The 57,671-nt window shown below is 34.1% G+C and carries 48 protein-coding genes and 1 riboswitch (1 of these 49 running past the window's edge); of the genes, 38 read left to right on the plus strand and 10 right to left on the minus strand.

Annotated elements, in window-relative coordinates; genetic code table 11:
- Window positions 1-24: 24 nt before the first annotated feature.
- On the minus strand, window positions 25-1,065 hold the full coding sequence (locus tag J6D32_RS11885) for a M42 family metallopeptidase (protein WP_055165293.1): 1,041 nt from the start codon (window positions 1,063-1,065) through the stop codon (window positions 25-27).
- Between the two features lie 213 nt (window positions 1,066-1,278).
- On the opposite strand from J6D32_RS11885, the gene J6D32_RS11890 reads away from it, so the two are divergent.
- The 7 genes from J6D32_RS11890 (at window position 1,279) to J6D32_RS11920 (ending at window position 10,076) form a co-directional block, all read left to right on the plus strand.
- Window positions 1,279-1,728, plus strand: a complete 450-nt coding sequence (locus J6D32_RS11890; protein WP_006783696.1) for an RDD family protein — start codon at window positions 1,279-1,281, stop codon at window positions 1,726-1,728.
- 11 nt (window positions 1,729-1,739) lie between these two features.
- The gene (locus J6D32_RS11895; protein WP_006783697.1) at window positions 1,740-2,387 is read left to right on the plus strand and encodes a VanZ family protein; all 648 of its coding nucleotides are present in this window, start codon (window positions 1,740-1,742) and stop codon (window positions 2,385-2,387) included.
- A 147-nt stretch (window positions 2,388-2,534) separates the two neighbouring features.
- Window positions 2,535-2,636: riboswitch (purine riboswitch) on the plus strand.
- Between the two features lie 213 nt (window positions 2,637-2,849).
- Window positions 2,850-4,145, plus strand: coding sequence for an NCS2 family permease (locus tag J6D32_RS11900; RefSeq protein ID WP_006783698.1), 1,296 nt, complete (start codon window positions 2,850-2,852; stop codon window positions 4,143-4,145).
- A 152-nt stretch (window positions 4,146-4,297) separates the two neighbouring features.
- On the plus strand, window positions 4,298-5,833 hold the full coding sequence (guaA, locus tag J6D32_RS11905) for a glutamine-hydrolyzing GMP synthase (protein WP_009606881.1): 1,536 nt from the start codon (window positions 4,298-4,300) through the stop codon (window positions 5,831-5,833).
- 136 nt (window positions 5,834-5,969) lie between these two features.
- Window positions 5,970-6,368 (plus strand): ester cyclase, encoded by a 399-nt coding sequence (locus J6D32_RS11910; RefSeq protein WP_055165290.1) that lies wholly within the window; start codon window positions 5,970-5,972, stop codon window positions 6,366-6,368.
- A gap of 428 nt (window positions 6,369-6,796) precedes the next feature.
- On the plus strand, window positions 6,797-8,554 hold the full coding sequence (locus J6D32_RS11915) for a 1-deoxy-D-xylulose-5-phosphate synthase (RefSeq protein ID WP_009606891.1): 1,758 nt from the start codon (window positions 6,797-6,799) through the stop codon (window positions 8,552-8,554).
- A gap of 178 nt (window positions 8,555-8,732) precedes the next feature.
- Window positions 8,733-10,076 carry an alpha-L-fucosidase gene (locus J6D32_RS11920; protein WP_238672914.1) on the plus strand — a complete coding sequence of 448 codons (1,344 nt, stop codon included), beginning with the start codon at window positions 8,733-8,735 and terminating at the stop codon, window positions 10,074-10,076.
- 66 nt (window positions 10,077-10,142) lie between these two features.
- Here the strand turns inward: J6D32_RS11920 and J6D32_RS11925 are convergent, their stop codons facing one another.
- Window positions 10,143-12,125 carry a penicillin-binding transpeptidase domain-containing protein gene (locus J6D32_RS11925; protein ID WP_195454690.1) on the minus strand — a complete coding sequence of 661 codons (1,983 nt, stop codon included), beginning with the start codon at window positions 12,123-12,125 and terminating at the stop codon, window positions 10,143-10,145.
- A 287-nt stretch (window positions 12,126-12,412) separates the two neighbouring features.
- On the opposite strand from J6D32_RS11925, the gene adhE reads away from it, so the two are divergent.
- Together adhE and J6D32_RS11935 are read left to right on the plus strand one after the other, a co-directional pair.
- Window positions 12,413-15,046, plus strand: a complete 2,634-nt coding sequence (gene adhE, locus J6D32_RS11930) for a bifunctional acetaldehyde-CoA/alcohol dehydrogenase (protein ID WP_006783704.1) — start codon at window positions 12,413-12,415, stop codon at window positions 15,044-15,046.
- 161 nt (window positions 15,047-15,207) lie between these two features.
- Window positions 15,208-16,599, plus strand: a complete 1,392-nt coding sequence (locus J6D32_RS11935) for a DUF7309 domain-containing protein (protein ID WP_055165284.1) — start codon at window positions 15,208-15,210, stop codon at window positions 16,597-16,599.
- A gap of 38 nt (window positions 16,600-16,637) precedes the next feature.
- Here J6D32_RS11935 and J6D32_RS11940 read toward each other — a convergent pair whose 3' ends face one another.
- Window positions 16,638-19,250, minus strand: a complete 2,613-nt coding sequence (locus J6D32_RS11940) for an FAD-dependent oxidoreductase (RefSeq protein WP_009606418.1) — start codon at window positions 19,248-19,250, stop codon at window positions 16,638-16,640.
- Window positions 19,251-19,496: 246 nt separating this feature from the next.
- On the opposite strand from J6D32_RS11940, the gene J6D32_RS11945 reads away from it, so the two are divergent.
- Window positions 19,497-20,897: a DUF7309 domain-containing protein gene (locus J6D32_RS11945; protein ID WP_287467714.1), complete on the plus strand. Its 1,401-nt coding sequence runs from the start codon at window positions 19,497-19,499 to the stop codon at window positions 20,895-20,897.
- 80 nt (window positions 20,898-20,977) lie between these two features.
- Here the strand turns inward: J6D32_RS11945 and J6D32_RS11950 are convergent, their stop codons facing one another.
- Together J6D32_RS11950 and J6D32_RS11955 are read right to left on the minus strand one after the other, a co-directional pair.
- On the minus strand, window positions 20,978-21,772 hold the full coding sequence (locus tag J6D32_RS11950; protein WP_006785124.1) for a formate/nitrite transporter family protein: 795 nt from the start codon (window positions 21,770-21,772) through the stop codon (window positions 20,978-20,980).
- 328 nt (window positions 21,773-22,100) lie between these two features.
- Complete coding sequence (locus J6D32_RS11955; protein ID WP_006785123.1) at window positions 22,101-22,886, minus strand: YidC/Oxa1 family membrane protein insertase; 786 nt, start codon at window positions 22,884-22,886, stop codon at window positions 22,101-22,103.
- Window positions 22,887-23,773: 887 nt separating this feature from the next.
- Here J6D32_RS11955 and J6D32_RS11960 point away from each other — a divergent pair.
- The 14 genes from J6D32_RS11960 to J6D32_RS12025 all read left to right on the plus strand — a co-directional run bounded on the left by J6D32_RS11960 (window position 23,774) and on the right by J6D32_RS12025 (window position 42,079).
- The gene (locus tag J6D32_RS11960) at window positions 23,774-24,565 is read left to right on the plus strand and encodes a YidC/Oxa1 family membrane protein insertase (protein ID WP_287467715.1); all 792 of its coding nucleotides are present in this window, start codon (window positions 23,774-23,776) and stop codon (window positions 24,563-24,565) included.
- Between the two features lie 152 nt (window positions 24,566-24,717).
- Window positions 24,718-26,127, plus strand: coding sequence for a DUF7309 domain-containing protein (locus tag J6D32_RS11965; protein ID WP_009607436.1), 1,410 nt, complete (start codon window positions 24,718-24,720; stop codon window positions 26,125-26,127).
- A 115-nt stretch (window positions 26,128-26,242) separates the two neighbouring features.
- Complete coding sequence (locus J6D32_RS11970; RefSeq protein WP_155223763.1) at window positions 26,243-28,027, plus strand: aminopeptidase P family protein; 1,785 nt, start codon at window positions 26,243-26,245, stop codon at window positions 28,025-28,027.
- Window positions 28,028-28,284: 257 nt separating this feature from the next.
- Entirely contained in the window at window positions 28,285-28,923 is a 639-nt protein-coding gene (locus tag J6D32_RS11975; RefSeq protein ID WP_006785119.1) for an HD domain-containing protein, read from the plus strand.
- Window positions 28,924-29,239: 316 nt separating this feature from the next.
- Window positions 29,240-30,583: a solute carrier family 23 protein gene (locus J6D32_RS11980; RefSeq protein WP_006785118.1), complete on the plus strand. Its 1,344-nt coding sequence runs from the start codon at window positions 29,240-29,242 to the stop codon at window positions 30,581-30,583.
- 101 nt (window positions 30,584-30,684) lie between these two features.
- Window positions 30,685-31,563 (plus strand): aspartate carbamoyltransferase catalytic subunit, encoded by an 879-nt coding sequence (locus J6D32_RS11985; RefSeq protein WP_006785117.1) that lies wholly within the window; start codon window positions 30,685-30,687, stop codon window positions 31,561-31,563.
- 49 nt (window positions 31,564-31,612) lie between these two features.
- A complete protein-coding gene (gene pyrC, locus J6D32_RS11990; RefSeq protein ID WP_009607444.1) occupies window positions 31,613-32,893 on the plus strand; it encodes a dihydroorotase in 1,281 nt (426 codons plus the stop codon).
- Between the two features lie 14 nt (window positions 32,894-32,907).
- Entirely contained in the window at window positions 32,908-33,972 is a 1,065-nt protein-coding gene (locus tag J6D32_RS11995; RefSeq protein WP_006785115.1) for a carbamoyl phosphate synthase small subunit, read from the plus strand.
- Between the two features lie 52 nt (window positions 33,973-34,024).
- On the plus strand, window positions 34,025-37,210 hold the full coding sequence (gene carB, locus J6D32_RS12000; RefSeq protein ID WP_287467716.1) for a carbamoyl-phosphate synthase large subunit: 3,186 nt from the start codon (window positions 34,025-34,027) through the stop codon (window positions 37,208-37,210).
- Window positions 37,211-37,707: 497 nt separating this feature from the next.
- Window positions 37,708-38,478, plus strand: a complete 771-nt coding sequence (locus tag J6D32_RS12005; protein ID WP_006785322.1) for a dihydroorotate dehydrogenase electron transfer subunit — start codon at window positions 37,708-37,710, stop codon at window positions 38,476-38,478.
- On the plus strand, window positions 38,478-39,389 hold the full coding sequence (locus J6D32_RS12010; protein WP_006785321.1) for a dihydroorotate dehydrogenase: 912 nt from the start codon (window positions 38,478-38,480) through the stop codon (window positions 39,387-39,389). Before J6D32_RS12005 ends, J6D32_RS12010 begins: the two co-directional genes overlap by 1 nt.
- 177 nt (window positions 39,390-39,566) lie before the next feature.
- Window positions 39,567-40,217 carry a hypothetical protein gene (locus tag J6D32_RS12015; protein WP_006785320.1) on the plus strand — a complete coding sequence of 217 codons (651 nt, stop codon included), beginning with the start codon at window positions 39,567-39,569 and terminating at the stop codon, window positions 40,215-40,217.
- 169 nt (window positions 40,218-40,386) lie between these two features.
- Window positions 40,387-40,941, plus strand: coding sequence for an RNA polymerase sigma factor (locus J6D32_RS12020; RefSeq protein ID WP_006785319.1), 555 nt, complete (start codon window positions 40,387-40,389; stop codon window positions 40,939-40,941).
- Window positions 40,931-42,079, plus strand: a complete 1,149-nt coding sequence (locus tag J6D32_RS12025) for a hypothetical protein (protein WP_195248618.1) — start codon at window positions 40,931-40,933, stop codon at window positions 42,077-42,079. Before J6D32_RS12020 ends, J6D32_RS12025 begins: the two co-directional genes overlap by 11 nt.
- Window positions 42,080-42,109: 30 nt before the next feature.
- Here J6D32_RS12025 and J6D32_RS12030 read toward each other — a convergent pair whose 3' ends face one another.
- Complete coding sequence (locus J6D32_RS12030) at window positions 42,110-42,448, minus strand: TIGR04076 family protein (protein WP_287467717.1); 339 nt, start codon at window positions 42,446-42,448, stop codon at window positions 42,110-42,112.
- A 122-nt stretch (window positions 42,449-42,570) separates the two neighbouring features.
- On the opposite strand from J6D32_RS12030, the gene J6D32_RS12035 reads away from it, so the two are divergent.
- The 10 genes from J6D32_RS12035 (at window position 42,571) to yfcE (ending at window position 49,847) form a co-directional block, all read left to right on the plus strand.
- The gene (locus J6D32_RS12035) at window positions 42,571-42,915 is read left to right on the plus strand and encodes a winged helix-turn-helix transcriptional regulator (RefSeq protein ID WP_287467718.1); all 345 of its coding nucleotides are present in this window, start codon (window positions 42,571-42,573) and stop codon (window positions 42,913-42,915) included.
- A 223-nt stretch (window positions 42,916-43,138) separates the two neighbouring features.
- Window positions 43,139-43,846 carry an orotidine-5'-phosphate decarboxylase gene (gene pyrF / locus J6D32_RS12040; RefSeq protein WP_006785315.1) on the plus strand — a complete coding sequence of 236 codons (708 nt, stop codon included), beginning with the start codon at window positions 43,139-43,141 and terminating at the stop codon, window positions 43,844-43,846.
- Window positions 43,847-43,887: 41 nt separating this feature from the next.
- Window positions 43,888-44,520 carry an orotate phosphoribosyltransferase gene (gene pyrE, locus J6D32_RS12045; protein ID WP_006785314.1) on the plus strand — a complete coding sequence of 211 codons (633 nt, stop codon included), beginning with the start codon at window positions 43,888-43,890 and terminating at the stop codon, window positions 44,518-44,520.
- A gap of 99 nt (window positions 44,521-44,619) precedes the next feature.
- A complete protein-coding gene (locus J6D32_RS12050; RefSeq protein WP_229040130.1) occupies window positions 44,620-45,336 on the plus strand; it encodes an SDR family NAD(P)-dependent oxidoreductase in 717 nt (238 codons plus the stop codon).
- A 169-nt stretch (window positions 45,337-45,505) separates the two neighbouring features.
- Entirely contained in the window at window positions 45,506-46,072 is a 567-nt protein-coding gene (locus J6D32_RS12055) for an ANTAR domain-containing response regulator (RefSeq protein ID WP_006785312.1), read from the plus strand.
- A 344-nt stretch (window positions 46,073-46,416) separates the two neighbouring features.
- Window positions 46,417-47,754 (plus strand): type I glutamate--ammonia ligase, encoded by a 1,338-nt coding sequence (gene glnA, locus J6D32_RS12060; RefSeq protein WP_006785311.1) that lies wholly within the window; start codon window positions 46,417-46,419, stop codon window positions 47,752-47,754.
- A gap of 187 nt (window positions 47,755-47,941) precedes the next feature.
- The gene (locus tag J6D32_RS12065) at window positions 47,942-48,802 is read left to right on the plus strand and encodes a MurR/RpiR family transcriptional regulator (protein ID WP_006785310.1); all 861 of its coding nucleotides are present in this window, start codon (window positions 47,942-47,944) and stop codon (window positions 48,800-48,802) included.
- A gap of 9 nt (window positions 48,803-48,811) precedes the next feature.
- Window positions 48,812-48,982 carry a hypothetical protein gene (locus J6D32_RS12070; RefSeq protein ID WP_009607435.1) on the plus strand — a complete coding sequence of 57 codons (171 nt, stop codon included), beginning with the start codon at window positions 48,812-48,814 and terminating at the stop codon, window positions 48,980-48,982.
- Window positions 48,983-49,007: 25 nt separating this feature from the next.
- Entirely contained in the window at window positions 49,008-49,241 is a 234-nt protein-coding gene (locus tag J6D32_RS12075; RefSeq protein ID WP_006785309.1) for a hypothetical protein, read from the plus strand.
- Between the two features lie 57 nt (window positions 49,242-49,298).
- Window positions 49,299-49,847 carry a phosphodiesterase gene (gene yfcE, locus J6D32_RS12080; RefSeq protein WP_006785308.1) on the plus strand — a complete coding sequence of 183 codons (549 nt, stop codon included), beginning with the start codon at window positions 49,299-49,301 and terminating at the stop codon, window positions 49,845-49,847.
- 34 nt (window positions 49,848-49,881) lie between these two features.
- Here yfcE and J6D32_RS12085 read toward each other — a convergent pair whose 3' ends face one another.
- The 4 genes from J6D32_RS12085 to J6D32_RS12100 all read right to left on the minus strand — a co-directional run bounded on the left by J6D32_RS12085 (window position 49,882) and on the right by J6D32_RS12100 (window position 53,453).
- The gene (locus tag J6D32_RS12085) at window positions 49,882-50,598 is read right to left on the minus strand and encodes a M15 family metallopeptidase (protein ID WP_006785307.1); all 717 of its coding nucleotides are present in this window, start codon (window positions 50,596-50,598) and stop codon (window positions 49,882-49,884) included.
- A 266-nt stretch (window positions 50,599-50,864) separates the two neighbouring features.
- The gene (locus tag J6D32_RS12090) at window positions 50,865-52,046 is read right to left on the minus strand and encodes an NAD(P)-dependent malic enzyme (RefSeq protein ID WP_006785306.1); all 1,182 of its coding nucleotides are present in this window, start codon (window positions 52,044-52,046) and stop codon (window positions 50,865-50,867) included.
- Between the two features lie 27 nt (window positions 52,047-52,073).
- Window positions 52,074-52,604: a Fe-S-containing hydro-lyase gene (locus tag J6D32_RS12095; RefSeq protein WP_006785305.1), complete on the minus strand. Its 531-nt coding sequence runs from the start codon at window positions 52,602-52,604 to the stop codon at window positions 52,074-52,076.
- A 9-nt stretch (window positions 52,605-52,613) separates the two neighbouring features.
- Window positions 52,614-53,453, minus strand: coding sequence for a fumarate hydratase (locus J6D32_RS12100; protein WP_006785304.1), 840 nt, complete (start codon window positions 53,451-53,453; stop codon window positions 52,614-52,616).
- 340 nt (window positions 53,454-53,793) lie between these two features.
- On the opposite strand from J6D32_RS12100, the gene murA reads away from it, so the two are divergent.
- The 4 genes from murA to J6D32_RS12120 all read left to right on the plus strand — a co-directional run.
- Window positions 53,794-55,053 carry a UDP-N-acetylglucosamine 1-carboxyvinyltransferase gene (gene murA / locus J6D32_RS12105; protein WP_006785303.1) on the plus strand — a complete coding sequence of 420 codons (1,260 nt, stop codon included), beginning with the start codon at window positions 53,794-53,796 and terminating at the stop codon, window positions 55,051-55,053.
- A gap of 190 nt (window positions 55,054-55,243) precedes the next feature.
- Entirely contained in the window at window positions 55,244-55,453 is a 210-nt protein-coding gene (rpmE, locus tag J6D32_RS12110; protein WP_006785302.1) for a 50S ribosomal protein L31, read from the plus strand.
- 580 nt (window positions 55,454-56,033) lie between these two features.
- Window positions 56,034-56,366, plus strand: a complete 333-nt coding sequence (locus tag J6D32_RS12115) for a hypothetical protein (protein ID WP_006785060.1) — start codon at window positions 56,034-56,036, stop codon at window positions 56,364-56,366.
- 32 nt (window positions 56,367-56,398) lie between these two features.
- Window positions 56,399-57,671: the 5' portion of a fructose-bisphosphatase class III gene (locus tag J6D32_RS12120; protein ID WP_006785061.1), read on the plus strand. 695 nt of this gene lie beyond the right edge of the window; the window shows 1,273 of its 1,968 coding nt (coding positions 1-1,273); its start codon is at window positions 56,399-56,401; its stop codon lies off the right edge, out of view.

The following is a 57,671-nucleotide window of genomic DNA, read 5'->3' on the forward strand; positions in this document are numbered from 1 at the left end:
ATAGTTTAGGAGTCACCTTTTTAATTAAAATTTAATTTCAGTAAGATAAGCAGATAATAATTTCATAACATTAACACATCCATCGATATGAGTACGTTCTACACCATGGGAAGCATGAACTCCTGGTCCGATTAATGCAGCCTTTATATCATGACCTGCACGAAGAGCAGCTGATGCATCTGATCCGTAGAATGGATAAATATCAACAGCATATCCTAATTCATGCTTTTTAGAAAGTTCAATTAACTCCGATGTCATTTCATAATCGTAAGGACCTGATGAGTCTTTTGCACAGATTGAGACGTCATATTCTGTACATGATAAATCTTTACCAATGCAGCCCATATCAACAGCAATCATACGTGTGATGTTAGCTGGTAATGAAGCTGCTCCATGACCTACTTCTTCGTATGTTGAAACAACGAATTGAATCGTGTGATTAGGTTTGATGTTTGCTTCTAGTAAAGATTTGAAAACAGTAAAGATGATGGCAACACTAATTTTGTCATCGATGTGACGGGATTTAATGAACCCACTTTCTGTGATTGTGGTTTTAGGATCGATTGAGATGAAATCCCCATTTTGAATCCCTAAATCAATAACATCTTGTTTTGAAAGCACAACTTCATCAAGACGAACCATTAACTCATCGACTGTTTGCCCTTTTTTACCACAATCTTCATAAACATGTGAAGCTGGGGCAAGGCTTAAGATTGTTCCGGTATAAGCTTTTCCATCACGGGTATGAACAGTGCAGTATTCTCCAAGAAGCGTCATCATTTGATTTCCACCAATTGATGTTAAGCGTAATGTTCCATCAGCACTAATTGAGCGAACCATCAATCCAAGTGTATCGACGTGAGCAGAAAGTCCAAGAACTTTTGTAGAATCTAATCCTTCAAATGTGACAATTAGATTTCCTTTATTTGATTTAACAGCTGATAAACCTAATTCTTTTGCATAAGTTGCAATTTTTTCAATCACAGCCTGTGTATAACCACTTGGACTGGGTGTCATTAAAATATCTGTTGCTAATGAATAAAAATATGAGTGATCAAAATTCATCGCTATTCCCCATTTCTAATTTAATTTGAAATCTATGTAACGTATTATACTATATTTTGGAATTTTTTATCTTTAATTATGAGGAAAGTTTTAAAAATTAATATTATTTCATTTATGCGTTTTCAATTGTCATGTATAATTATTTTTGTGAGATAGAAGAATCAAACAATGGACATTAGGACAAAATTTAAAATGGCTAGAGGAGTGATGCGCATGTTTGAGATGTTAATACGAAGAGGGGTAGCTTTTTTTATTGATTTTATTTTATTATTGTTAATCTTCTATGGAAATGCACAGTTTATTTTTATTTCATTCGATAATGCTGGACAAACTTTTGGATTACAAGTTGTCATAGCGATGATTATGCTACAACTTATTTATGTATTCATTTATTTTATTTATATTCCAGTTCGTATGCCCGGGCAAACAGTTGGAAAACGTATCATGAAAATTAAAGAAGTAAAACAAAACCAAAAGGAAATGACAGTTAGTGATTATTTTAAACGTGATTTCTTATTAAAATTTTTATTATCTTCTATGACTTCAGGATTTGTGGTTATTTTTAATGCTATTTTATTAACGTATCAATCGATTCGTAAACAACCGTTACGCGCATTTCAAGATTATGTTATGAAAACAGATGTTATCAAAGTAACGAAATAGAGGAAAAAACGATGATGTTAACAACTTGTAGTGATTTAAGAGAGTTGTATAATCAAATTCAACATTTAGAGGCAACATCAGTTATTCACTTTAATTTTTGGGTTACTGTTATTTTGTCAGTGATTTTTTTGTTTTTTTATCGCCGATTTAATAGTACGAATTCGATATGGAAGTGTTTATTAGTCACGAGTTTTGTTTTTTATGTTTTAAATGTCATTCGGTTAGTTTTCTTTCCGATTCCAATTAATCCAAATTATATTGAGATTTTAAAGCGAGAGTCTGAATGTGGAATTTTACTTGAAAGACGGCATAATTTTGAATTATTCGATTTTATGAAATGGGGAAATCTATTTCATATTACAACGGTCGGGAATTTTTTGTTGTTAATGCCATTGAGTTTTTATTTTCCGATTCTATTTAAAAAGCATAAGTGGAATTTAGTAAATATAACACTAATTGGTTTTATGACCTCTTTATGTATAGAATCTTTGCAATTAACGTACGACTTAGTAACTGGATATGCTTATCGAGGATTTAATGTCGATGATTTAATGGTAAACACACTGGGGGTTTTTTGGGGATATCTTATTTATATTGTCTTAAAATTGATTTGGTGTGTTATTAACAAAATTAAGAGAATATTTCTTTACGTTGAATGAGGCGATTATAGATATAATCGCTTTTTTACTAGCTTAAATTATGAAAATAAAAATCATTATTTACATTTTTACAATAAAATACAAAAAAGGTGTAAATTTTCTGTGGAAAATCATTGACTTTTATAGGTATAGACCTTATATTTAAGTAGTAAATTGAATCTTTTCTCTCGTATATCATCGGAAATATGGTCCGAAAGTCTCTACCTACTCACCGTAAATGAGTAGACTACGGGTTTTATCAGTTATTAAGAAAATAGGCCAATTATTTTTTTGATTTCTGATTTACCATAAGTAGGGACTTTCAGCATTTTTAGCTGGAAGTCCCTTTTGTTTTTTAGGTAAGTATTACGGGGGAGGACATTCTATCTTTGTTCATTGGAGTAGGAAATTAGATAGATCCGTGATACTTACCTTTTTAATTTACGAGCCGAGAGAAGGAGAAGAATTGGGAGGAGTACCGACATGAACAAATTCTTCAAATTAGAAGAACGTGGCACAACTGTTTCAAAAGAATTTATTGCCGGAGTTACAACATTCTTATCAATGGCGTACATCATTTTCGTTAATCCAAATACACTTGGAGCTGCGGGAATGGATACAGGCGCTGTCTTTACAGCAACAATTTTAGCAGCATCTATTGGAACATTAATTATGGGATTATTCGCTAACTTCCCAGTAGCACTTGCTCCAGGGATGGGAATGAATGCATTCTTCTCTTATACCGTTGTTTTAATGATGGGATATAGCTGGCAACAAGCTTTAGCAGGTATCTTTATCTCAGGAATTTTATTCATTATTTTATCAGCAACTGGGTTACGTGAATTAATTATTAATAGTATTCCAACATCGTTAAAACATGCTGTTGGAACAGGAATCGGATTTTTCATTGCTTTTTTAGGATTCCAAAATTCAGGAATCATCGTTAATAACGATGCAACATTAGTTGGAATCGGAGATTTCACAGATCCAAATGTATTAATTACAGTAATTGGATTAGTTGTAACGTTAATTTTATTAGTTCGTAAAACACCAGCAGCTATCTTTATTGGTATGATTGTGACAGCTGTTGTCGGAATGATTTTAGGTGTGGTTGAATTACCAACGCAAATTATTGCATCAGTTCCTTCTTTAAAACCAACATTTGGTGCATTATTTGAAGCCTTACCAAGTATTTTCACAGTAGAAATGATTCCAGTTATTTTCTCATTCTTATTCGTCGATTTCTTTGATACGGCGGGAACTTTAATGGCTGTTGGAGCACGTGCAGGTTTAGTAGATGAAAAAGGTCATTTAGTAGATGGAGATAAAGCATTACTTGCCGATTCAACTGCTACTGTTGTTGGTGCCGTTTTAGGAACATCTTCAACAACTTCTTTCGTTGAATCATTAACAGGAGTTGAAGCGGGTGGACGTACTGGATTAACTTCAGTCTTTACTGCATTATGTTTCTTAATTATGTTATTCTGCTCAGGCTTATTATCAGTTGTTACTTCAGCTGTAACAGCACCAGCCTTAATTGTTGTAGGTATTTTAATGGCTTCTTCTTTAGGTGACATTGAGTGGAAAAACATCGAGACATCAATTCCAGCATTCGTAACTATTATTATGATGGTACTTGGATATTCAATCGCTGAAGGGATTGCATCAGGGTTCTTATTATATCCAATCATGATGGTAGCAGCACGTCGTTCTAAAGAAGTTCATCCAGTTATGTGGGGATTAGCAGTTATTTTCCTATTACATTTCATCATGCAGTAAGTAACTTATAGTAGAAAAAATGAACATTTTGTCATAATGAGGGTGACAAAAGTTCATTTTTTACTATATAATCTTAAATAAGAAATTTTTAGGCGGTCATCCTATAAAATATCGAAGCAAAAAACAAACTAGTAAAAAGAGGTGAAGGACATATGCAACATGATGAGGTTATTGTATTAGACTTTGGTAGTCAATATAATCAGTTAATTACTCGCCGTATTCGTGAATTCGGAGTATATAGTGAATTAAAATCACATAAGTTAACGGCAGCAGAAATCAAGCAAATGCCAAATGTTAAAGGAATTATCTTCAGTGGAAGTCCTAATAGTGTCACACAAGAAGGTGCATTTACAGTTGATCCTGAAATCTTTAACTTAGGATTACCGATTTTAGGGATTTGCTACGGAATGCAATTAACAACTCATATGCACGGTGGAGTAGTAGAACGTGCTGAACAACGTGAGTATGGAAAAGCAGAAATCACAATTAAAAATGTGAATAAATTATATCAAGATATGCCACAAGAACAAGTGGTATGGATGAGTCATGGTTATCATGTAACAAAGTTACCAGAAGGATTTGTTGTTGATGCTAGCAGCGATTCATGTCCAATTGCAGCAGCTTCAAATGAAGAACGTAACATTTATTTAGTTCAATTCCATCCTGAAGTACAACACTCAGTGTATGGTTCACAAATTTTAAAGAACTTTATCTTTAATGTTTGTGGTGCAGAGGCTAACTGGTCAATGAAAAACTTCATTGATGAGCAAGTAGAAAAAATCCGCGCTCAAGTTGGATCTGAAAATGTATTATGTGCCTTAAGTGGTGGGGTTGATTCATCTGTTGTTGCAGCATTAATTCACCGTGCTATCGGAGATCAATTAACATGTATGTTCGTTGATCATGGATTACTTCGTAAAGGAGAAGCGGAAAGTGTTGTTGAAACATTTGATGGAAAATTCAATATGAACTTCATCAAAATTGATGCACAAGAACGTTTCTTAAATAAATTAAAAGGTGTTTCTGATCCTGAGCAAAAACGTAAAATTATTGGTAATGAGTTTGTTTATTGCTTTGATGAAGAATCTGCTAAATTAAAAGACATGAAGTTCTTAGCACAAGGAACTCTTTATACAGATATTATTGAATCTGGTACTGATACAGCTCAAACAATTAAATCACACCATAACGTAGGGGGATTACCTGAAGATATGGAGTTCGAATTAATTGAACCGCTGAACACTTTATTCAAAGATGAAGTTCGTCAATTAGGACTTGAGCTTGGATTACCAGAAGAAATTGTCTTCCGTCAACCATTCCCTGGACCTGGTCTTGGAATTCGTGTTTTAGGTGAAGTGACAGAAGAGAAATTAGAAATCGTTCGTGAGTCAGATTTCATTTTACGTGAAGAAATCAAAAAAGCAGGACTTGAACGCGATGTATGGCAATATTTCACTGCGTTACCTAACATTAAATCAGTTGGGGTAATGGGAGATGAGCGTACATATGACCATACGGTTGTTGTTCGTGCCGTAACGTCAATTGATGGTATGACTTCAGATTGGGCACGTATCCCATTTGATGTTTTACAAAAAATCTCTGTTCGTATCGTAAACGAAGTCGCACACGTTAACCGCGTAGTGTATGACATTACATCTAAACCGCCTGCAACAATTGAGTGGGAATAATATTAGAAAGCTTGGAGAACCTTTATTTTAAAGTTTTTCCAAGCTTTTTTTATAAGGAATAAATAATAAATTAAGAAGTAAAGAATCAATTTTAAGTACATAAATTTATAAAGAAGGAGAGGAGTTGAAGTTGTAAATGAGTGAAAAAGAAATAGTCATCGCTTTTTTTATTGAAGGGTATGTGAAGAATTATGAGTATGTCTTAAAAATTTTAAGTGAAGATTATATTGATCATAGTCCAGCGTCAGCTAGAAGTAATCATGATGCAGTTAATATTTTAAAAATTATTGCTAACATATTTGATAATCTTAAGATAGAAATACTAGACGTTTTTGCAGAAAATGAACAGGTGGCAACGAGAGTTCGGTACGAGGCTAAACATATTGGCGAGTATATGGGAATTAGTGCAACACATAAAACAATCAGCTTTGAAGCATTGGAAAACTTTAAAGTTGTTAATGGTAAAATTGTTGAATCGTGGGGGTATTGGCCTGATAAAGAGATTGAAGTTCTACTATTAGAAGAGCAAATTTAGTTATTTAAAGGATATGCAAAGTTGATAGTTGATAAAAGGGTTTAAATAGCGTATAAAGAAGAAGGAGATGTCTATCAGGGAAAAAAGAATACCAAACGTCATCTACCTTAATGATTGAAGAAATAAAGAAATTTGAAAATGTGGTAGATTCTTATGTTAGTGAAGAGAAGCCTGTTAAAGAAACAATAGATTAACGAAAAGCTCCTTATTATAGGGAGCTTTTTCTTATTTTGAAAAATTTAATTTTCACTATTGCGTTAGAGTTTACTTCAGGTGTTATACTCTCTTTCAGATGGATATTAAAGTTAAGAATAGGTGATACTTTCTTTGTAGAGGGTTCAAAGTAAAATAGGATAAGACAGGGATGTAAATCATTGTTTATTAACTAAATCCTTCGAGATTGAGGAAAACATAAAGGAGGAAATTAAATGGAGTTAAATATTTTAAATCGTATAAATTCCCCGAAAGATTTAAAGGCGCTTAATCAGGAAGACTTACCATTATTAGCGGATGAAATTAGACAAGTTATTATAGAAAAGGTGAGTCAAACAGGCGGGCATTTTGGTCCGAATCTAGGAATGGTAGAGGCAACGATTGCAATGCATTATGTTTTTAATTCACCTGTGGATAAAATTGTATATGATGTCTCACATCAATGTTACCCACATAAAATTTTAACAGGAAGAAAACATGGATTTATTGATCCTGAGCAATTTGCATCAATTACAGGATATAGCTCACCTAAAGAAAGTGAACATGATTTCTTTACAGTAGGTCATACCTCGACTTCTATTAGTTTGGCGTGCGGTCTTGCCAAAGCGCGCGATGTTAAAGGTGAAAAAGAAAATATTATTGCAGTTATTGGAGATGGTTCGTTAAGTGGTGGTGAAGCCTATGAAGGTTTAAATAATGCTGCTGCCTCAGGTAAAAATATGATTATCTTAGTAAATGATAATGATATGTCGATTGCTGTCAACCATGGTGGTTTATATAAAAACTTAGCTGAACTTCGTCAATCGAATGGAACCTGTGAAAATAACTTCTTTAAATCACTTGGATTTGATTATCGCTTTGTTCCAAATGGTCATGATATTGATGCTTTAATTAATGTATTCTCAGAAGTAAAAGATACCGAGAAACCTGTTGTCATTCATATGTATACGGTCAAAGGAAAAGGATATAAACCATCAGAATCAAATAAAGAAGGTTTCCATTATGTAGGACCGTTTAATTTAGAGACGGGGAAACAACTTTACAGTTTCAATGGTGAAAACTATGGTCAAATTATAGATAATTTCTTATGTGAGAAAGCTAAAACAGATGAAAAAGTCATTGCGATTACAGCTGGAACACCAGGGGTTGTAGGATTAAATAAGTTTAGATATGAATTCCCTGAACAATTTATGGATGTTGGAATTGCAGAAGAACATGCCGTTGCGCTAGCATCAGGATTAGCCTCTCAAGGTGCAAAACCTGTTCTTGGTCTTTACAGCTCATTCATTCAACGAACATATGACCAATTGTCTCAAGATTTAGCCATCAATAATAATCCTGCGCTGATTTTAGTATTTGGTAGCGGAATTTCTTCGGCTGATGTTACTCATTTAGGTGTATTTGATATTGCGCTTGTCTCAAATATTCCAAATATCGTTTATCTAGCTCCTACGACTAAGGAAGAATATCTAGCCATGGTAGAATGGGGACTTGAACAAAATGAGCATCCGGTTGTGGTGCGAGTACCTGGAGGTCCTGTTATTTCGACAAAAGAAGAGGTTGCACCTAACTTCAGTCAACTAAATTGTTATCAAAAAATGAATGATGGAAGCAAGGTTGCTATTTTAGCATTAGGCTCATTTTATACATTAGGTCAAAACGTTCAAGAAAAGTTAAAATCTATAACAGGTATCGAGGCAACGTTAATCAATCCTCGTTTTGCTAGTGGAATTGACGAAGCTTTACTGACACAATTATTAGCTAATCATCAGATAATCGTGACACTAGAAGACGGTGTTCTTGATGGTGGATTTGGTGAAAAAATCTCAAGATTCTACGCGGATAAAGAGATCAAAGTTTTAAATTACGGTGCAACAAAAGAATTTACGGATCGTGAGGATATTAACCTATTATATGAACGATACCGCCTAAGAGAAGATTTGATTGTAGAAGATATTAAAAGACTGTTATAAAAGAAATTAGTATGTACGCTATAGGATAGACAATGTAAAAAGTCTATTCCATAGCGTACATTTTTTAGTTTTAAATACAGTAAAATAACGAGTTATTCTTGAATTTTTACACTTTCAACAATACGTTATATGGCAGTACTATTAAGATGATTCTAATATTTTATAAGGGGAGATTACTTTGGATCACAGATTGGACATGTATACTAGTATAGTTCCCAATCATCGTCAGCTCATCATTCAGGAAATGAAATACTATGCCTTCATTCATTACGGTATCAACACGTTTACGGATAAAGAATGGGGAAATGGCAGGGAGGAAGAAAGTTTATTTAATCCTAAAAATCAAGATACGGATCAGTGGTGTCGTGCGATTGCTGATGCGGGAATGAAAGGGATTATCTTAACTTGCAAGCACCATGATGGATTTTGTTTGTGGCCAACCCAAACAACAGAGCACTCAATTAAAAATAGTCCTTATAAAAACGGTGAGGGAGATGTGGTACAGGAGGTTGCGAATAGCTGTAAAAAATATGGACTTAAATTCGGGGTTTATCTTTCTCCGTGGGATAGAAATGCAGATTGTTATGGAACTCCTGAGTATAATGATTTTTATATCAAACAGTTAACAGAACTATTAACTAATTACGGTGAAATATTTATGCTTTGGTTAGATGGTGCATGTGGTGCCAAAGAAGATGGTAAGCCAGTTCAAAAATATGATTTTGAACGTATTTGGACTACAGCAATTGAATTACAACCTGATATTGTGATGTCCGGTTGTGCTCCTGATGTTCGTTGGATAGGGAATGAAAGTGGAAAAACTCGTGAAAGTGAATGGAATGTCGTTCCAAAATTTCAATATGAACAACAGAATTTTGTAGCAAATTGTCAGACAGACCATGATATGAAGAAATTTCAACAGCGTTGCCAAGATATTATGTTGCCTGATATGGGATCACGTGAATTCTTAAGTCATTTTGATGAATTTATGTGGTATCCTGCTGAGGTAGATGTTTCAATTCGTGAAGGATGGTTTTATCACTTAACGCAAAGTCCTAAGTCGCTTCATCATCTGATGAAAATCTATTATAATTCTGTCGGGAATAACTCGCTTATGCTATTGAACATTCCTCCTGATAAAAATGGTTTGCTTGATGAGAGGGATATTGAACGTTTGCGTGAAATGGGACAGTGGATAAAAAAAGAAGATGACTTAGTAATAGATAATGTGAAGATTGAACGTTCTACTGATGGCTTTAACATAAAAATGACCTTTGAAAAGCAGTCTGTTGACCGTATACGGATTTCAGAAGATACAACAAAATCTCAGCGAGTTGAGTGTTTTTTTATTTATTCCGATAAAAATAAAATATATGAGGGGACAATCATTGGTTTTTCAAAAATTGCAATTTTTGAGCCAATAGTTACGGATAATCTAATAATCAAAATCCTCGAATGCCGTAAAGAGCCATATATTGAAAAAATAGAGGTTGTTGCAACAGGTTCATACCGTGTTAAGTAAGTGAGTGGAGTGAAAATAATAAAAAGCTTAGATTACCTATGTGAGGTTTTCTAAGCTTTTTTGTCTTTATTTTAAGTATGCTTTTAAAATATCTCCGACCATTGAAACAACGCCTAGTGTCCCAAGACCGTTTTGAACATCTTCAACGACAACGGCTATTGATATTTTTGAGTTATCTAAGTCAGTTGCAACGAACCATCCATTTTCACTTCCAGTTTCACCTTGAGATTGTTTGATTTCAGCTGTACCTGTTTTTCCAGCAAGTTTTACACCATCGATTTTAGCTAGATGACCGGTTCCATCACTATCTTCAACAGCTGCAGAAAAGACGTCTTGTAGAATCGTTAAATGATCAGTTGAAACAATAGATTCTTTTAAGATTGTAGGAGTTGTTGAGTCATTTAATACCAAGTTTGGATTCATGATATTTCCGTTATTTGATAGCATACTGTAAGCGAGTGCCATGTTTAAAGTTGTAACCATCACTTGTCCTTGTCCATAACCACTATCGGCAAGCAAGATATCGCTACTTAGTGCTCCACTATTAGAGACTTGACTTGTGTTAAGGGGATAACCAATATTTAATTCTGTTCCGATTGTAAACTTTTCTGCTCCTTTAATGAAGGCATCACTTCCAATAGCTAGTGCATTCATGGCGAAGTAGATATTGTCTGAATATTTAACAGCTTCTTTTAAACTTACTTGCGTTTGCCCGTTGATACGGTGAATTTTGTAATTTCCCCAAGAACTTTCTTTTTGCCACTCTGAGCCTTCAATTGTTTTGATTTCCTGAGGATCAAGAGTTCCATTTTCAAGCCCAGTTGCCGCAGTAATTAATTTAAATGTAGATCCAGGTGAGTAGAGGGTAGTGAAGCGATTGGCTTCATCTGCATAATTAATGGCTTCGCGACGTTGTTTCTCACTGTTTGTCATGTAAGTCGTATAACGATTTGAGTTGTAAGAAGGTGAGCTAACTAAAGCTAAAATTTCTCCTGTTGTTGGATCAACAGCTGTGGCTGAACCTTTCTCACCATTCATTGTTTCATAAATTTTTACCTGTAAATTTGGATCAATTGAAAGTTTGATATCAGATCCATTTCGAGCTTCTGTTAAAGCAATGGTTTCGATATTTGTTCCATCTCGTTCAATATAAACTTCCATTCCATCAATTCCACGTAACGTTTCTTCATAAACTTGTTCAAGTCCTGCTTTTCCAATTAAAGAATTTCTTGTATAAATGCCTTCTTCGTCCGCTTCTAATTGTTCAGCTGTAATTTCACCAATATACCCTAATAATCGGCCAAACGCCTCTTCATTTTTATAGATTCGACCTTGGGTATTTCGAATTAAAATTCCTTCATGTTCTCGATTACTTAAAAATTGTATAAGTGAAGTTCCAGGAAGAACCGTAACAATTGGAACAAAGTAATCAGGATTTGAGTTTGCGTCTAGTTTTTTTATAATGGTATCTTCGTCAATATCGAGTAGGGTAGCAAGCTCTGAAATTTTACTTTCTCGATTATTATCGTCAAACTCAGCAGGATGAATTCCGATGATTTTTAATGTTCCATCAGATGCTAACGCTTCACCGTTTCGATCTAAAATACTCCCGCGCGTTGAACTTTTCGTCACGACGCGAACTTTATCACCACTTTCCATCATCGGAAAGATTAAGGCTTCAGACCATAAAATTTTTAATTCCCCATTTTCTTTGATATATGGAAGTTCATAGTCAGATGACGAGAAGTTTCCAGCTACGGTATCCATTGTTAGTGAGAAGGGGATTACTTCATTTTCAGTATCGATTTCTCCCATCTCAGTTTTTAAGTTGCTAGCCTCAATTCCAGAATAGATATTATTATATCTTGTGACAAACTCTTCTTGGGTGATGGCAGCCTGTGATTCACTACTCAGTAAAAGATATAACCCTTCAAAATCTTTATTTACCAACTTTTCATCAAAGCTTGAGAATAGTAAATCAACTTCATTTGATGAACAGCCAGCTAGTATTGTAACAAACAGTAATACGATTGCTAATACCTTTTTCATTTCAATCCCTCTTTTCATCCTTATTATGGAAATTATATCATTATATTTGTTATGAGCATAGGAATAGTACCTTAGACAAAAAATATTTAAATATAAAAAAAAGTAAAACGTTTTTCTATAAGAAAGTGAATTAATCAGGAATAATTTTTGAAATTTTATAATACATCTGTATAGACAGTAAGATAGATTCTTAGATTTTAAGAATCGAGCTTAGTATATAGGACTTGTTGATACTAAGGATAGTAGTAGCATAAGATATAAATTTTAAATGGGGAGGAATTTGAATAATGAGTGAACAAAAGATGGAATGGACTAATGAAGAAATTGATGTTCATGTCGATGAGTTAGTTCAAAAGGCACTAGTAGCTTTAGAAAAATTTGAATCTTTCAATCAAGAAACTGTGGATTATATTGTAGCGAAATGTTCAGTTGCAGGGCTTGATCAACATGGTGTGTTAGCTGAAGCAGCTGTTAAAGAAACTGGGCGTGGAGTTTTTGAAGATAAGGCAGTTAAAAACTTATTTGCCTGTGAGTATGTAACGAGCAACCTCCGTCATTTAAAAACAGTGGGGATTATTAGTGAAGATCCGCTAACTGGAATTACTGAAATTGCAGAACCTGTCGGAGTGATTTGTGGAATTATTCCAACAACAAATCCAACGTCTACGGTTATTTTTAAATCATTAATTGCATTAAAAACACGAAATCCAATTATTTTCTCATTCCATCCATCTGCTTATGAATGTTCTGTTCAAGCAGCGACTGTCATCCGTGATGCGGCGATTGCTGCTGGAGCACCTGAGGATTGTATTCAATGGTTAGGAATGCGTTCAATGTACGCTACATCTGCATTGATGAATCATAAAGGAATTGCAACGATTTTAGCAACAGGTGGTAACGCGATGGTTAAAGCCGCCTATTCATGTGGAAAACCAGCACTTGGGGTAGGGGCAGGAAATGTGCCAGCATATGTTGAGAAAACTTGTGTATTAAAACGTGCAGTCAATGATATCGTGTTATCTAAGTCATTTGATAATGGAATGATTTGTGCTTCTGAGCAAGCAGCCATTGTTGATGAAGAAATTTATCAAGATTTTAAAGATGAAATGTGCCGTTTTAAAGTTTATTTTGCTAATGAAGAAGAGAAAGCAAAATTAGAAAATTATATGTTTGGATGCACGGCTTATAGTGATCATGTAAATGATGCTCACTTAAATCCTGCTGTAGTTGGTAAACCTGTGACATGGATTGCACAGCAAGCTGGATTTGTTGTGCCTGAAGATACTCAAATTATTTGTGCTGAGTGCCAAGAAGTAGGACCTAACGAGCCTTTAACACGCGAAAAGTTATCCCCAGTTTTAGCGGTGTTAAAAGCGACGTCTACGGAAGATGGAATCGAAAAATCGGCAGCAATGGTTGAATTTAACGGGCTTGGACATTCAGCTGCGATTCATACGCAAGATCATGATATTACAGTTCAATTTGGATTAAAATGTAAAGCTATTCGTGTGATTGAAAATGCACCATCGACATTTGGTGGGATTGGTTCAGTATATAATGCGTTCATTCCTTCTTTGACTTTAGGGTGCGGATCTTATGGGCACAATTCGGTCTCTAACAACGTGAGTGCAATTAACTTGCTAAATATTAAACGCATCGGGCGCCGTAACAATAATATGCAATGGGTAAAGCTTCCTCCTAAAGTTTATTTTGAAAAAAATTCAATTAAATATTTAAGAGATATGAAGGAAATGGAAAAAGCCATGATTATCACGGATAGAGGAATGTATAATCTTGGTTACGTTGCAAAAATTGAAGATGTGATTAGAAGACGTCGTAATAAAGTTGATTTAGAATTATTCTTTGATGTAGAACCAGATCCAAGTATCGACACAGTTAATGAAGGTGTTGAATTAATGAGAAAATTCCAACCTGATACGATTATCGCATTAGGTGGAGGATCTTCAATGGATGCTGCAAAAGTTATGTGGCTAATGTATGAACATCCTGAAGTAAACTTTGATGATATTAAACAAAAATTCATGGATATTAGAAAACGTGCCTTTAAATTCCCAGAGCTCGGTAAAAAAGCAAGCTTAATTTGTATCCCAACGACATCTGGAACGGGATCTGAAGTAACTCCATTTGCGGTTATTACAGACAAAGCGGCTAATAAAAAATATCCATTAACGGACTATTCATTAACGCCAACTGTTGCCATTGTTGATCCAGAATTCGCAATGAGTATGCCAGCATCGATTGCTTCTGATACGGGAATTGATGTTTTAACACATGCGATTGAAGCATATGTTTCAATTTTAGCGTCTGATTTTACAGATGGATTAGCAAAACAAGCTGTTAAATTAGTGTTCGATTATTTAGAACGTTCAGTTAAGAATGGAAAAAATGATCCTGAAGCACGAGAAAAAATGCATAATGCTGGAACGATTGCAGGGATGGCATTTGCCAACGCATTCCTTGGAATGAATCACTCATTAGCCCACAAAATCGGTGGAGAATGGCACGTTCCTCATGGACGTACAAACGGAATCTTATTACCACACGTAATCCGCTATAACGGAACGATTCCAACAAAATTAAATATCTGGCCAAAAATTGAAAATTATAAAGCAGATATTAAATACATGGAGTTAGCTCAATTAATTGGATTAAATCCAAAAACTCCAGCTGAAGGGGTAGAGATGTTTGCAGATGCCTGCGAAGAGTTATGTAAAAAAGTTGGAGTTCCTTGTAATATTAAATCTCAAGGAATTGATGCTGATGCTTGGGAAGAATCAGTACATCGTATGGCAATGAATGCTTACGAGGACCAATGTACACCAGCTAATCCAAGAATGCCAATGGTACATGATATGGAAGCTATTTTACGTACAATCTATGACTATGAAAGCAAATTTTAATAATAAAAAAAGAGCCAACCGGCTCTTTTTTTTATGAATAAGTTTTTGTTATGATAAAATAAACATTAAAAGTGGGATTATTATACTAATCTAACTTTTAATGTTTATTTCACCTAAGTGTTGCGATAATATAGATAGGTTAAATTTTAAGGATGTGGGCTATGAATAATATATGGTTAGATTTATATGAAGAAATTAATAAATTTAAAAAATTAAAACCGTGGGAAGTGTTATCTCCGGATACGATGATTATAATTGAAGATGAGATTACAGGTCAATGTAATTATTGTGTAGTATGTGGTCAAGAAGGGATACATTATGGATTAAATGTTTATTTAGGAGAAAAAGGTTTAGTCAATTATTTAGATTTAATTATGGCTGATGAATGTAATTATAATGAAGCCCAAATTTTTAAAACAACATTTAGTCAACAAGGTTTTATGTTAAGCTTTGAAGATCGAGGAGATTTAATCAAGGAAGACTATGAGTTTATCAAATCTCTTGGATTAAGCTACCGCGGAAAAAAACAATGGCCAATTCTAAGAAGATGGTATCCGGGTTCTCGTCCATGGTTATTTGAAGATGACAATGATGCCCAAATTTTAACACGTCTTATAGATAAGTTAGTAGAGGTAATTGAATCCATCCAAATTAATAAAGTAATAGTTGATGAAAATAATTTTATTATTTCGATAAATGGTGAAATTCAATGTGTACCAGCTGAAGATATTTTAAATGATAAGAAGCATCGCCCTTATGAAACAAAATATCAAAATGATTTAAAACTTCATCGTATTAAAAAACTCAAAAAGATGAATAAATCTTTGGAAATATTACAATTAATGCTCCCTGAAGAAACGTGGGATGATGATCAAAATAGAGCTATATTTCCGATGCTTACAGTTCTTTCTGATATAGATAGTGGATATGTATTTAATCCTCAGCTTGAAGTAGATTATTATAAATCATATGAAAATTTAAGTGAACATCTAGCTAATTTAATGTTAAATGAGTTAAATTATCGCCCAAATGAGATTATTGTGAGCGAAGGATTTGTAGAAGATAGTATTCTTGATTTTTGCAAGAAAGCAGGAATTATCTGTGAAGTCGGACCAACATTTGTAGGTGAAGAATTTGTAAATACAATGCTTGGTATGAAATCAGAAGAACATGATGATTTACATGATGAAGAAGAGATATCAGATGAACTTGACGAATTCATTGAAGAGTATGTTATTACGATAATGAAATCTTTAATAGAGTATCAACTACTGCATCCGAGTCGTATTGGAATCACAGGACAAGTTCTGACAATGGCTTTTAGTACGTTAGTATTAACTAAAGAAGAAGGTCCGATGGAGTGGACTGAAGCGGGGTTATCGGAAACCCTTAACTCAAAAATATTAGAACATTTATTACTTGAAATTAATCCGAATTTAAATGCGAAACAAGAAATTAAACAAATTTTAACTGATTATGCAACCTTATTAAATCGAACAGGTAAAAAACAGCAAGGATTGGTTGTAAGTAGTGCATTAAAATCTTATAAATAATAAAAAATCTAGAGCGTGAGCTCTAGATTTTTTATTATTTAGTTAAACATTTTGCTCATCACTGTCTGATAGTCATGACCTTGACGAACTCCATTTAATACAACATTTGCTTTAGAGATATCTTTGAATAAGACACCATAAACTAAGTGATTATCTTTGAAGTATAATTTTTTGAATAATCCTGTTGCTGGATTTGAATCCATCATCACTTGGTAAGATTCCATGTTTTCTGTTGGATATGTTCCCACTGAGAACATTTCTGTATCAAAGGCAATTAATGATAATGGTTCAACTTGATTAGCGAATGTTGCCACATCACCAACAGCATTAGTACCGGCAACTTTACCTTGTTCAATGGCTGGGGCCCAAAGGTTTGTTGAAATACCTTCAAACTGTGCTACATCACCACAAGCATAAATGTCAGCAACTGATGTTTGCATGTTTTCGTTAACAACGATTCCACGATCAACAGTAATGTTAGCAGACACAGCTAACCCTGTATTTGCACGAACTCCAACGCTGATAACGACTAAATCTGCTTCAATTAATTCATTGTTAACTTTAACACCTGTTACTTTATTGCTGTTTGCTACAATTTCTTGAGCAGATGCTTCAGTAATTAGGTTAATGTTTTTAGTAGCTAAAATATTTTGCATGAATGCTGATGCAGATTCTTCTAATTGACGTGGCATAATGCGTGGGGCTGCTTCAATAACTGTGATTTGTAATCCAAGTTCTTGTAACGCATCAGCTGCTTCAAGTCCTAAAACTCCACCACCAATAATAACAGCTTTAGATTTTCCTTTAGCGTATTCACGTAACGCTAATGCATCTTCTTTATCTTTAATGCTGAACACACCTTCTGCATTTGCTCCTTTGATAGGTGGGATAAAGTTAGATGATCCAGTTGCTAAGATTAATTTATCGTAAGACATTGTAATTCCATCAGATAATACAAGTGATTTGTTAGTAGCATCTAATGACTCAACGGTTGTACTTAATTTTAATGTGATATTTTTTTCAGCGTAATACGCTTCAGGATTTAAGTAGAATTCTTCAGTCGGTACATCTTTAACAATTAAATCAGATAAAGCAGGGCGGTAGTATGGATAGCTTGCTTCTTTACTGATTAATGTAATAGATGCTACCTCATTACGAGCACGGATTGCATTTGCAGCACTTACTGCTGCTACACCACTACCAACGATAACGAAGTTTTCTTCTTTAGTTGAATTGAATGTGATAACTTCTTCTTCATATTGCTCGAATAAGTCAGCACCAACTCCACAAGCAGGACAAACTTCAGGAGGTAATACACCAGGATAAACTTCTCCACAGATGACGCAACGCCATAAAACAACTTTTCCACTTGGATTTAAGTCTTCTGTATTTGTAGCTCCGGCTTTTTTTCGAGCAGGAACTTTTCCTTCGATTAAGCATTTAGCAAATAATTTACCATAATCGATAGCATCTTTTGTTTCGCGATCTGATGCACGGAATTTAATTTTGAATCCATCTAATACTTTCATACGTAATTGATGTAGACGGTCCATAATATTATCCACACCTTCACCGCTCCAACCATAAGATCCAAAGCATGATACCACTTTTCCACCGTGAACGATTGGATTTAAATTGATTGCTAAGTCCCAAATGATAGGAAGTGCGTCTCCATTGATTGTACATGTTCCGAATAAAATTCCATCTGCATCAGCGAATGCTGCTAAGATTTCATCTTTTTTCTGTGGATAATTTAAGATATCTAAGTTATACATTACAACGTCGATAGATGTGTCTACTTCTTGGATTCCTTTGACGATAGCTTCGGCAAGTTCCCCAGTATAACCATAAGCCGATACATAAGGGACGACCACTTTTTTATGATGGGCTTTTTGTGGTGCCGTTGACCATGTTTTGTATGTATTAATGATTTCATCAATGCGAGTATCAAGCACAGGGCCATGTCCATTACAAATCATTTCGATTTTTAAATTTTTGATTTTATCAATTGCTTTTAAGACATAAGGTTTGAATGGTGAAAAGATAGCCGTGTAGTAATAAAGTAGGGCATCTTGGTAGTTCGCTTCCTCGCTTTCTGGTACTTCAGATAATTTAATGCCATGTTTCGGGCTATAATGTGATCCGAATGAGTCACAAGTAAATAAAATATTATCTGTTTTTAAATAAGAGTACATTGAGTCTGGCCAATGTAAAAATGGAGCAGGGATGAAATCAAATGTTTTATTTCCCAGTGTGAAAGTTTTTAGACTTTCGGCTGTTAAATAGTTAAAATCCATATTGATTAAATCTTTTAAATAAGTAATGGCCGTTTTCGAACCGATAACTGTAATATTAGGAAGAAGTTTTACTAAACGTCCAATTGAACCAGCATGATCTGGTTCTGTATGATTGGTGATAATGTACTTAATATTTTCTAAGTCCCCAATTGTTTCTTTAATTTTTTCTAAATATGAATCAAAGAATTTTTCTTTTACTGTTTCAATTAGAATTGCTCCTTCAGTTGTGTTAACTAAATAAGAGTTATAAGTTGTTCCGTATTTTGTCTCCATGATGATATCAAAGACATCAAGATTTGGGTCAAGAATTCCTAACCAATGAACATCATTATTTAAGGCTACAGTCTGAATCATACATTACCCTCCAACAGTCAAATTTGAAATAAATTACGGAATTATTCCTATAAGTAGTATGAACTATATCTATATTTATATATTGTGATATTTTTAATTTATTTCTAATCTTACTTTAACAAAATTCAAAAAAGATGGTCAAGAATAGTGCATTCTAATTTTTTTTGAAATAAAAATTATACTTTTATGTGTAACAAAAACCTTATTTTACCATAATAATTTAAACGATTAATAAGGAGGAGTAGGATGCCAACTGTTACTGAATGGAGCCGATTATATCAAGCGTCTATGGATTTTAAATATTTCAGTCCATGGAATTTTATGACGGAGCATCAATTATTTGCGGTGCAAGATCCGGAAACTAATTTGACTGGATTTTGCTGTATTTTGGGCCAAAAAGGAAAACATTTAGCTTTGAATGTTTATTTAGGGATAGAAGGATTGAAAGGGTATTTACAGATGTTAGAATTAAGTGATGATGAGCTGTGGCACCCAAATTATTTTAAAACATTATGGGGACAAACTTGTTTAGTTTCTAGCTTTGAAGATAGAAGTCAGTTATCTGATAAAGATATTGAACAAATCAAAGTATTAGGTTTAAAATTTAAAGGTACTAAGGAATGGCCACAGTTTCGAGATTATAAAGCAGGATTTTTACCAGCTGAGCTTGAGGATGGATGGCAATGCCGTTTTTTAGCCACAGCACTTGAGCAAGCAACTCAGTTAGCTAACCTCATTCAGACGAATCAAATTAACGCAACTGGTGATCAAATTTTTATCCGTGTTCAAAATGAACAAGCTGAGTGGAATACGATTAAAGTTTCAATGAATTTATTTTTGGAACAAATTTCTGATTTGCAAATTACATATCATAATGAATTAGAAGCGTACCGTATTATGAAGTTACCACAGTATGATATGGTGTTTGAAGTCACTCAGTTTTTATTGCCTGACCCCGTTCAAACAAAACCTAGTGCCAGAGGATTTTTTCCAATGATTACAGCGATTTTAGATAAAGATTCAAAGCAATTAGTTCTAGCTGAGATGACGGATTCGAGTCGAGAAAGTTATGATGAAGTTTTATCAAAATTTGCAAGAACATTAAGTAGAGATTTAAAATTTAGACCTGCTTGTTTAGTCTCAGATCATCAAGAAGTTATTGATGTATTTGCTGACTTTTGTAAGAAAACTAAAATACCGATTTTGAAAGTAGATTATTTAGAAGCTGCTCATGAATTTATGGACGATTTAATTGATTCTACAGAAGATGAAAATTATGACTTTGATGAAGATTCTTTAAATCAAGTTGATGTCATGATGCAAACAATTCGAGAGATTTGTAAGACTATTTTAAATTCTGATTCACTATCTAGAGATATGTCAAAAGAAGTTCAAGCTCAATTTTCAAATATTGTGGAGTTGTTTCATATTGTTATGCTTGGAAATTTCAATGAATTTCCGGATTATTGGACAGCAGATCATGTAGAAACAGCATGTCGTGAAATTTTACCAAATATTTTATCTGAAGAGGAATTAAAATTGGTTCCTGAAATTTTATATCGTTATTTATTTATCGCAGGAGAGGCTAAAATTATGCCTAATAGCGAAACATTACAACAAAGAGTAAAGACAGTTTATAATTTATAAAAAGATGTATCTCTATATTCAAAATCAATGGAATAAAATAAAAAAAATAAAAACACTGAAATTCAGTGTTTTTATTTTTTTTATACTTGTTGTTTTTTATATGCGTGAATAAAGTTAAAGTAATATGGAATAGCAATGATAAATCCACCAACAATATTCCCGATAGTAGCAATGAATAAATTCCATCCAATACCACCAAACGTAATATCAGCACCTAAAACTTTTCCCATTCCTAAAACAAACATATTAGCAATACAGTGTTCTACACCCATTAAAGCAAAGACTGCAACAACGATAACATTTAATAAAACTTTTCCTGTTACATCTTTAGCTGCATAAGATACATATACACCACCGGCAATTAAGATATTACATAAAATTGCACGGAAGAAAACTTCTGATGTTGAAAGTGTATGAATTTTTACTTCAGCAATATGCATAATATTTTCTGCAACCGTTGGACTAACACCATTTGTAAATAAACGAGCCCCGTATAGTAATCCAATAGCACATAAAATACCTAATAGGTTACCGACCCAAACTAGTACTAAATTCTTAATATAAGCACTTACTTTAACTTCTTTTTTAAAGCATGCTTTAGCAATTAATGTATTTCCAGTAAATAAATCTGCTCCCGTTAATAAAATTAAAATTAAAGCAATTGGGAATAAGAATGAACCGACAACTTTACCTACATAAGGGTCTGACATTTGACCATAAACTAGTAAATAAACTGTATATCCTAAGCCGATAAATAATCCAGCTAGCATACCAGAAATTAAAACAACACTATTTTTTCTAGATACTTTGTATTTACTTACTTCAACGACTTCATTCGCAATTTCTTTTGCTGATAACATACGTGGTTGTTGCATATTGTGCCCTCCATAATATTTTTTGTTTTTAAAAGATATCAGATATAAAGTATTACTTTCCTATTTTACAAATTTAACTTCTCTTCGACAAGAAAAAAAATCTATTTTCTTTACTAATCACTCATTTTATTTACGTTTTCATATAATTTCTTACATAAAAATTTAGTTGATATATGAGGGTGAATATTTATTATATATTAACTAGTATTTTAATTTGTAAAAGAGTTATACACAGAAGGAATTTATTATATAAAAAAAGAGAAACACTTTTTTGTGCTTCTCTTTTAAAAAATATGATTTTATTTAAATTAACTTATCTAAAATAAAATTATTTTTTCGCTTGTGGTTTTTTGAAAATTAAGTATTGAACAATCGTCATGATTTGTCCAGTTAAGAAGTATAATCCAAATGCAAATGGTGTTCCAATTGTGATTGAGAACATTGCAAATGGGAAGTAGTAAGTCATAACTTTCATCATCATATTGCTTGTTTGGTTTTGTTGAGCGCTAGAGGCCATGTTCTTATTCATCATACGTTGAGAAAGAATCGTTAATCCAGCTACAATGAATGCCAAAATATAGTTAGGCATTGTTCCAGTTGCTCCTAAGTTAATTCCGAAGAATTCCGCTGCAGCCGCATCTTTAATTAATGGATGACGAGAAATTGCTTGGTAGAATGCTAAGAAGACTGGCATTTGTAAGAATGGTAAAATACATCCCATCATTGGGTTATAGTTGTATTTTTTGTAAAGATCCATCATCTCAGTTTGCATTTTTGCTTGAGAAGCTTGATCTTTTTTGTTTTCATATTTCTTTTGAATTTTTTGCATCTCCGGTTGGATTTCTTGCATCACAGCCATTGATTTATTTGATTTTGAATATAATGGCATTAAGATTAAACGAATAATTGCAGTCGCCAGGATAATCGCAAATCCTAGGTTTTGGCTTAATATGTTATATAAAAATGTAATGAATGTTGCTAATGGTAATACGAAGACCTTGTCCCATAAACCAGATGCTGTTTCAGATGTAATTGGAACTTGCGAAATACTACATCCTGATAATAATCCAACAGCTAAAACCAATGTTAATGTTAGACCTAATTTCTTTTTCAAGTGAATACCTTCTTTCCCCTAGTAGTGTTTATTGATATATTGTTAAGTCAATTAATTATCAAAACCAAGTCAAAACCAACAATATTCTAAACTTTCCATAATTATATTAAATACTTACAATAATGAGTATTATAAGTGAATTTAAGGGCTAATTCAATAAAAATTGTGTAAAAAAACTTTTAAAAATGAAGGGTTATCATTATAAAAAATTCTTTTAATGAAAAAAACACATAAATTAGAAGCAATTTTATTTAGATATAAAATTATAATTATTAGAATTTTTAACGATTATTTTTCTTTTCATTATTATTTTGATTATAAATGATTACTCATATTCTTTATTTTAAAAAAATATCTTAAAAATTTTCTAATTTAGGGATAAGAATGAGATAGATTGCTTTTGATGAGAGTTGAGGATAGTTTTATGAAGGAATCCTAGATAGATGGTAGCTTAATGTTAGAAAAATCAAATGATAAGCGATACCATGAATTTTTTAAATCAGAGGTTATGGATTCTCATAGCAATTAGAATGAATGGAGATAGAAGGACAAATTATTTATTTGATAAATTCTAGTTGTAGGTAAAAGTGGTAATTTAAAAAGCTTAGAAAAATGAAATGGATTTTAGCGTTCATGATGGTTTGGTATTCATAAATTTTAACTGAAGATATAGTCGATTTTACTTTTAAAGTGTTTAATAGAAAAAATGACGGTCATATCTTTATGAGTTGGAAAATATTTTTTATTAAATTGAAACAAGAGATATTATTCGACGAGGTTAGCTATTCTTTAATGCTATAGTATTTAAAAAGATTGATTCGAAGAGAGAATTTTTTAATCGGATATTTATCCAAATTGTTGCAAAGTTTTAGAAAGAGGGGAATTTTTTGAAAAAGAAGTTAAGTTTAGTTGTATCTTTAATCTTAGCGATAGGATTGATGACGGGGTGTTCTATTTCAACTAAATCTATTACTCCTGAGACGGCATCCGGTCTATGGGATAAGGTCTTTGTATTACCATTAGCAACATTCATTACATTTTTATATAACTTATTAAATCAAAATTTGGGACTTGCGATTATTTTAGCTACCGCTATTGTTCGGTTAGTTTTAATGCCATTATATTTGAAGTCAAATAAGACTTCAGCTATTATGCAAGAGATTCAGCCAGAGATGCAACGGATTCAAAAGAAATATGAAAATAAAACAGATCAAGCATCTCAAGTAAAAATGCAAACTGAGATGATGGATCTTTATAAAAAATATAATTTTAATCCGATGATGGGATGTATTTTGCCATTTTTACAAATGCCAGTCTTTTTAGCATTCTACCAGGCAATTTCTCGTCATCCATTAATTAAAGATGCAGCTGCATCTGAATTTTTAGGGGTTAATTTAGGTGCCACAGTACAACTGGCTAACTGGATTTTGGCCCTTATTGTGGCGGGGATTTCAATTTATTCTCAGCGCTTGATGAATAAGAGTATGATGACTAATTCGTCTGCGCAACAAAATAAAACGAGTAATATGATGATGAAAGTAATGACTTATTATATGCCATTTGCCATGTTTTCGATTACAATAGCGACTCCATTTGCGTTTGGACTCTATTTTTTAACAGGGTCCGTGATGCAAATTATTCAATTCTTTATTGTAAAAAGATCAACTTCTAACCAATAAACAATACATATAAACTGAGTGTTTAAGTGACTTAAGCTAGTTGAAGTCACTTTTTGTTTTTTTACCTCTGTAAAATTTAACATGATTCTTCGAGTAACGACATATTATTTACTAAGGATGATTAGTTTTAGTCGAGGAGAGGGTGAATTTAGATGGGAAATATCACGAATATTGAGCTACATCGTCTTTATGAAGCAGCCATTGCGTTTAGAGATTTAAAGCCGTGGACGTGGATGTATGCATCTCAGGTGTTTATTATTCATGACGATGAAAGGGATATTGATGGATTTTGTAGTATTATGGGAATGATGGGCGAACATTTCTCATTATCTGTGTATTTAGGTCCAAGTGGTTATCAATCATATCGATATTTGTATGATAAAGCAAGTTTAGCTTATATGGATCATGTCTTTATGAAAAGTGAAGTGAAACGTAATTGTTTAACAGTTAGTTTCGAAAATTCGGAAAACATGACAGATGTCGATGATGAACAAGCAATATTACTTGGATATGATTTTAAGGGAAAAAATCAGTTTCCACGCTTCAGATATCATCATCCAGGCGTTTACTCTTGGTATTTAACTGATGGATGGCAATGCCGTTTTTTAACGAAGGCGATAGAACAAGCTATAGTGGTGTCTAAGCTTTGTTTTCAAAAGGTGTTAAAGGTTCCTGAAATTTATGATGCAAAGTATTATATGCGTTATCATACAGATGAAGGTTGGAAATCTAAGTTTGTGGATGCGAGTCTATACCGCAAAAGTGTCTCAACTAAAAAAACAATTTTTCAAAATGATTTACTCGCCTATCGCTTAAAAAAATTGCCTCAGTTACTCGTCACATTAGAAGCCATTCAATTTTACTTACCAACTCCGGTTGTATCAGAAAACTCAAAGCAACCTTTCTATATGTTGGTGACAGCCTTTGTGGATTCTGAAGAAGGCCAATTGTTTTTCCTAGATATTCAGGAAACGGCAGCCCTTTATTTAACGGATACGATTAATGAGTTTGGAAAACAATTACTTGAACTTAAACTCAGACCATGCGAAATTGTCGCTGAAGATGAAGATACTTATGCATTACTTGAAGATTTTTGTCACCAAATTGATGTTAAGCTAACATTAAATCCACACGTTTTAAGAGCTCACGAATTTGCAGAATATATTTTTGAAGAGTTACAAACATCAGCAAATGAACCTAAAGCGATTGAAAGTGAAGAAATGACAGATGAAGAAAAATTAGTTAGTTTTGTAGAACAAATTACAGATACATTACAGACGCAACAAGCTTTAGATGACCTATCGCCTTCACAGCAACAACACTATAAAGTGATAACTCAGACGTTTGTTTTAGCTATGTATACTATTAAGGATCAAATTCCAAATGAATGGACATCCGATGCAGTAAAAGATATTTGTTTACATGTTCTTCCCGAACAATTAGATCTTAATTTATTACTGGATGCAGCTGCTGTTTTAAATCATTTTATCAGTGTTTTAGGAGAAGATGAAATCATTCCAAAATATCGTTCTTTGTTATTAGTTATTAACAATTGTTTATAATAATAAAACGACAGGTACTGTCGTTTTATTATTTTTCCAAAAATTACTGTTTGAGAAGGTTAAAGCATGTTACAATCATCGTAGTTTATCATTTGATTAGTAGGGAGCGAAAATAATGAACGTGAATGAGAAAATTAATTTATTAAGAAATATGATGAAAAATCATGGATTATCCGCGTATGTGATTCCGAGTTCTGATGCACATCTAAGTGAATATGTGGCGACACATTGGCAAGGTCGTGCGTATATGTCGGGATTTACAGGTTCTGCGGGGACACTTGTGATTACATTAGATGAGAGTGGACTTTTCACAGATGGACGTTACTTCATTCAAGCTGAAAATGAGTTAAAAGGAAGTGAGGTTAAGCTGTTTAAGATGGCACAACCGGGCGTTCCAACTATTAATGAGTATTTAGTTAGTGTGTTGAATGAAGGAGATACAGTAGGATTTGATGGGAAAGTATTATCTGTTGCGACTGTTAAAGAGATGAAAAAGGCGTTTGAAGCTAAACATCTTAAACTTAAAGTCGATGAAGATTTACTTGATTCTGTTTGGGAAAATCGTCCGGCAATTCCATCAACAGATGTATTTGTTCATGAAACTCAGTATACAGGATATAGTTGTCATGAAAAGTTGAGCATTGTACGCGAGGAAATGAAAAAAATATCGGCCAATGGTTATGTTTTAACAGCACTTGGAAGTATTGCTTGGTTATTTAATGTTCGAGGTGATGATATTTTATTCAATCCGCTTGTCGTTTCTTATGGCTTAGTACTTGAAAATGAAGCTTACTTATTTGTAGATAATCATCGTTTAAGTGAAGATGTTAAAACGTATCTAACTGAAAATGGTGTGACATTGAAAGATTACGCTCAAATTGATGAGGTGTTAAATCAATTAAGTGGTTCTATTTTATGTCCTGTTGATTCAATGAACTATTATTTATACGATATTTTAACGAAGAAACAAGAGGTAACAGTGATTGATGGACATGATATCGTTAATGAATTGAAAGCTGTTAAAAATAAAGTTGAGATTGAAAATACACATAATGCTCAAGTAAAAGATAGCGTAGCGTTAGTTGGTGCGGTTTGCGAGATTTATGAAAAGCTAGACTCAGAAGCGGGATTAACTGAATTCGATGTGCGTGAAATTTTAGAAGTTCATAGAAGCCGTCAACCATTAAATTATGGTTCAAGTTTTGGGGCTATTGTTGCTTACGGTGCAAATGCAGCTATGATGCATTATAATCCAACGAAAGAGAATTGTACGAAACTTGATAAAAAAGGATTCCTGCTTATTGATTCAGGAGGGCAATATCTTGATGGAACGACGGATATTACAAGAACTTTTGTGCTTGGTGAGTTGACTGATGAAGAAAAATTACATTACACACTTGTTTTAAAAGGACATATTAATCTGTGTAAAGCAGTCTTCCAAAAAGGATGTACAGGTGGAAATCTTGATATTTTAGCTCGTCAACCAATTTGGGAGTATGGATTAGACTATCGTTGTGGAACAGGTCATGGGGTTTCTTATTTCGGTGGGGTTCATGAAGGTCCACAAGGGTTTAGATTAACGCAAACTGTTCCATTAAAACCGGGAATGATGATTACGAATGAACCAGGAATTTATGAGGAGGATCGTCACGGAATTCGTATTGAAAATACGTTATTAGTTGTAGAACGTAATGCAACAGAATATGGTGAGTTTTATGAATTTGAAACTATTTCATACTTCCCGATTGATACGAGAGCGGTTGATGTAACATTAATGACAGAATCAGAATTAGCATGGTTAAATCAGTATCATCAAAAAGTGTTAGACGTTTTATCACCTAATTTAGAAGGACGCGAATTAGAGTGGTTAGTCGAACAAACAAAACCTTTAACAAAATAAATGAGGAAAAGACTAATTTCTCGGGAAATTAGTCTTTTTTTTAACTATAGTAGAAGGAGTAGATGGTTTTTATCGTTTTAGAGTGGGGCGTATTATTTAATAATTTATAATAAAAACAAAATTATCATTAAAATATTACCTATAATTATATAGTAGATGGATTAGTAAAAATTAGATAGTGAATAGTTGAGAATACTAAAAGATGAAATGTTATAATGAAAGACTAAAAGACAACTAAGAAAGTGCCGGTGAGTATGATGGAACAAGTTTTTGATCGTATCGTTGAATTTTTAGAAAGTGAGTTAGGCGTGGATTCGAGTGGACATAGTATTGATCATGCCCTTCGTGTTTCTAGAATCGCTAAACATATTTCTAAAAGAGAAGGAGGCAATGAACGTGTTATTTTAATTTCGGCATTAGTTCATGATGTGATTGATGCGAAATTATTTGAAGATGTTGTTGCTCAAAAAGCTAAGTTATTTTTGTTTTTACAAATGATTGGATGTACACAGTCTGAGTTAGAGCAAATTTTTTATATAATTGAAAATATTTCTTATAAAGGGGGGAATGGAGAAGCTGTTAAAACTTTAGAGGCCCAAATTGTTCAAGATGCTGATCGTTTAGATGCAATTGGAGCAATTGGGATCGGTCGTACGTTTATGTATGGTGGAGCAAAAGGTTCTAAAATGTTCGATGAAGATATTGAACCCGTAGATTTTTTAGATGAGGCTGCGTATCGTGCACATCAAGGAACAGTAATTAATCACTTTTATGAAAAATTATTTAAATTAAAGGATTTAATGAATACAGAGACGGCAAAAGAAATTGCCAACCATCGTCATCAAGTAATGGAGTCATTTGTTAAAGAATTTTTAAGTGAATGGTTTTTTGTATAAAAACGTTTTTCTGTCGAAACATGTATTTGTCGTTCAGGAGTTGTTGACATTTTAAAAGAATTCTCCTATAATAACCAAGAAAGCTTTAATTCGGTCCCGTGAGGCTGAGAAGAACACGTTAATAGATAATAGATATTTTATATCTTCCTTTAATGGAACTCGTGTATCCTCTTTTGGCCTACCTATAAGCTAAAAGGGGATTTTTTTGTATAATAAAAGGCTTCATCGAGCATCTGCTCGTTGAAGGTGGATTGAAGATTAAGCCAATTCTTATACAGAAAAAATAAAGCTAAAAAAGAAAAGAAGGGTGATTATTATGGAAAAGAAGTTAGTTTTAGATGTCCATGAAAAACCAAAAGCATTACACTGGATTGCATTAAGTATTCAACACGTTTTAGCCATGTTTGGATCAACAGTTTTGGTCCCAATTTTAACAGGATTACCAGTAAGTTTAGCTTTAATTTCATCAGGAATTGGAACTTTATTTTATATTTTTGTAACAAAAGGAAAATCACCAGTCTATTTAGGATCATCATTTGCGTATATTGCTCCAATTACAGCAGCTTTAGCATTAAGTGCAACAGGAGTAGCAGACGGAGCTAATTATGGGGCCGTGATGGGCGGATTAATGATGGTTGGGTTAGTTTATATGTTTATTGCGGTCATCATTAAATTTGTCGGAACTGATTGGTTAAATAAAATTTTACCACCAGTTGTTATCGGACCAACAATTATGGTTATCGGATTAAGTTTAGCAGGAACTGCGGTAAATATGGCATCAGAACATATCGTAGTTGCATTAATCACATTGCTAACAGCCGTTATCGTGTCAACTTATACAAAAGGATTATTACAACTACTCCCAATCTTTAGTGGAATTGTAGCAGGATATATTTCAGCGGTGTGCTTTAACTTAGTTGATTTCACACCAGTTGCACAGGCGAACCTATTCGAACTTCCAAGCTTTGCTTTTTTACATTCAAAGCCAGTCTTTAGCTTAGAAGTAGCAGCGATTATGATTCCGGTTGCAATTGTAACCATTACAGAGCATATCGGAGATCACTTAGTTCTTGGCACAATCGTTGGACGAGACTTAACAAAAAATCCTGGATTACATCGAACATTAATTGGGGATGGGGTTGCAACATTTATGGCTGGATTCATTGGCGGACCAGCAAATACAACATACGGTGAAAATACTGGAGTTATTGGTTTAACAAAAGTAGCTTCTGTTTGGGTTATCGGTGGGGCAGCAATTGTCGCTTTCACGCTAGGATTCATCGGAAAATTTACAGCATTAGTTCAAACAGTACCAAGCGCGGTTATGGGTGGAGTTAGTATCTTACTATTTGGAGTTATTGCTTCATCAGGTGCACGTGTCTTAATCAATAATCAAATCGACTTTGGAAAACAACGTAACTTGATTATCGGTGCGGTTATTTTAATCACAGGAATCGGTGGATTAACAATTAACATTGGACAAATCACTTTATCAGGAATGGCATTGGCTGCGATTATCGGTGTTATCTTACACTTAATCTTACCTGAAAAAGAAGCTTCTTACGGGCCAAGTTCTAGAACAACTGAATGTGAATTAGAAGTAGCAGAAGAATCTGTATCTTCTACTGTTGTGAAGGCAAAACCAACTGTGACTAATTAGTCTTTTATAAAAGAGTCAGCTTTTGTGCTGATTTTTTTATAACCAAATTTCAAGAAAAATATAGAAAATAAGGAAAAATATTGTAGAAAAAGGTGATAAGAATGACTCAAGTGAAGCATTTAACACGATTATCTGATTTAACGATTGAAGAAATTATGACTATTTTAGAAACAGCAAATCAATATGCTGAAGGTGGGAATGTACCACAATTAACAGGCAAAGTAGTAGCAAATTTATTCTTTGAACCAAGTACAAGAACTCAGTATTCATTTGCGATGGCTGAACATAAAGTGGGGCTCCACACATTAGATTTTACGGCAGAAACTTCGAGCGTTCAAAAAGGAGAAACGCTTTATGACACAGTTAAAACATTTGAAGCCATCGGAGTAGATGGAGTTGTTATCCGTCACCCACAAAATAACTACTTTGATGAACTGATTCCAAATCTCAACATTCCAATATTCAATGGTGGAGATGGAAGTGGTAATCATCCGACGCAGTCATTACTTGATTTACTCACTATCCTTCAAGAGTATGGGGAATTTGAAGGATTAAAGATTGCAATTGTTGGAGATATTGCTCACTCACGCGTTGCACATACAAATATTGAAGTGATGAATCGATTAGGAATGGAAGTTCATGTGGTAGCACCGGAACAATTCCAGGAGGTTGGGTACCATTGGGAAACATTAGATGAAGTGATTGAGGAAATGGATATTATCATGCTACTTCGAGTTCAACACGAACGTCACGATAATGGGATGAGCTTAACAAAAGAAGAGTATCATCAGCAATATGGATTAACAGTAGAACGTGAAAAACGTATGAAAGATGGAGCGATTATTATGCATCCGGCACCATTTAACCGTGGAGTAGAGATTGCAAATGAAGTCGTCGAATGTGAACGAAGTCGAATCTTTAAACAGATGGAAAACGGAGTTTATGTTCGTATGTCAGTTTTAACTCATTTATTAGGATAAAAGTCATCGAGCGAATATGATTACAAATTTTGAGTAGGAAGTGATTGGGATGATACTTTTAAAAAATGGAAAACGTGTTAATGAACACGGTGAGTTCGAATCAGTTGAAATTTTAATCAACAAAGGGATGATAAAAAAAATAGCTGATCATATTGAGGAAACATCAGCAACCGTATATGACTTAAAAGGAAAATTAGTTGCACCTGGATTAATTGATGTACATGTTCATCTAAGAGAACCGGGATATGAAAGAAAAGAGACAATTGAAACAGGGACGGAAGCGGCAGCCCGTGGCGGATACACCACAATAGCAGCGATGGCTAATACCATCCCAGTCCCAGATACACTTGAAAATGTTTCATATATTGAAAATTTAATTAAACAAAGTGCAAAGGTACGTGTTTTACCTTACGGAGCGATTACGATTGGGGAGCGCGGTGAGGAAATTGTCGACGTTGAGGGATTATCAAATACAAGTATTTTAGGATTCTCAGATGATGGGAGAGGAATTCAAGAAGCTGGTGTAATGTATCAAGCTATGCAACGTGCGAAGGCAGTTAATAAACCAATCGTTGCTCACTGTGAGGATGATAGTTTATTATTTGGCGGTTATTTACACGAGGGAGAATATGCTAAGGCAAATGGACATCGTGGAATTTTATCAGTTAGTGAATCAGCACAAATTGCACGAGATATTATGTTAGCACAGGCGACAGGAGTTCATTATCATATCTGTCATATCAGTACAAAGGAAAGTGTTGAGTTAGTTCGTTTTGCAAAATCACAAGGTATTAATGTAACAGCTGAAGTTTCACCACATCACTTAATTTTATGTGATATGGATATTCAAAACGATGATCCAAACTTTAAAATGAATCCGCCACTACGCAGTGATGAAGATCGTGCGGCATGTATTGCAGGACTTCTCGATGGAACGATTGATGTCATTGCAACAGACCACGCACCACACCATGAAGATGAAAAAGCGTGGGGGCTTGAAACAGCGCCGTTTGGAATTGTTGGACTTGAAACAGCATTCCCGCTACTTTACACTCACTTCGTTAAGACGAATAAAATGAGTTTAAAACAATTACTTGACTGTATGAGTACTAAACCGGCTCAAATCTTTGACTTACCATATGGAACGTTGAATATAGGTGTAAGTGCAGATATTACAGTCATTGATTTAGATAAAGAGAGGGAGATTGATCCGAAAACATTTAAATCAAAAGGAAAAAATACACCATTTACTGGTTATAAAACAATGGGATGGCCAGTCATGACTTTAGTAGAAGGAAAAATTGTTTATATTGAGTCTGAGATGAACTAACAGGAGGGTTAAAAATGTATAATCGTAAGCTTGTATTAGAAGATGGAACAGTATTTTTAGGAACGGCATTTGGATGCACAGATTCAGTGATTGGAGAAGTCGTATTCAATACTGGAATGACAGGATATCAAGAAATTTTATCTGATCCATCATATTTTGGTCAGATGGTTACGATGACATATCCTCTTATTGGAAACTACGGAATTAATGATCATGACTTCGAATCATTCTCACCATCAGCATCTGCAATTATTGTAAAAGAATATTGTGAAGTGCCGTCTAACTGGCGTAAAACAAAAACATTAAGTCAATTTTTAGAAGCAAAGAAAGTTCCAGGACTTTGCAATGTTGATACGCGAGCATTAACTATCAAAATCCGAGAGCATGGGGCTATTCGCGGAATGATTGCTGACATTAACTTAAGTGATGAAGAAATTTTGGCCAAGTTAAAAGCAACACCTGTTTTAAATCGTCATGTTGAGCATGTTTCAACCAAAATGGTTTATACAGCACCAGGATCAGGGCACCGAGTTGTCTTAGTAGACTTCGGAGTAAAAAAAGGAATTGTGCGTGAATTAACAGCTAGAGGATGCGAAGTGGTTGTGGTTCCATTCGATACAACAGCTGAAGCAATTGAATTGTTAAATCCAGATGGAGTCGTATTAAGTAATGGTCCTGGAGACCCAAAAGATGTCGTTGAGGCCTTACCAATGATTCGCAAAATTCAAACGAAATACCCATTATTCGGAATCTGCTTAGGTCATCAATTATTTGCCTTAGCAAATGGAGCAGATACGAAGAAAATGAAGTTTGGACACCGTGGATGTAATCACCCAGTAAAAGATTTACTGACAAATAAAGTGCATATCACATCACAAAACCACGGATATGAGGTAGACCGTGATTCAGTTGAAGGGACAGATTTAGAGGTAACTCATGTTGCTTTAAATGATAATACTGTTGAAGGATTATCACATAAAACATATAAAGCATTCACAGTACAATACCATCCTGAAGCATCTCCAGGACCAGATGATGCAAGTTACTTATTTGATCGATTCATTTCAAATTTAAAATAATCCCTTTTTTGGATTAAGGATGAGAAGAATAATTTATTAGGAGGAATACACTATGCCAAAACGTACGGATATTAATCGCATTTTAGTTATTGGGTCAGGGCCAATTATTATCGGACAAGCAGCTGAGTTTGACTATGCGGGGACACAAGCTTGCCAATCTTTAAAAGAAGAAGGATATGAAGTGATTTTAGTTAACTCAAATCCTGCGACAATTATGACGGATACAGAAGTTGCCGATAAAGTTTATATGGAGCCTTTAACAAAAGAATTCCTAAGTAAAATTATTCGTAAAGAACGCCCAGATGCAGTGCTTCCATCGCTTGGAGGACAAACAGGGTTAAATTTAGTTGTTGAATTAGCTGAAGATGGAATTTTAAGAGAATGTAACGTTGAAATTTTAGGAACAGATTTATCAGCGATTAAAAAAGCAGAAGACCGCGATTTATTTCGTGAGTTAATGTTTGAATTAAAACAGCCGATTCCAGAATCAGAAATTGTTAATACAGTCGAAGAAGCCGTAGCTTTTGCTAATACAATCGGATATCCAATTATTGTTCGTCCTGCTTTTACACTTGGAGGAACAGGTGGGGGAATCGTTGCCGATGAAGCTGCACTACGTGTTACAGTTGAAAATGGATTAAATTTATCTCCAGTAACGCAATGTTTAATTGAAAAATCAATTGCAGGATATAAAGAGATTGAATATGAAGTTATGCGTGATGCAAATGATAATGCAATTGTGGTTTGTAATATGGAAAATTTTGATCCAGTTGGAATCCATACGGGAGATTCAATTGTCGTGGCGCCTTCTCAAACATTAGCAGATCGCGAATATCACATGTTACGCGAAGTGTCATTAACGATTATTCGCGCCTTAGGAATTGAAGGAGGATGTAATGTTCAGTTAGCTTTAGATCCTCATAGCTTCAATTATTATGTTATTGAGGTAAATCCACGTGTTTCTCGTTCCTCAGCACTAGCGTCAAAGGCAACAGGATATCCAATCGCTAAGATTGCAGCCAAAATTGCAGTGGGATTAACACTAGATGAAATTATCAATCCAGTAACTGGTGTTTCTTATGCTTGCTTTGAGCCTGCACTTGACTATGTGGTTGCAAAAATTCCACGTTGGCCATTCGATAAATTTAACTCAGCGAATCGTCGTTTAGGAACTCAGATGAAAGCGACTGGAGAGGTTATGGCGATTGGTCGTAACTTTGAAGAGGCATTATTAAAGGCAGTTCGTTCACTGGAGACAAAAGTGTATCATGTCGAATTGAAATCTTTAAAAGAAGAATCTGACGAAATTTTATGGAAACGTACGAAGGAAGCGGATGATGAGCGATTATTTGTCATCAGTGAATTAATTCGCCGTGGGGCTTCGATTAATGAGATTCATGAAGTGACGAAAATAGATTTATTCTTCTTAACAAAATTAAAAGGGATTATTGATTTTGAATCAGTGATTAAAGAAAATCCATGGAATTTAGATATCTTAGGACAAGCTAAACGTATGGGATTTGCTGATATTACGATTGCAAAGTACTGGGGAAGTACAGAGCTTGAAGTTTATAACTTCCGTAAAGAAAAATCAATAATGCCAGTTTATAAAATGGTTGATACATGTAGTGCGGAATTTGAATCAAAAACACCTTACTACTATGGAACTTATGAAACATTCAATGAGTCTAAGCGCACAGATAAACCAAGTGTTGTCGTGTTAGGATCAGGACCAATTCGTATCGGACAAGGGGTAGAGTTCGATTACGCAACTGTTCACTGTGTTATGGCTATTCAACAAGCAGGTTACGAAGCGATTATTATTAATAACAATCCGGAGACAGTATCTACGGACTTCTCAATTTCAGATAAATTATACTTTGAACCCTTAACAATCGAAGATGTCATGCATGTGATTGATTTAGAACAACCAGAGGGAGTTATCGTTCAGTTCGGTGGGCAAACAGCGATTAACTTAGCTTCTAAATTACAAGAGCGTGGCATTAAAATTTTAGGAACATCTTTAGAAAATATCGATCGTGCAGAAGATCGCGATCAATTTGAAAAATTATTACGCGAATTAGAAGTGCCACAACCATTAGGTTCAACTTGTCAATCAGTTGAAGGTGCTTTAGAAATTGCAAACCGAATCGGGTGTCCAGTTTTATTACGTCCTTCATATGTACTCGGTGGACGTGCGATGGAAATTATTGATAACGATGCAGAAATCGAGCGTTACATGAAAGAAGCTTTAAAAGAGAATGGAGAAAATCCAATCTTAATCGATCGTTATTTAACTGGGAAAGAGGTAGAAGTTGATGCTATTTCAGATGGTGAGAATGTGTATATTCCAGGTATTATGGAACACATTGAACGTGCAGGGGTTCACTCAGGAGACTCGATGGCAGTTTATCCACCACAAACATTATCAGATAAAGTTATGGAATTATTAGTCGATTATACAACGCGTATTGCACGCGGATTAAAAATTGTTGGATTGTTAAATATCCAGTTCGTTGTGACAAAAGAAGAAGAAGTTTATGTTCTTGAAGTAAACCCACGTTCTTCTCGTACGGTGCCATTTTTAAGTAAAATTACAAATGTACCAATGGCAAATATTGCGACAAAAGCAATCCTTGGAAAATCATTAGTAGAACAAGGGTATGAGACAGGATATCATCCACATTCTGAAGGTGTTTATGTAAAAGCTCCAGTGTTCTCATTCTCGAAATTACGTAAAGTAGATATCTCTTTAGGCCCAGAGATGAAGTCAACAGGAGAAGCAATCGGAAAAGATAAAACATTAGAGAAAGCTTTATACAAAGCATTAGTTGCAGCGGGAATGAAAATGCCAATGCATGGACGTATTCTATTCACAATCGGTAACAGAGATAAAGAAGAAGCCGTTGAATTAGCTCGTAATTTTACAGAAATCGGATACGAATTAATCTCCACAGCAGGAACTTGTAAAATGTTACATGAACACGGAATCTATGCGACACCAATCGGTAAGATTGGAGAAGAGGGACGCACTGTTTTAGATGTGATTCGTGGGCAAAAAGTTCAATTCGTTATCAATACATTCTCAACAAGTAAAAAAGATAAAATTACAGATGGATTCTTAATTCGTCGTGAAGCGGTAGAAAACAACATTCCATGTTTAACATCACTTGATACTGCTAAAGCCGTATACAAAGTATTAGAATCAATGAGCTTCGCCATTGATGCATCTAAATAGCTCTAATCGAACGTCAGGGAGATTTAGACTATGTTGTCCAGCACTATTTGTCCCCATGAAAGAGAAATAGGAGTCGGGCTAAATAGCTCTAATCGAACGTCAGGGAGATTTAGACTATGTTGTCCAGCACCATTTGTCCCCATGAAAGAGAAATAGGAGTCGGGCTAAATAGCTCTAATCGAGCGTCAGAGAGATTTAGACTATGTTGTCCAGCACCATTTGTCCCCATGAAAGAAAAATGGGAGTCGGGCTAAATAGCTCTAATTGAACTTTAGATAAACTTCATTGTTTATAAAACCGACATCACAAGATGTCGGTTTCAATAAGCAAGATTTCAATAAATCTGTTATATATAGAAAACGATAAATCTTTCATATTTCAGTCAGTCTTGGATGCACGTATTTGAGACGGATATTAAGACATTCTATAGAAGCGTTAAAAGTTTTTACGCTGTGAAAAACTTAACGCTTCTTATATATAAGGAGAGAAACTAAACCATGCGTAAAGTACAGAAGATGACGATTGTCAGTCAAAAAATGATTGCAAAAAATGTTTTTGAATTAGTATTAAGTGGTGACTTAGTTGAGTGCATGTTACAAGCTGGGCAGTTTGTTAATATTAAAATTAATGAGGTGGCTTATCCACTTTTAAGACGTCCAATCTCAATTTGTCATATTGATTATGAATTAAATCAGTTTACTGTCATCTACCGTGCTGAGGGTGAAGGAACAAAACTGTTATCTTTAAAAACTGCAGGTGAATTAGTTGATATTTTAGGTCCTCTTGGGACAGGATTTGAAATTGATGAAGTTCAAACTTCTGAGACAGTTGTGTTAGTCGGAGGTGGAATTGGGGTTCCGCCAATGTATGAAATGGCTAAGCGTCTAAATGCTAAAGGCGTTAAAGTAATCAGTGTGCTTGGATTTGCATCAAGTGCCGATGTTTTTTATGAAGAAGAATTTAAGAAGTTTGCAGAAGTATATATCGCAACAATGGACGGAAGCCATGGATTTAAAGGAAATGTTGTGGAGTTAATGAAGTCTGAAAATTTAGAATTTGATTGGATTTTTGGATGTGGACCAAAGGTGATGTTAAAAGCAATCGAAACAGAATACGGTCAAACGAAAAAAGGATATTTATCATTTGAAGAGCGTATGGCTTGTGGAATTGGAGCTTGCTACGCTTGTGTTTGCCAGTTAAATAACGGAAAAATGGCACGTGTCTGTAAAGAAGGACCAGTCTTTAAACTTGGGGAGGTAGCACTATAATGAATCGTTTAGCAGTTAATTTACCTGGATTAGAATTAAAAAATCCTGTTATTCCGGCATCTGGATGTTTTGGTTTTGGACGTGAGTTTGCAGAGTATTATGATTTGTCTCGTCTTGGATCAATTATGATTAAAGCAGCTACTGATGAAGCGCGTGTCGGGAATCCAACTCCACGAGTTGCTGAAACACCAGGTGGAATGTTAAATGCCATCGGATTACAAAATCCAGGTGTTGATGTAATTATTGAATGTGAATTACCATTTTTAGAGCAATATGATTTACCAATTATCGCAAACGTAGCAGGAAAAACGTTAGAAGAGTACGTAACAGTTGCTAAAAAAATCTGTCAGGCTCCAAATGTGGCAGCACTTGAAATTAATATTTCTTGTCCAAATGTTAAAGAGGGTGGGATTGCCTTTGGAACTGATGCTAAAGTCGCAGCAGAATTAACAAAAGCAATTAAAGAAGTTTCAACGGTACCAGTTTACATTAAATTATCTCCAAATGTAACAAATGTTGTTGAAATTGCAAAAGCAGTTGAAGCAGCAGGAGCTGATGGAATTACGATGATTAATACACTTCTTGGAATGCGATTCGATATGAAAACAGGAAAACCAATACTAGCAAATGGAACAGGTGGATTATCAGGACCAGCTATTAAACCAGTAGCTCTTCGTATGATTCACGATGTTTACAAAAATGTTAATATCCCAATCATCGGAATGGGTGGAATTGAAACAGCAGAAGATGTATTAGAATTCTTCTATGCAGGAGCAAGCGCAGTCGCTGTTGGAACAGCAAACTTCATTAACCCATATGTATGTGTGGATATTATTGAGCAATTACCAGCCGTACTTGATAAATACGGATTCGAAAAATTAAGTGACGCAACGGGATATGCTCATAAATAAGATCCTACTAATTTGCAATACGTCTTTTTAGTTTGCTAGGGTTAATTAAATATAGATAAAAGGAATAGCTCGTTTAGTGGGAAACGAACTATTCCTTTTTTGTTATAAGATGCCGAATTTAAATTAAGAGAATCGGTGCAGTGTATAATAAAGTTAAATGTGGGGGAGGGGATTACTATGCGTAAATATAGGTTGAGTTTATTATTAATCATATGTTTTATGATGATGGGATGTAGTCAGCAACCAGTTGAACAAGAAGTTATTGAAGAAACTGTGGATAATGAAAATCAGTTAGAGGTATTAGCCGAATTTATACCTGAGTTAAAGTTGGAAACTCTTAATTTACAAAATTTAGAACCTTATGAGGTGAGATATACTCCTTATGAAAGTGATTGTGGTATTTATACGGGAGTAAATAACATTGATTTACGTATTGAGGAGTATTATAACGAAAATACCAGGACGTATTCTTATGTATTAACGGTAGAGGAAAAGGAATTAGAAGAAGATTCGGAGTTTGTACCATACAAAATAATTAAGATTCAAGTTGGAACACTGCCAGATGAGGAAAAAGGAATTTATACGTTGAGTACAACAAGTCCACTTTATATAAATCTAGAGTATAGAGAAGCATTCGAAATGAATTTTTATGGACAAAATTATTTTTTGTTTAGTTCAAGTAATCGATTATTTGATGAAGAGTTTCGAGTGGAATTACTCATGGTTAATCAGGAGCCGCTTGATGATTATGAACCTTACTCACAGACGTTTCGCTTAATCAATACATCTAGTAGAGGGAATAATAGTTATACGATATTAACGGATTAGGAAATAACTTATTAAATTGAAGACTTCGAATGAAGTCTTTTTATTTTTAATCTAGTCTAAGCTAAGTCTGGTCTTCATCTTTTTTATGTTAAAATTTATTTAAAAATGAAGAATGTGGATTAGTTGTTTCGGATATATGGGTGACACGTGTTAAGGGAGGTATTTTTAGGTGGAGATTGAGCAAGTCATTGAGGAAGTGCTAAACAATTATAATGCTTATGAGAAAATCATTGATGTTTATTATACAGATATTTATCAGTATGTTTTGAAACAGATTGGGGATGTGGAAGTAACGAAGGAGCTTTGTCAGGATATCTTTTTTGAGACTTATCGCTCTTTGAAACGTTATGATAAGAAAAAGGCGAGTTTTAGAACATGGCTATACAAAATTGCGAATTATCGTTGCATTGATTATCTACGAAGTCGAGCCTATAAATATCAAGCTGATTCTTTCGATGAAGCGATCAAGACTATAGCTGATAACTCAAACGATGTGTTAACAACATTAATTCAGCAAGAAAAGACGCAGACAGTGAACGAACTGATGCGTCGTTGTTTAAAACCCAAGCATGAACGCATTATGAGATATTACTTTTATGCTGATTTATCAGTTGGGGAGATTTCTATTCTTGAAAAAATGCCAACTAAAACGATTTATACGATTATTAATAGAAGTTTAGAAAAGTTAAAACAAGAATTAGGAGGGGATTTTAATGAAAGATAAACTCATAGAAGAACAAAAGAAAATCATTATGAATCGGATTCAGAATTATGAGAATAAAAAACGTAAAAATTTTAAACCGATGATTTTAGTAGCCGCTATTTTATTAATTTTTATGATGCCACTGTTTTCAACTTCATCAAGCTCTTTTGGAATTACGCAAATTAATGCAAATGAATATACGCTAAATATTTTTGGGGATAAAGTTCATTTTAAATTTTATGCTTTGATGGAAAATCCAAATAAAATATTGATTAATGATGAGACGTCTTACTATGAAGGATTTCAAAAGTATTTTGATCTAACTTCAAAATTTAAATTAGAGCCGATTGAAATTGAAGGATACCTATTTTTGAAGATGATGAAAGGCAATGAAGTCATCAGTTATTTATATGTGGATAACTATGATGAGCATACTAGGTCTGTGCAAATGATAGATCGAAAGTTTTCTAATTTTGAAAGTGAGATACGTGAAATCATAGAAAATGTGAAGGTTTATCCATATGAGATAACGATTGAATCTGATGGTTGGTGCAGGGTCGAGGCAAATCAGGATGCATGGGAATTGAGTGAAAAAGAATTAGAGGATTATTTGTGGTTTAAAGAGATGCAATTACGTGTGTGGTCATCAGAGCCCATTGATGAGTATGAGGTTGTTATTTATTTAGATGAAGCGGGCAAGATGATAAACACGGGACATGTGATTGGACGATATAGTGAAGAGTTAGGTGTAGATTTTGCTGTTAATCCAACAGGTACGTTATCAGGTCATGACGAGGTAAATGGGCTGAAGATTGCATCGTATAAATATTTATTTGAAGAAATGGACGGAATACCTTGGGTAGCGGCGATGAAAATTGATTTTGGGCATTTAAATCCTGATGATTATGAGGTGAGATTGAACATTAATGATGAGATTGTTTCGTTGCAATGGTCTCTAAAAGATGAGGGAATCCTTTATTTAGCTTCTGAATTTATGCCATTAAATCAAAGGACAGAAAATATAGGGGGACAAAATGAATCAACTGTTCCGGTTGAAATGTATGTTGAATTATTAATTGTGGATAAATTAACAGGCGAAGTTTTAGTTAATTATAGTGACTATAATAGTATGGGTCCAACGATATATGAAGAACCTTAAAAGGGTCATCTCTATGCGAGATGACCTCTTTTATTTGACTGGTGTATAGTTGATTTGTGATTCTTCATCGGTACGTTCAATTTTGAAAATAACAGGACGAATCCCATCGTTGCACGAACAGATTGCGACTCCTTTTTTATCAATCCAATCTCCATAGTAGAAGGTTTCACTTTCATGGGATAAGGCAAAGACGTATTGATACATGGCTTTCCATGCCTCATCGCATAATCCTTCTGGTTTAGCATAGTCACCATAAAAGATATCCCCAACTTTATGCATTGGACATTTTCCCAGATCTTTGCATCCATATTCTTTTGCTAAATCTTCGTGAAATGTTGTTTTTAAAACTTCAATCTTACACTTTTTCAATCTTAGCACTCCTCACTTAGTTATCTTTGTGTTGCTACTAATATAATCCATGTTTTATACTTGAACAAGAATGCACTTTAAAGTAAGGTACTAACTGTTAGGAAAGTGGGGGAGAAACGATAATGAGTATGAGCGAGTTTAAAGATAAAGATTTAACAGATATTAAAGCGACACCATTTGGATATACACTTTCGATTATTGGTGGAAAGTGGAAGATGATTATTATGTTTTGGCTAATTGAATATGAGATTTTACGCTATGGACAGTTGAAACGATTGGTTGGTCAAATTAGTGATAAGGTACTAAATACTCAGTTAAAAGAATTAGAACGAGACGGAATTATTACTCGAAAAGAATATCCACAGATTCCTCCAAGAGTTGAATATTCGTTGACACCACGTGGCTTATCATTAATGCCGATTTTAGAAGAAATATGTCACTGGGGAGAATCAAACCGAAAACAATAAATTACTTATTTTTCGATAGTTGACAAAAAACACCTTATCTTCTATAATGATTGAGATAGCTTTAATTCGGTCCCGTGAGGCTGAGAAGAACACGTTTAAAATAAAAAAATATTCCGATTATTTAATGGAATTCGTGTATCCTCTTTTAGCATACTTACAGGCTGAAAGGGGATTTTTTTATACAGACGCGGGTTAAAGCATAAAGTTAATTGGGAGGTATTTTATGAATAAAGCAGTTATCATCGCATTAGATTTTAAAAATTTTGAAGAAACAAAAGCATTCATCGATCAATTTGAAGAGTCTTTATACGTTAAAGTAGGGATGGAGCTGTTTTATGCTGAAGGTCCTCAAATCATTAAATACTTAAAAGAAAAAAATCATAAAATTTTCTTAGATTTAAAATTACATGACATTCCAAACACTGTGAAAAGCGCCATGAAAAACTTAGCGCGTCTAGGTGTGGATATGGTTAACGTTCATGCAGCAGGTACAATTCCGATGATGAAAGCTGCAATGGAAGGATTAATTGAAGGAACACCTGAAGGAATGAATCGTCCTTTATGTATTGCTGTTACCCAATTAACTTCAACAACTGAAGAAATTATGCAAGAACAAATTTTAATTAATGAAACTTTACCTAATACAGTTTTAAAATATGCAACAAATACAAAAGAAGCAGGGCTAGACGGGATTGTATGTTCGGCTTTAGAAACAAAGGAAATCCATGAAAAATTAGGATTAGACTTTGTAACATGTACGCCAGGAATTCGCCAAGCTAGTGACTCTGTAGATGATCAAAAACGCGTTGTAACGCCAGAAAAAGCACGTGAATTAGGATCAGACTATATTGTAGTCGGACGCTCAATTACCAAAGCAGAAAATCCAGTTGAAACATATCGCTTAATTAATAAACAATTTTTAGGATTATAAAATAAAAATATAAAATGATAACGATGAGGAGAGATTTCTTTATGAAACGTACAATTGCTAAACACTTATTAGATATTCATGCTGTATTATTACGCCCAGAAAATCCATTTACTTGGACTTCAGGAATCAAATCACCAATTTATTGTGACAATCGTTTAACATTATCTTACCCAGCTGTTCGTCGTGATATTGAAGCAGGATTATGCGAAATTATTAAAAATGAATATCCAGAATGTGAAATGTTAATGGGAACAGCGACAGCTGGGATTCCTCATGCCGCAATTATGGCTGGTATTTTAGACTTACCAATGGGATATGTTCGTTCATCAGCTAAAAAACACGGACGTGGAAACCAAGTTGAAGGATTAGTTAAAGAAGGGATGAAAGTAGTTGTTGTTGAAGATTTAATTTCAACAGGAAAATCTTCAATTGAAGCAGTAGAAGTATTACGCGAATTAGGATGCGATGTTTTAGGAATCGTTTCTATCTTCTCTTATGAGTTAGAATCAGGACTTAAAAATTTAGAGGCTGCATCTTGTAAAAATGTTTCTTTATGTAATTATCAAACATTAGTTGAGGTAGCTGCTGAAGTTGGAGAAATTAGTGAAGATTCTATCGCTAAATTATCAGCATGGCGTCAAAACCCAGCAGATGAAAGTTGGTTAACAAAATAATTTTAAACATCGAGGATGCAAATGCATCCTTTTCTTGTATCTAATGATGCTTTAGATTATGATTAATACATTATAAGCAATCAACAGGAGGAAAGAATGATGAATGTTAAACGTTATTTTATCACAGGGGCATCAAGTGGAATTGGAGAAGATGTGACCAAAAAATTGATTGAATCGAATTATGAGGTCATAGGATGTGGATTAGAAGAAGAGACAGATTTTAAGCATCCTAATTTCTATTATTTCCAAGCTGATGTTACTGATTGGCAGTCGTTGACCTTAAAGTTAAAAGAAGTGATGACAGAGAATCAATTTGAAAAAATTGACGGAATTGTGACGAGTGCAGGTGTTTGTGGAGTTGCTGAAGATATTTATGGGACAACAGAAGAGCGTTTTGCTGAATTGTTCAATGTTAATGTGATGGGAACCTATAATTCAATTCGTGCAGCATTACCTTACTTACAAAATGGTGCAATTGTAACGTTGTCTTCAAGTCTTGGTACGAAACCTGTTAAAAATTGTATTGGATATTCTCCTGCTAAAGCGGCAATCTGTCAGTTAACTCAAAATTTAGCACTTGAATTAGCACCTAATATTCGTGTAAATACTGTGGCACCTTCTTATATTGATACTCCAATGACGAGAAGAGAACCAGAAAAGGATGCAATGCGTCAGGCACTAGTAGCCAATTATCCGCTACAACGTATTGGATACATTGAAGACGTTACGCCAGCTATTTTATATTTATTAAGTGATCAAGCTTCATTTATTACAGGAGAGATTCTTCGCGTTAGTGGTGGTGGACACTTACGATAATCAAAATATTCGTTAAATTTTGATAAATTTCTCTCATTAAAATCCATTTTTATCCATATTAAAAGTTGACAAAAGAACTAATAGAAGGCATGATAAATATGTAGAAGTGTGTTTTGACATAGGCTACAACATAGTGAATAATCTTTCTGATTTAGAAAAGGGTGAAGTTATGGGAGAACGTGTTATTATTGCATCACAATCAGAGAAGTTAGTTTCAAGTATTAGATCACAAATTGTAAGCAATGGCTATGAAGTTGTGGGAGTTAGTACAGATGGGTATGAATTAATTCGTCGTGCTAAAGCTTTATCGCCAGAAGTTGTCATCATTGATGAAGACTTAGGAGGAGTGAGCATTGTATCACTTGTAGAAACACTCATTTTTGAGCGTCAAGCTGTTTTATTATTGGGGAAATCGTATCAGAAATTTTATTATCGTCAGGATCCTTATTTTGAATTTTGTGAGAAGCCAGTACAACCCATTGTTTTAGTAACGATGTTACGTGTATTGACGAAGTATGGTCAGACTGTCAGACAGTTAGAATCTAAAGTAAATCAATTAGAAGAAGCACAAAAAACGGAAAAAGCTATTCGGTTAGCGAAACGAGCTCTTCAACAAAATGAAAATATGACAGAGGACGAAGCACATCGTTATATTCAAAAGAGGAGTATGGAGCTTAGGATTAGTAAACTAGAACTTTCTGAAAGAATTTTAAAAAGTTATCAGAAAAAGAGTTGATTTTTCAAAGGGCATCTCATATAATGGAAATATAGACAAGGGCGTCTTTAAGTAGCAAATAAATAAACTAATAAATGGTGAACAATGGGGTTCATTAAGTGAAACACTTATATAGTGTTAGCTTAGTGACCCTTTTTTTGTTAGTTTAACTCATTTTACGAAGTAAAATGTAGTTAAACTATACACCTTGAGGTGTCTTCACTAGTGCTTTTAATGAGATGCGAATAAATCTTATAAAGATGACACTTTTAGGCATTCAACGGAGAATGGAAAATGTTCAGTATTTAATCAATCATTAGATAGTAAACAGAGAGTATTAAGAATTTATGAGGAGGAATTGTGTTATGGCAACTTTCACTAAAGAAGAAATTTTACGTCTTGCACATGAAGAAGGGGTAAACTTTATTCGTTTAATGTTTACAGATTTATTTGGGGTATTAAAAAATGTTGAGATTCCATTATCTCAATTAGAAAAAGCATTAAACAATCAAATGATGTTTGACGGATCATCAATTGAAGGATTCACTCGTATCCAAGAATCTGATATGTACTTATATCCAGATTATAGCACTTGGTTAGTATTCCCTTGGAATCCAGGTGAAGCTAAAATTGCTCGTTTAATCTGTGATGTTCACAACGTAGATGGAGAACCATTTGCTGGAGATCCACGTTCAAACTTACGTCGTGTCATTAAAGAAATGAACGATTTAGGATTTACTCGTTTTAACTTAGGACCAGAAGCTGAGTTCTTCTTATTCAAATTAGATGAAAATGGAATGCCAACTCGTGAATTAAATGATCACGGAGGATATTTCGATTTTGCGCCACTTGACTTAGCTGAAAACTGCCGTCGTGATATCGTAATTGAACTTGAAAAATTAGGATTCGAAATTGAAGCATCTCACCATGAGGTAGCTCCAGGACAACACGAAATCGACTTCAAATATGATGACGTATTAGCGGCATGTGACAAAATCCAAACATTCAAATTAGTAGTTAAATCAATTGCTCGTAAACATGGATTATATGCAACATTCATGCCAAAACCAATCGCTGGAATCAACGGTTCAGGAATGCACTGTAACGTATCATTGTTCAATGAAGATGGAACAAATGCATTCTATGATCCAAGTGGAGACTTACAATTAAGTGAAACAGCATATCACTTCTTAGCTGGTATCTTAACACATGTTCGTAACTTTACGGCTGTTTCAAATCCAACAGTTAACTCATATAAACGTTTAACTCCTGGATATGAAGCACCAGTATACGTAGCTTGGTCACCATCTAACCGTTCACCACTAGTACGTGTTCCTGCATCTCGTGGGATGGGAACTCGTTTGGAAGTTCGTTCAGTAGATCCATCTGCAAATCCATACTTAGCATTAGCAGCTATTTTATCAGCTGGACTTGATGGAATTAAAAACAAATTAACTCCTCCTGCATCAGTTGAAGAAAATATTTTTGAAATGAACCAAGAAGAGTTAGATGCTCATGGAATTACAGCTTTACCAGGAACTTTATTCGATGCTTTAACTTTATTAGAGCAAGATGAAGTGATTAAAGCTGCATTAGGATCACACATTTTTGAAAAATTTGTTGAAGCTAAACATCAAGAATACGATGAATATCGTTTAGCTGTTCATGATTGGGAATTAAAACGTTACATGAGCTTATTATAATAAAATCTTTTCGATTTTAGGGAGTATCAAATATAATCATTCTTTTTTGGGGGGAAACAAAAAAGAATAATCAAAGGGATACTGAATCAGTTGCAAATAGTAACTGATTCAGTATCCCTTTTCATCTATAAATAGGTGAGAAGGGATGTTATAATTTTAGTGAAATTTTTCAAATGGGTGATCAATAATGGGGATATTAGAGGAACTTAGTAATCCAACGTTCAAAGTAACAAAATCGGATAAAATTTTAATCGAATACATAAAAAACACACTGAATACGGTGGTTTATAAGCCAATATCTGAAATAGCTAAAGAATCAGGTATTGGAGAAGCGACGGTTACTCGATTTACAAAAAAATTAGGATATAGTGGTTTCCAAGAATTTAAAATTAATTTAACGAAAGAATTAACGCTTCAAGAAGAAAAAGTGATTATGAATCCTAATATAAGTTGTAATGAAGAAGTAACAGAAACAGCTATGAAATTGTTTCAGGCCACATCAGAGGTATTACATCAAACACTTGAAAAAATTAATCCACATATGATTGTACAGTGTGTGCAAATGTTAACAAAAGCACGAAAAATTTATATCATTGGAATAGGATACTCAGGGATTGTTGCGACAGATTTTAATTATAAATTAATGAGAATTGGAGCTAATAGTTTTCCCATCATAGATAGTCATACGATGTTAATGTTAGCCTCTATTATGCATCAAGATGATATTATTTTAGCAATCTCTCATTCAGGAAATACAGATGAAGTGATTGAAACCGTTCATCTGGCAAAACAGCAAGGAGCAAAAATTATCGCTTTAACTGAAAATTACAACAGTCCATTGCTTCAATTAGCCGATGTTTTTTTAACATATCAGTCAAATGAAACAACATTTGAAACAGGCTCAGTTACTTCAAAACTAGCTCAAATGTTTATGCTCGATCTCATTTACACGGAAATGATTAAAGAACAATTTGATGACGTATTAGAAAAGAAAGTTAAAACAACTGATGTTATTGTAGCGTATAAAAATAAACGCAAAAAAAATTAGATATCTAACATGTTATTTAGTCGAAAATATGTTAAGTTAGGAATAGAAGTAAAAAGTGGAATTTTAAAAGTGAACGTTGTTTCAGAAGAAGGGGCGTTAGATTTTAACATTACATCAACTGATGGAACTGATGATGAAGCTTTTAAAGATATTGTGGATAAGTGTGAAAAATATGAATGATCGGTTGAAGTGGAGGTGGAGTCAGGTGAGAGTTAAGACAGTCGATATTCATTCGATGACTGTGATGCAGGCCAAAAGTTTTTTACTTCAGACGTTCAATAAATTAGAGCCAGGGATCGAGGAAGTGATTGTTATTCATGGATTTAATCAAGGTACTTCTTTAAAAGAGTTAGTTTTACATGAATTTAAACATCCTAAAATTCAGTCAAAATATCCATCGCTGAATTCAGGTCGAACACGAATCTTTATTAAATCATAGTGTTTTTTTAGTAATCTGTTTTATAATAAGGATAGATATGAAAAAGGAGTGAAAGAGATGAAATTAATGTTTGCATCCGACATTCACGGTTCGGCGTATTGGGCTAAAAAAATTCTTGAACGCTTTGAATCAGAAGAAGCTGATTACTTAGTATTACTTGGAGATATTTTATATCATGGGCCACGTAATCCGTTGCCTCAAGATTATAATCCACAGGTTGTCATTAAATTATTAAATAGCGTTAAAGATAAAATTATTGCCGTACGTGGAAACTGCGATAGCGAAGTCGATCAAATGGTTTTAGAGTTTCCAATCATGGCAGACTATAATATCATACCATTTAAACATCGCAAGATAATGGCGAGCCATGGACATATTTATGATGAGAATAAACTTCCGATTTCACTTGCACAAGGTGATGTTTTCATTTTTGGACACATTCACGTTCCTGTTTTAAAACAACTAGAAGGAATTTATATCTTAAATCCTGGTTCAGCTACCCTTCCAAAAGAAAATCATCCCAACACTTACGCAACTTTAGTTGGGGATCATTTTAAAGTCAAAACATTTGATGGAGAAGTATATAAAGATTTACATCTAAAATAAAGAAAACTCGTCGATTAGACGAGTTTTTTCTTGTTTATTGGTTGTATGGTTCGATAAATTTTGTCATAAACTCTTCAAGCGTACCAATCTGATAATAATGCATCAGTCTTGCCACTCTTTTTCCTACAAAGGTGATATGCCAGGGTTCATACCTATATCCGGTTAAATGACTCAGTCCTTTTTGGTAACGAATAATAAATCCATACTCATGTGCATGATTATTAATCCAGTTTGATTCCTTTGTCCCTTCAAATTTATCTGATTCATGGTCTGTTTCACAAATATCAATAGCGTAGCCTGTTTGATGTTCACTGTGTCCTGCTCTTGCACTATAAGTATCCACAGCTTGCATGGAATCTTTTTTTAAGTAGTCGTGATAAAGATTTTCTTGATAATCAAATGTTCGATAGGCGGATACAACGGATAAATGACAACCTGCTACACGAGCATCTTCTTGTAGTTGTAAAAAAGCTTCTACTGTATTTTGACAGGCCTGATATGTCGAGTTAGGAAAATAAGTGAGAGTGGAAGGGATAAAGTGAGATGGCAATTTTTTATACTTATTAACGAGTAGCGGAAATACACTTGTATCTTTAATTTCTTCAATCCCTTCATAAAAGGGTCGATAAAGTCCAGCGTTGACTTGCCAGATCACATCAGATGTTTGAAGCTGTGGATTTTTAAGGGCATAATCATAATAATGTTGTAAATGTTCTTCCTTATAATAAGAATAAAATTCAAAGCGGTTCAAATCATCACCTCCCACTAGTTTATACTATAGAATATGAACCCCCTCATGCTAAACATGCATGAGGGGGTTCTGTTTTTTTGATACGCAATATTGAGTCATTTATAGATTTCTAAAACTAATATATATAATAATACGTGATGAGTGATTTTTTCAGAAAATTATATCTATTTTTTTGCCTAGTAGTTCAGGATTATTTTTTACGTAAAATGCTAGCGAACCTACATTTTAAGAATCAGTTTTAATTCATAGTAGACAGATTTATAAATTTAAATACGAGCTACATTTGTTTTTTTAGCTGTTTCTTTAACAGCCTCTGCGACTTTTTTAGCAACATCAGGATTGAATGGCGACGGAATAATGAAATCAGGTGCTAATTCATCGTCACTTACACAAGAGGCGATGGCGATTGCAGCTGCCATTTTCATTTCTTCATTGATTTTTTTAGCACGAGCGTCAAGTGCTCCACGGAAAATGCCTGGGAAGGCTAAGACGTTATTAATTTGGTTCGGGAAGTCTGAGCGTCCGGTACCAACGACTAGTGCGCCACCTTCTTTTGCTAAATCTGGCATGATTTCAGGATTTGGATTGGCCATTGCAAAGATAAAAGGATCTTTGTTCATTTTAGCAATCATTTCTTTTGTTACAATGTTAGCAACAGAGACACCGATAAATACATCGGCTCCAACTAAGGCACTTGCTAATGTATCATCCCCGATGAAATCTTCAGGATTTGTAATTTCAAGTAATTCCTTTGTTAAGAAGTCATAACGGTCTGCTTTACTTTTGTGGACAATTCCATCGATATTATATCCAATAATATTTTTAACGCCTAAAGCATGTAACATTTTAATAATAGAGCTTCCCGCTGCTCCTGTTCCACTGACGATAACTTTTAAAGATGATAGTTCTTTATTTGTTAATTTGCACGCATTAATCAATGCGGCACTCACAACAATGGCTGTTCCGTGTTGGTCATCATGAAAAACTGGAATATCCATTTCTTCGATTAAACGGCGTTCGATTTCAACGCAACGAGGTGCTGAAATATCTTCAAGGTTGATTCCACCTAAAGATGGGGCAAGTAGTTTACAAGTTTGAATGATAAGTTCTACATCTTGAGTATCGAGGCATAATGGGAAAGAATCAACATTTGCAAATTGTTTTAATAAAATTGATTTTCCCTCCATAACAGGTAGAGCTGCTTTAGGACCGATATTTCCAAGCCCTAAAACGGCTGAACCATCGGTAATAACGGCAACCATATTCCCTTTACTTGTGTATTTATAAATTTCATCTTCATTTTTAGCGATTTCACGACAAGGTTCGGCCACACCTGGCGAGTATGCTAAACTTAAATCTTCTTTTGTTTCTACCTTAACTTTTGAATTAATTTCTATTTTTCCACGAGCTGATTCGTGTAGTGCTAACGATTTTTCAAATACATTCATGATGTTTCCTCCAAATAGTAATGTTTTTTAGTTTTGAGTTGAATATAGACTATTACCGTAACAATCCGTTGCTACGATAACAGGGAAATCTTCTACATATAGGCGTCTAATGGCCTCTGTACCTAAATCATCAAATGCAATGACTTCGCATTCTTTAATTTGTTTTGCAAGTAATGCAGCGGCTCCACCTACTGCAGCAAAATAAATACCAGTATTTTGTTTCATTGATTCAATAACTAGTTCATTTCTTGGCCCTTTTCCAATCATTCCACTTAACCCAAGTTCTAGTAAAGTTGGAGAGTAGGCATCCATTCGATAACTGGTTGTTGGACCTGCAGAACCAATAACGGCTCCAGGTTTTTCAGGTGTTGGACCAACATAATAGATGATATTATCTTTTAAATCAAAAGGAAGAGGTTCATTATGTTCGATTAATTCAATTAAACGTTTATGAGCGGCATCACGTGCCGTATAAATAACACCTGTTATTTTAACCATATCTCCAGCTTTTAATGTTTTAACGATATCCTTTGTTAAAGGTGTTTGTAAATTTATCATGACGGCCCCCTAAAAAATTTCTGTTAAATGTCTAGAAGCGTGACATTGGATGTTTACGGCCACGGGAAGCGATGCGATGTGACATGGATAGGTGTTAACTTTAACGGCTAACGCTGTTGTAACCCCTCCAAATCCCATTGGACCAATATTTAATTCGTTAATTTCTTTTAATAGTTCAGTTTCTAATTTAGCGGCAATCTCATCTTGCGACTGGTCTTTTATTTCACGCATTAAAGCTTGTTTTGAAAGAAGGGCACATTTTTCAAAGTTACCACCGATTCCAATCCCAACAATAATCGGAGGACATGGATTTCCACCTGCTTTTAAGACAGTATCAATAACGAACCGTTTAACTCCTTCATATCCATCTGATGGTTTTAACATTGAAATTGCGCTGACGTTTTCACTTCCGGCACCTTTAGGAGCAATGGTAATTTTTAATTGATCCCCTTCTGTAAAATTATAGTGGATAATAGCGGGAGTATTATCCTTTGTATTAATACGGTGAAGCGGGTGAGCGACGACCGATTTTCTTAAATATCCTTTTTCGTATCCACGACGAATTCCTTCATGTATCGCAGCTTCAAGATTTCCAATGAGTTGAAGCTCGTGGCCAATTTCTACAAATACAACGACAATTCCTGTATCCTGGCACATTGGAACGTGATCTTTTGATGCAATTTCATCATTTTCTATAATTTGAGAAAGGATGGTTTTTCCTAGAGTAGAGGTTTCGACATCTTTTGCCATTCTTAATGTGTTAAATAATGAGTGACTGGCATAATAATTAGCTTCAATACACATTTGTTCAATTTTTGGAATAATACTTGAGACTTCAAGTTTTTTCATCTATAAAATCCCTCCTTATTACCTAATATTTTACAGTAATATAGAATATAATAAAAGGGAAACGACGAGCTTATAAATTTTGTTAGAGTGTCTTTCATTGATAGTAGAGATTTAATAAGAAATAATATTCCAAAATAACCACAAAATTATATTTTTGGTACAAAATTTCTTTTATTTTAGGGTGGAAAAATGTCTAATTTTGTAATTGATTACAATTATCATTAAATTTTGAAAAAAATAATAGAGAAGCACTATAAAAGGTAAAATATCTTTAACAACTTAGGCCAAAGTTTGATATAATACAATAGGTATTCGTGTAGAACAGAAAGGAAGAGCGTCAATGGAAGTGATTAAAATAGAAGGAGGACGTCCTTTAAGAGGAACAGTCCGAATTGACAGTGCTAAAAATAGTACAGTTGCTTTAATTCCTGCGGCCATTTTAGCGGATTCTTCAGTTATATTAGAAGGCGTTCCACAAATTGTTGACGTCGATCATCTAGGAATGATGATTGAACAATTAAATGGTACATATAAGTTAGAAAATGATGAATTAATTATAGATCCTACAAACTTAATAAATACACCGTTAATTGAGGGTGCAGTCAATAAATTACGAGCTTCATATTATTTCATGGGAGCTTTGCTTGGAAAATTTAAAGAAGCGGTAATTGGAATGCCAGGAGGTTGTTATCTTGGACCTCGTCCGATTGATTTACATTTAAAAGGATTTGAAGCGTTAGGGGCAACCATTACTCAAGAAGCAGGGGCTATCAAATTAAAAGCGGATGTTTTACGTGGGGCAAAAATCTATCTAGATTTCCCATCAGTAGGGGCGACAATTAACATTATGTTAGCAGCTGTAAAAGCTGAGGGAACAACCGTGATTGAAAATGCAGCAAAAGAACCTGAAATTGTTGATATTGCAAACTTATTAAATAGTATGGGAGCAAAAATCAAAGGAGCAGGAACAGGAGAAATCCGTATTCAAGGGGTTGAAAAACTTCATGGAACTCGTCATGCAATTATTCCAGACCGTATTGAAGCGGGAACTTATATTACATTAGCAGCTGTAGCGGGAGAAGAAGTGAAAATTGATAATATCATTCCTCATCACTTAGAAGCATTAATTGCTAAATTACGTGAAATGGGTGTTGATATCGATGTTTTCACCGATCATGTGATTGTACGTGGATTAAAATCAATGAAAGCTGTAGATTTTAAAACCAGCACATATCCAGGACTAGCAACAGATTTACAACAACCATTAGTGACTTTATTAACTCAATCAACAGGAGTTGGAATGGTGACAGATACAATCTACTCTGACCGTTTTAAAAACTGCTTTGAGTTAAATAAAATGGGAGCTAATATCAAGGTACAAGGCAATTCAGCTATCGTTCAAGGTCCTAGCAAATTATATGCAGCACGCGTTAAAGCAACGGACTTAAGAGCAGGAGCATCACTTGTTATCGCTGGATTAGTTGCACAAGGTGTAACTGAAATCTCAAACACATATCATATTGATCGAGGATACTCGAACATTGAACAAAAATTAAATAACATCGGTGCCAAAGTATGGCGTGAAGATGTAAATGAGTAATAAAAAAATCAATAGAACATAATTGAAAAGCTTTATAGGATATAGGTGAAAAAATTAGAAAATTGGGAATATTTTTATTGCCGGATTCGTAAAATTTATATTGCACCATAACTATAAATCTAGTATAATTCTATTGTTATATAGACTTTCTCTGATTTAAAAATTAATCAGGGCCGAAGGAGTGAAAGAAATGAAACAAGGAATCCATCCAGAATACAACCGTATTAACGTAGTATGTACTACATGTGGAAACGAATTCGAAAGCGGATCTGTTAAGAAAGAAATCCGTGTTGACACTTGCTCAAACTGTCACCCATTCTATACAGGACGTCAAAAATTCGCTCAAGCTGACGGACGTATCGAACGCTTCAACAAAAAATACGGAATCAATTCTAAATAGTTTTGATACTAAAACACCACCATTTGTGTGGTGTTTTTTTTATACTTATAAAAATGAATATCTTCTCTTTTACTCATTTTTATCTTATTTTTCGAATATTTTTTCATTTCGTTCTTTTGATAGGATATAATCTGGATTTTTGTTACCGTACTATTAAATAAAATCATAAAATTAAAAATGTATCTGATAATGAGACTGCTTTATCATTGATGTGTGAAAGCATAAAAAACAATACAGCATGAACAAGTCGTCATTTTTTTTAGAATCAATAGAAGTAAAGTTGTAAGGTAAAATTTAGCAAATTATTTTAATTTGTGAAAATAGTAATAACGCTTTCTTTTGGTAAGGAACTGTGATAGAATCCAAATTGTACAAGAAAAGATTATAACGTTAAATTGCCAAGCGATAACAATCCGTTTATTCTTGTTAAAATGTTTTTTACCCTAATTGAAAAGAGGCTTCCGAATGAATCGGAAGTCTCTTTTTGATAAGAAAGACAATTTGTGAAAAAACGGATTAGGGGGAAGGAAAAAGGTTAATTTAATTATTAATCTTATAAAATGAAGGGGATGAATAAAATATGAAATGTGAAGTGATTGTAATCAAAAATCTAATCAAACAAAATAAATTAGATTTAGCTATTCAGGAATTAATGGACTATGCGGATAAAACGGGGGCAAACAATATTGTAGTCAATCATTATTGGTCACAACAAAAATTACAACAATTAATTGAAGAACAATGCAAAGATGAATATATGCATTGGATTACCGTCTATGATTCAATTTCCCATATTGAAACTTTAAAAGCACCTTGGTTTTATCGTGATGAATTAGGAAACTTTTATAATATAAATGAAATGATACTTGAATTAACACTTAAAAAAATTGAGAATAATGTAAAATCAGCATAATTGGGGATAAGTCTGAAAAGTAGGGGAAAACAATGAGGGATGATCAGAAAAGTACACGAGAAAAACATTTGAAATTACTTGGTAAAAGTTTTCCAAGTATTGATAGTGCTGCTACAGAAATTATTAATTTAGAAGCAATATTGAACTTACCGAAAGGAACAGAACATTTTTTGACAGATATTCATGGGGAGTATGAACCTTTTATACATGTTTTAAAAAATGGTTCAGGAGTTGTAAAGGTTAAGATTGAAGAAGTTTTTCGAAATACCTTGCTAGATAGCGAGAAAAAGTCACTAGCTACGTTGGTCTATTATCCAGAACAAAAAATTGAGATGGTTGAAAAGCAATTTGACAAGATGGATGACTGGTACCGAGTTAATTTATATCGACTCATTGAACTTTGTCGAAATGCTTCAAGTAAGTACACGCGGTCTAAAGTTAGAAAAGCTTTACCAGAGGATTTTCGATATATCATTGAAGAATTGTTACATGAGCAAGAAAATGGCATTGATAAGCATGATTACTATGATGGAATCATTAATACGATTATTGAAGTCGGAAAGGCACGGGAGTTTATTATTGCCTTATCTAATCTTATTCAACGTCTTGTTATTGATCGCCTACACATTATCGGAGATATTTACGATCGTGGACCAAGGCCCGATATTATTATGGATACTCTTTTGAACTATCATAGCGTCGATATCCAATGGGGAAATCACGATATTGTGTGGATGGGCGCTGCATCTGGTCATCAGGCTTGTATCGCCAACGTTTTAAGAGTTTCAGCACGTTATAATAATTTAGATGTTATAGAAGATGCCTACGGTATCAACTTATTGCCACTTGCAACTTTTGCTATGCATGCCTATCAAGATGATCCATGTCATGCCTTTCAAATTTTAGATAATCGTAAGGAAGATTATGCGATGGGAGAATTTGAACTAATTTCCAAAATGCATAAAGCAATTACGATTATTCAATTAAAATTAGAGTATGATATCATCACGAAACATCCAGAATTTGAAATGACACATCGACTTTTATTACATAAAATCAATTATGAAGCAGGAACAATTGATTTAAACGGACAAACTTATCCACTGACTGATACCCATTTTCCAACGATTAATCCACATCAGCCATATGAGCTAACAGATGAAGAGAGAAATGTTATTGAACGCCTAACGATTTCTTTTATTAACAGTGACAAATTACAAAAACATGTGCGTTTTTTGTTTAAGTGTGGCAGCATGTATTTAAAATATAATTCGAATCTCTTATTTCATGGATGCATTCCCATGA

Origin of the sequence: Turicibacter sp., assembly GCF_017941855.1 — a bacterium.
In the GTDB taxonomy this organism is placed as follows: Bacteria; Bacillota_I; Bacilli_A; order MOL361; family Turicibacteraceae; genus Turicibacter; species Turicibacter sanguinis.

Coding starts and splice junctions, on each gene's coding strand:
- J6D32_RS11910 (WP_055165290.1), top strand. CDS start 5,970: ATGAGTGAAAAAGAAATAGTCATCGCTTTTTTTATTGAAGGGTATGTG.
- J6D32_RS11925 (WP_195454690.1), bottom strand. CDS start 12,125: ATGAAAAAGGTATTAGCAATCGTATTACTGTTTGTTACAATACTAGCT.
- J6D32_RS11895 (WP_006783697.1), top strand. CDS start 1,740: ATGATGTTAACAACTTGTAGTGATTTAAGAGAGTTGTATAATCAAATT.
- J6D32_RS12115 (WP_006785060.1), top strand. CDS start 56,034: ATGAAATGTGAAGTGATTGTAATCAAAAATCTAATCAAACAAAATAAA.
- J6D32_RS11940 (WP_009606418.1), bottom strand. CDS start 19,250: ATGATTCAGACTGTAGCCTTAAATAATGATGTTCATTGGTTAGGAATT.
- J6D32_RS11985 (WP_006785117.1), top strand. CDS start 30,685: ATGACTCAAGTGAAGCATTTAACACGATTATCTGATTTAACGATTGAA.
- J6D32_RS12005 (WP_006785322.1), top strand. CDS start 37,708: ATGCGTAAAGTACAGAAGATGACGATTGTCAGTCAAAAAATGATTGCA.
- pyrE (WP_006785314.1), top strand. CDS start 43,888: ATGAAACGTACAATTGCTAAACACTTATTAGATATTCATGCTGTATTA.
- J6D32_RS12025 (WP_195248618.1), top strand. CDS start 40,931: ATGAAAGATAAACTCATAGAAGAACAAAAGAAAATCATTATGAATCGG.
- pyrF (WP_006785315.1), top strand. CDS start 43,139: ATGAATAAAGCAGTTATCATCGCATTAGATTTTAAAAATTTTGAAGAA.
- J6D32_RS12095 (WP_006785305.1), bottom strand. CDS start 52,604: ATGATAAATTTACAAACACCTTTAACAAAGGATATCGTTAAAACATTA.
- J6D32_RS12055 (WP_006785312.1), top strand. CDS start 45,506: ATGGGAGAACGTGTTATTATTGCATCACAATCAGAGAAGTTAGTTTCA.
- J6D32_RS11890 (WP_006783696.1), top strand. CDS start 1,279: ATGTTTGAGATGTTAATACGAAGAGGGGTAGCTTTTTTTATTGATTTT.
- J6D32_RS12065 (WP_006785310.1), top strand. CDS start 47,942: ATGGGGATATTAGAGGAACTTAGTAATCCAACGTTCAAAGTAACAAAA.
- J6D32_RS12050 (WP_229040130.1), top strand. CDS start 44,620: ATGAATGTTAAACGTTATTTTATCACAGGGGCATCAAGTGGAATTGGA.
- J6D32_RS11995 (WP_006785115.1), top strand. CDS start 32,908: ATGTATAATCGTAAGCTTGTATTAGAAGATGGAACAGTATTTTTAGGA.
- J6D32_RS11900 (WP_006783698.1), top strand. CDS start 2,850: ATGAACAAATTCTTCAAATTAGAAGAACGTGGCACAACTGTTTCAAAA.
- J6D32_RS12090 (WP_006785306.1), bottom strand. CDS start 52,046: ATGAATGTATTTGAAAAATCGTTAGCACTACACGAATCAGCTCGTGGA.
- J6D32_RS11935 (WP_055165284.1), top strand. CDS start 15,208: ATGAATAATATATGGTTAGATTTATATGAAGAAATTAATAAATTTAAA.
- carB (WP_287467716.1), top strand. CDS start 34,025: ATGCCAAAACGTACGGATATTAATCGCATTTTAGTTATTGGGTCAGGG.
- J6D32_RS11915 (WP_009606891.1), top strand. CDS start 6,797: ATGGAGTTAAATATTTTAAATCGTATAAATTCCCCGAAAGATTTAAAG.
- yfcE (WP_006785308.1), top strand. CDS start 49,299: ATGAAATTAATGTTTGCATCCGACATTCACGGTTCGGCGTATTGGGCT.
- glnA (WP_006785311.1), top strand. CDS start 46,417: ATGGCAACTTTCACTAAAGAAGAAATTTTACGTCTTGCACATGAAGAA.
- murA (WP_006785303.1), top strand. CDS start 53,794: ATGGAAGTGATTAAAATAGAAGGAGGACGTCCTTTAAGAGGAACAGTC.
- J6D32_RS11885 (WP_055165293.1), bottom strand. CDS start 1,065: ATGAATTTTGATCACTCATATTTTTATTCATTAGCAACAGATATTTTA.
- pyrC (WP_009607444.1), top strand. CDS start 31,613: ATGATACTTTTAAAAAATGGAAAACGTGTTAATGAACACGGTGAGTTC.
- J6D32_RS11980 (WP_006785118.1), top strand. CDS start 29,240: ATGGAAAAGAAGTTAGTTTTAGATGTCCATGAAAAACCAAAAGCATTA.
- guaA (WP_009606881.1), top strand. CDS start 4,298: ATGCAACATGATGAGGTTATTGTATTAGACTTTGGTAGTCAATATAAT.
- adhE (WP_006783704.1), top strand. CDS start 12,413: ATGAGTGAACAAAAGATGGAATGGACTAATGAAGAAATTGATGTTCAT.
- J6D32_RS12035 (WP_287467718.1), top strand. CDS start 42,571: ATGAGTATGAGCGAGTTTAAAGATAAAGATTTAACAGATATTAAAGCG.
- J6D32_RS11950 (WP_006785124.1), bottom strand. CDS start 21,772: ATGCAACAACCACGTATGTTATCAGCAAAAGAAATTGCGAATGAAGTC.
- J6D32_RS11945 (WP_287467714.1), top strand. CDS start 19,497: ATGCCAACTGTTACTGAATGGAGCCGATTATATCAAGCGTCTATGGAT.
- J6D32_RS11965 (WP_009607436.1), top strand. CDS start 24,718: ATGGGAAATATCACGAATATTGAGCTACATCGTCTTTATGAAGCAGCC.
- J6D32_RS12010 (WP_006785321.1), top strand. CDS start 38,478: ATGAATCGTTTAGCAGTTAATTTACCTGGATTAGAATTAAAAAATCCT.
- rpmE (WP_006785302.1), top strand. CDS start 55,244: ATGAAACAAGGAATCCATCCAGAATACAACCGTATTAACGTAGTATGT.
- J6D32_RS11970 (WP_155223763.1), top strand. CDS start 26,243: ATGAACGTGAATGAGAAAATTAATTTATTAAGAAATATGATGAAAAAT.
- J6D32_RS12015 (WP_006785320.1), top strand. CDS start 39,567: ATGCGTAAATATAGGTTGAGTTTATTATTAATCATATGTTTTATGATG.
- J6D32_RS12070 (WP_009607435.1), top strand. CDS start 48,812: ATGTTATTTAGTCGAAAATATGTTAAGTTAGGAATAGAAGTAAAAAGT.
- J6D32_RS12100 (WP_006785304.1), bottom strand. CDS start 53,453: ATGAAAAAACTTGAAGTCTCAAGTATTATTCCAAAAATTGAACAAATG.
- J6D32_RS11975 (WP_006785119.1), top strand. CDS start 28,285: ATGGAACAAGTTTTTGATCGTATCGTTGAATTTTTAGAAAGTGAGTTA.